The 57,671-nt window shown below is 70.8% G+C and carries 40 protein-coding genes and 1 pseudogene (2 of these 41 only partly in view); 23 read left to right on the top strand and 18 right to left on the bottom strand.

Annotated elements, in window-relative coordinates; translation table 11 throughout:
* From ACG83_RS33050 to ACG83_RS46245, 3 genes are all read right to left on the bottom strand, one after another.
* On the bottom strand, positions 1-327 hold the 5' end (the start) of the coding sequence (locus ACG83_RS33050) for a pentapeptide repeat-containing protein (protein WP_063793287.1). The gene continues 4,617 nt to the left of window position 1, outside the view; only the first 327 of its 4,944 coding nucleotides appear in the window; its start codon is at positions 325-327; its stop codon lies off the left edge, out of view.
* Complete coding sequence (locus ACG83_RS33055) at positions 324-803, bottom strand: toll/interleukin-1 receptor domain-containing protein (protein WP_054570173.1); 480 nt, start codon at positions 801-803, stop codon at positions 324-326. Before ACG83_RS33055 ends, ACG83_RS33050 begins: the two co-directional genes overlap by 4 nt.
* 159 nt (positions 804-962) lie before the next feature.
* Positions 963-2,789: a serine/threonine-protein kinase gene (locus ACG83_RS46245; protein ID WP_054570174.1), complete on the bottom strand. Its 1,827-nt coding sequence runs from the start codon at positions 2,787-2,789 to the stop codon at positions 963-965.
* 220 nt (positions 2,790-3,009) lie between these two features.
* Here ACG83_RS46245 and ACG83_RS33065 point away from each other — a divergent pair, with 220 nt between their 5' ends.
* A complete protein-coding gene (locus ACG83_RS33065) occupies positions 3,010-3,597 on the top strand; it encodes a pyridoxamine 5'-phosphate oxidase family protein (protein WP_054570175.1) in 588 nt (195 codons plus the stop codon).
* Positions 3,598-3,757: 160 nt separating this feature from the next.
* On the opposite strand, the gene ACG83_RS33070 is transcribed toward ACG83_RS33065, so the two are convergent.
* The 4 genes from ACG83_RS33070 to ACG83_RS33085 form a co-directional block, all read right to left on the bottom strand.
* Complete coding sequence (locus tag ACG83_RS33070) at positions 3,758-5,494, bottom strand: hypothetical protein (protein WP_054570357.1); 1,737 nt, start codon at positions 5,492-5,494, stop codon at positions 3,758-3,760.
* A 64-nt stretch (positions 5,495-5,558) separates the two neighbouring features.
* A complete protein-coding gene (locus ACG83_RS33075) occupies positions 5,559-6,419 on the bottom strand; it encodes a hypothetical protein (protein ID WP_054570176.1) in 861 nt (286 codons plus the stop codon).
* Complete coding sequence (locus tag ACG83_RS33080) at positions 6,416-7,288, bottom strand: vWA domain-containing protein (protein ID WP_054570177.1); 873 nt, start codon at positions 7,286-7,288, stop codon at positions 6,416-6,418. Before ACG83_RS33080 ends, ACG83_RS33075 begins: the two co-directional genes overlap by 4 nt.
* Positions 7,289-7,404: 116 nt before the next feature.
* Complete coding sequence (locus tag ACG83_RS33085; protein WP_054570178.1) at positions 7,405-7,836, bottom strand: hypothetical protein; 432 nt, start codon at positions 7,834-7,836, stop codon at positions 7,405-7,407.
* 729 nt (positions 7,837-8,565) lie between these two features.
* Here ACG83_RS33085 and ACG83_RS43160 point away from each other — a divergent pair.
* From ACG83_RS43160 to ACG83_RS33100, 3 genes are all read left to right on the top strand, one after another.
* A complete protein-coding gene (locus tag ACG83_RS43160; protein ID WP_054570179.1) occupies positions 8,566-15,492 on the top strand; it encodes a type I polyketide synthase in 6,927 nt (2,308 codons plus the stop codon).
* A gap of 233 nt (positions 15,493-15,725) precedes the next feature.
* On the top strand, positions 15,726-16,523 hold the full coding sequence (locus ACG83_RS33095) for a hypothetical protein (RefSeq protein ID WP_054570180.1): 798 nt from the start codon (positions 15,726-15,728) through the stop codon (positions 16,521-16,523).
* 218 nt (positions 16,524-16,741) lie between these two features.
* Positions 16,742-17,851 carry an alpha/beta hydrolase fold domain-containing protein gene (locus ACG83_RS33100; RefSeq protein ID WP_235498345.1) on the top strand — a complete coding sequence of 370 codons (1,110 nt, stop codon included), beginning with the start codon at positions 16,742-16,744 and terminating at the stop codon, positions 17,849-17,851.
* 597 nt (positions 17,852-18,448) lie between these two features.
* Here the strand turns inward: ACG83_RS33100 and ACG83_RS33105 are convergent.
* Complete coding sequence (locus tag ACG83_RS33105) at positions 18,449-18,637, bottom strand: hypothetical protein (protein ID WP_054570181.1); 189 nt, start codon at positions 18,635-18,637, stop codon at positions 18,449-18,451.
* A 707-nt stretch (positions 18,638-19,344) separates the two neighbouring features.
* Between ACG83_RS33105 and ACG83_RS33110 the strand changes: the two genes are divergently transcribed.
* Positions 19,345-20,490, top strand: a complete 1,146-nt coding sequence (locus tag ACG83_RS33110) for an SRPBCC family protein (RefSeq protein WP_347280131.1) — start codon at positions 19,345-19,347, stop codon at positions 20,488-20,490.
* 167 nt (positions 20,491-20,657) lie between these two features.
* Here the strand turns inward: ACG83_RS33110 and ACG83_RS33115 are convergent, their stop codons facing one another.
* Entirely contained in the window at positions 20,658-22,877 is a 2,220-nt protein-coding gene (locus ACG83_RS33115) for an NADP-dependent isocitrate dehydrogenase (protein ID WP_054570183.1), read from the bottom strand.
* A 346-nt stretch (positions 22,878-23,223) separates the two neighbouring features.
* On the bottom strand, positions 23,224-26,871 hold the full coding sequence (locus tag ACG83_RS33120; RefSeq protein WP_083473787.1) for a bifunctional proline dehydrogenase/L-glutamate gamma-semialdehyde dehydrogenase: 3,648 nt from the start codon (positions 26,869-26,871) through the stop codon (positions 23,224-23,226).
* A gap of 221 nt (positions 26,872-27,092) precedes the next feature.
* On the opposite strand from ACG83_RS33120, the gene ACG83_RS33125 reads away from it, so the two are divergent.
* Positions 27,093-28,667 carry an ATP-binding protein gene (locus tag ACG83_RS33125; protein ID WP_235498346.1) on the top strand — a complete coding sequence of 525 codons (1,575 nt, stop codon included), beginning with the start codon at positions 27,093-27,095 and terminating at the stop codon, positions 28,665-28,667.
* A gap of 72 nt (positions 28,668-28,739) precedes the next feature.
* On the opposite strand, the gene ACG83_RS33130 is transcribed toward ACG83_RS33125, so the two are convergent.
* Together ACG83_RS33130 and ACG83_RS33135 are read right to left on the bottom strand one after the other, a co-directional pair.
* Positions 28,740-29,576 carry an oxidoreductase gene (locus ACG83_RS33130; RefSeq protein ID WP_054570184.1) on the bottom strand — a complete coding sequence of 279 codons (837 nt, stop codon included), beginning with the start codon at positions 29,574-29,576 and terminating at the stop codon, positions 28,740-28,742.
* Between the two features lie 57 nt (positions 29,577-29,633).
* Positions 29,634-30,551 carry a hypothetical protein gene (locus tag ACG83_RS33135; protein WP_054570185.1) on the bottom strand — a complete coding sequence of 306 codons (918 nt, stop codon included), beginning with the start codon at positions 30,549-30,551 and terminating at the stop codon, positions 29,634-29,636.
* A 192-nt stretch (positions 30,552-30,743) separates the two neighbouring features.
* On the opposite strand from ACG83_RS33135, the gene ACG83_RS33140 reads away from it, so the two are divergent.
* Positions 30,744-31,637 (top strand): aminoglycoside phosphotransferase family protein, encoded by an 894-nt coding sequence (locus tag ACG83_RS33140; protein WP_054570186.1) that lies wholly within the window; start codon positions 30,744-30,746, stop codon positions 31,635-31,637.
* A gap of 74 nt (positions 31,638-31,711) precedes the next feature.
* Here the strand turns inward: ACG83_RS33140 and ACG83_RS33145 are convergent, their stop codons facing one another.
* Positions 31,712-32,161: an NUDIX domain-containing protein gene (locus ACG83_RS33145; protein WP_054570187.1), complete on the bottom strand. Its 450-nt coding sequence runs from the start codon at positions 32,159-32,161 to the stop codon at positions 31,712-31,714.
* A gap of 442 nt (positions 32,162-32,603) precedes the next feature.
* On the opposite strand from ACG83_RS33145, the gene ACG83_RS33150 reads away from it, so the two are divergent.
* Complete coding sequence (locus tag ACG83_RS33150) at positions 32,604-33,665, top strand: hypothetical protein (protein ID WP_054570188.1); 1,062 nt, start codon at positions 32,604-32,606, stop codon at positions 33,663-33,665.
* Positions 33,666-33,737: 72 nt separating this feature from the next.
* On the opposite strand, the pseudogene ACG83_RS47190 reads toward ACG83_RS33150, so the two are convergent.
* Positions 33,738-33,959 (bottom strand): annotated as a pseudogene (locus ACG83_RS47190) (IS5/IS1182 family transposase); the annotation flags it as partial.
* Between the two features lie 261 nt (positions 33,960-34,220).
* Between ACG83_RS47190 and ACG83_RS33155 the strand changes: the two are divergent.
* From ACG83_RS33155 to ACG83_RS33165, 3 genes are all read left to right on the top strand, one after another.
* On the top strand, positions 34,221-36,197 hold the full coding sequence (locus ACG83_RS33155) for a toll/interleukin-1 receptor domain-containing protein (RefSeq protein ID WP_083473788.1): 1,977 nt from the start codon (positions 34,221-34,223) through the stop codon (positions 36,195-36,197).
* Positions 36,191-38,407 (top strand): WD40 repeat domain-containing protein, encoded by a 2,217-nt coding sequence (locus tag ACG83_RS33160; RefSeq protein WP_054570190.1) that lies wholly within the window; start codon positions 36,191-36,193, stop codon positions 38,405-38,407. The genes ACG83_RS33155 and ACG83_RS33160 overlap by 7 nt, the downstream gene beginning before the upstream one ends.
* Before the next feature lie 287 nt (positions 38,408-38,694).
* A complete protein-coding gene (locus tag ACG83_RS33165; RefSeq protein ID WP_054570191.1) occupies positions 38,695-40,545 on the top strand; it encodes a DUF2075 domain-containing protein in 1,851 nt (616 codons plus the stop codon).
* 124 nt (positions 40,546-40,669) lie between these two features.
* Here the strand turns inward: ACG83_RS33165 and ACG83_RS33170 are convergent, their stop codons facing one another.
* Positions 40,670-41,137 (bottom strand): MarR family winged helix-turn-helix transcriptional regulator, encoded by a 468-nt coding sequence (locus tag ACG83_RS33170; protein WP_235498347.1) that lies wholly within the window; start codon positions 41,135-41,137, stop codon positions 40,670-40,672.
* Between the two features lie 66 nt (positions 41,138-41,203).
* On the opposite strand from ACG83_RS33170, the gene ACG83_RS33175 reads away from it, so the two are divergent.
* The gene (locus ACG83_RS33175) at positions 41,204-41,620 is read left to right on the top strand and encodes an organic hydroperoxide resistance protein (RefSeq protein ID WP_054570193.1); all 417 of its coding nucleotides are present in this window, start codon (positions 41,204-41,206) and stop codon (positions 41,618-41,620) included.
* Entirely contained in the window at positions 41,610-42,260 is a 651-nt protein-coding gene (locus ACG83_RS33180; RefSeq protein WP_054570194.1) for a TIGR03085 family metal-binding protein, read from the top strand. Before ACG83_RS33175 ends, ACG83_RS33180 begins: the two co-directional genes overlap by 11 nt.
* A 218-nt stretch (positions 42,261-42,478) precedes the next feature.
* On the opposite strand, the gene ACG83_RS33185 is transcribed toward ACG83_RS33180, so the two are convergent.
* Together ACG83_RS33185 and ACG83_RS33190 are read right to left on the bottom strand one after the other, a co-directional pair.
* Positions 42,479-43,126 (bottom strand): CoA transferase subunit B, encoded by a 648-nt coding sequence (locus ACG83_RS33185; protein ID WP_054570195.1) that lies wholly within the window; start codon positions 43,124-43,126, stop codon positions 42,479-42,481.
* A 1-nt stretch (position 43,127) separates the two neighbouring features.
* Positions 43,128-43,871: a CoA transferase subunit A gene (locus ACG83_RS33190; protein ID WP_054570361.1), complete on the bottom strand. Its 744-nt coding sequence runs from the start codon at positions 43,869-43,871 to the stop codon at positions 43,128-43,130.
* A gap of 937 nt (positions 43,872-44,808) precedes the next feature.
* On the opposite strand from ACG83_RS33190, the gene ACG83_RS33195 reads away from it, so the two are divergent.
* From ACG83_RS33195 to ACG83_RS41720, 10 genes are all read left to right on the top strand, one after another.
* Positions 44,809-45,948, top strand: a complete 1,140-nt coding sequence (locus ACG83_RS33195; protein WP_054570196.1) for an acyl-CoA dehydrogenase family protein — start codon at positions 44,809-44,811, stop codon at positions 45,946-45,948.
* Between the two features lie 42 nt (positions 45,949-45,990).
* Positions 45,991-47,412, top strand: a complete 1,422-nt coding sequence (locus ACG83_RS33200; protein ID WP_054570197.1) for an aldehyde dehydrogenase — start codon at positions 45,991-45,993, stop codon at positions 47,410-47,412.
* Between the two features lie 64 nt (positions 47,413-47,476).
* Positions 47,477-47,860, top strand: a complete 384-nt coding sequence (locus tag ACG83_RS33205) for a carboxymuconolactone decarboxylase family protein (protein WP_054570198.1) — start codon at positions 47,477-47,479, stop codon at positions 47,858-47,860.
* Complete coding sequence (locus ACG83_RS33210; RefSeq protein WP_076828045.1) at positions 47,857-48,717, top strand: NAD(P)-dependent oxidoreductase; 861 nt, start codon at positions 47,857-47,859, stop codon at positions 48,715-48,717. The genes ACG83_RS33205 and ACG83_RS33210 overlap by 4 nt, the downstream gene beginning before the upstream one ends.
* Positions 48,718-49,253: 536 nt before the next feature.
* Entirely contained in the window at positions 49,254-50,519 is a 1,266-nt protein-coding gene (locus tag ACG83_RS33215) for an aromatic ring-hydroxylating dioxygenase subunit alpha (protein WP_054570199.1), read from the top strand.
* Positions 50,503-50,826 carry a hypothetical protein gene (locus ACG83_RS33220; protein ID WP_054570200.1) on the top strand — a complete coding sequence of 108 codons (324 nt, stop codon included), beginning with the start codon at positions 50,503-50,505 and terminating at the stop codon, positions 50,824-50,826. The genes ACG83_RS33215 and ACG83_RS33220 overlap by 17 nt, the downstream gene beginning before the upstream one ends.
* A 173-nt stretch (positions 50,827-50,999) precedes the next feature.
* On the top strand, positions 51,000-51,410 hold the full coding sequence (locus tag ACG83_RS33225) for a nuclear transport factor 2 family protein (RefSeq protein ID WP_054570201.1): 411 nt from the start codon (positions 51,000-51,002) through the stop codon (positions 51,408-51,410).
* A complete protein-coding gene (locus tag ACG83_RS33230) occupies positions 51,407-52,564 on the top strand; it encodes an acyl-CoA dehydrogenase family protein (RefSeq protein ID WP_054570202.1) in 1,158 nt (385 codons plus the stop codon). Before ACG83_RS33225 ends, ACG83_RS33230 begins: the two co-directional genes overlap by 4 nt.
* Before the next feature lie 10 nt (positions 52,565-52,574).
* Positions 52,575-53,396: an acyl-CoA dehydrogenase family protein gene (locus ACG83_RS33235; protein WP_054570203.1), complete on the top strand. Its 822-nt coding sequence runs from the start codon at positions 52,575-52,577 to the stop codon at positions 53,394-53,396.
* 139 nt (positions 53,397-53,535) lie between these two features.
* Positions 53,536-56,439, top strand: coding sequence for a toll/interleukin-1 receptor domain-containing protein (locus ACG83_RS41720; RefSeq protein ID WP_063793288.1), 2,904 nt, complete (start codon positions 53,536-53,538; stop codon positions 56,437-56,439).
* 74 nt (positions 56,440-56,513) lie between these two features.
* Here ACG83_RS41720 and ACG83_RS33245 read toward each other — a convergent pair whose 3' ends face one another.
* Positions 56,514-57,671, bottom strand: partial view of an ABC transporter substrate-binding protein gene (locus ACG83_RS33245; protein ID WP_054570204.1) — the 3' portion only. Its footprint extends 57 nt past the window's final position; the window shows 1,158 of its 1,215 coding nt (coding positions 58-1,215); its start codon lies beyond the right edge, outside the window; its stop codon occupies positions 56,514-56,516.

Genomic DNA, 57,671 nt, shown 5'->3' on the forward strand with positions numbered 1-57,671 from the left:
CTCGTCGCCGGCGAGGTCCTCGCCTTCAAACCAGCACATCCTGCCCCGGGGCGGAGCCTTGCGCTGGTCACTGACCAGCCGCACCGCGACGCCCGCCTCGGCTGCCGCCTCGTCGAACGCCGCGCGGAACTTCCGGAACGCATCCTGGGCCTTCACGTCGCCGCCGCCGGGAGTAGCGACCTCCAGCGCGTCGGCCATCGGGATCCGGCCGTCACCGTCGATCAGATCGGCCAGATCTCTGAGCCGCTGCGACTGCCGTGGGGTGAGATCATCGGCCAGGCGTTCGAGGTAGCGCAGCACCGCCTGCCGTGGCAGCCGCGTGATCATGCGGCGTCGCGTAGCACGCGGCTGCGGATCTGACCCGTGAGGTCCACCGCGAACCGCTCCCGGCCGCTGCGCGCGGTCTGCGTGAAGGCACGGCCGCCGGCGCCGGTGAAGATCTGCCGCGCGGCAAGCCCACGGAGGTCGAACGACCCGTCCAGCGGCACCTTCTTCAACATCACCGGCAGCGCCCTACCCCTGCCTCTGCCCGGCCCCAGCAGCGACGGGAGCTCCACATCCCGGATGTAGCTGCTCGCCAGGAAGCTCGGGCTCACCAACAGCAGCCCGTAGTCGCAGGCCGCCAGGCGGTTCTGGATCTCCGCGTGCCAGTCGGCGCCGAGGAGCAGGTCCGAGTCCTCCCACCAGGAGAGCCGCACCCCACTCAGTGCGCCGAACGCCAGCCTGGCCATCAGGGCCTCCTTCTCGGCCCTGTCGTCATGCGCCCAGCTCACGAACAGCGAAGCCTCGACCGGATCACCCACCAGAGATCCTCTTCCCGTATTTCCCGATGCACTCCCGATGGCGCGATCGTAGGTGACGCCACCACTTTCCGGCGCAGAGGGGTCACCCAGGCGATAAGCGGCCCTGGCGGGAAGTGCGAGGCAGGCAGCCGCTGCCGGGCTTGCGGTACCGGCCGGGCGTCAGGCCAGGCCGGCCCACACCTGGGACACCTGCTCGGCCAGGGCCACGAGAGTCGGCGCCGATCCGCCTGATGTCGTGGATCGGCGCTGGAGCAGCACCGGCATCGTCGGGGTGTCGGGCAGGGTGACCGACGGAAGCACCGGCCGCCAGCCGGCGAGGATCTCGCCGACCTCCACCAGCGGTGGGTCGACGTCGATGTCCACCTGGGGCAGGTCGACGAGGACGTCGACGCGGGGCAGATCGATGTCGACGAGGTCACCGATCCCGGATTCGTGGTTGCCGGCCAGGTATCGCGCCGGGTGCCCGGTGGTGGCACCACGGACGTCCGCGACCGGTGCCGGGGGTGCCGCCTGGGCCGGCGGAGCCGGCAGCGGGGCCGGCGGTGCAGGCGCCGGTGCCGATGGCTGGGTGGGGGCGGCGGGAGCGGTGGGTTCCGGCGCCGCGGCGTCGGCGACGCCCCGCCACAGCTCGGCCTGACCACCGCTGTCGGCGGAGTGCGCCATGCCCAGGACCTCCCCCGGGCTCGGCACCACGCCCATGCTCGCCGCGGCGGCGGCGAGCGCCACCACACCGACCGCAGGCACCAGCCGGCGTGCGGTCACCGGATGCCGGCGCCGCCGTGCCGCCGGCCGTTCGGGCGCGGGGTCCTCGACCGCCGGGTCGGCCGACGCCGCGGAACTGCTGCCCACGAGGATGTCCAGGGCGGCCAACGACCTGGCCCGCTGGTGCGCGCTGTCCCCGCGTGAGCGTCCGCCGGCCCGATGAGCACCCCCCGGCCGCCGCCCGGCACCACCCCCACGCCCCGCCCCCCGGGTCGCTTCCGCCGCCCCGGCCCCCTCAGCCCGTTCGGCCTGTCCAGCCCGTTCGGACCCATCGGACGCCTCGGCCACGCGGGACGCCTCGGCCAGGCCGGATGTCTCGGCCAGGCCGGATGTCTCGGCCAGGCCGGATGTCTCAGCCGCGGGACCGGCCAGCTGGGCCGGTGCGCGTTCCGGTGCCGGGTCGACGCCCGCTGGAACATCCCCGGACGCCAGCCAGCTCACCAGATCCTCGGCGGTGGGGCGCAGCTCGGGCTGGGTGCGCAGCGCCGTGGTGACCGCAGGGCGGAGGTCGTCCGGAACACCGTCGATGTCGGCGTCGCCGTGCACGGTGCGCAGCACCAGCGTCTGCAGCGGGCCGTCCCCGAACGGGGCGCGGCCGGTGGCGGCGAACGCGACGGTGAGTGCCCAGCCGAAGACGTCGGCCGCCGGGCCCGGCCGGGAGTCCCCCGAGATCAGCTCGGGGGCCATGTAGCCCACGCTGCCCAGCACCACGCCCGACGCCGTCATCGCGCCGGCGAGGCCCACCGCGATCCCGAAGTCGATGACCTTCGGCCCGTCCACGCCCATGATGACGTTGCTGGGCTTGAGGTCACGGTGCACCACGTCGGTGCCGTGGATGGCGCGCAGCGCCTCGGCGAGGCCCGTCGCCAACGTGCGCAGCGTCTCCGGCCGGGTCGGCCCGTCCGCCGCGACGGCGCCCAGCAGGGTGGGCCCGTGGACGTACTCGGTGGCGATCCACGGCTGGTCGCCGTCGGGGCCGGCGTCCAGCAGCCGGGCGACCCGCGGGCTGTCGATCGCGGCGATCGCGGCCGCCTCCCGGGTGAACCGCCGCCGGAACCCCTCGTCCTCCAGGTACTCGTCGCGCAGCACCTTGACGGCGCCCTGCCGCCCGCGCCCGTCGACTCCGAGGTAGACGACGCCCATCCCACCGCTGCCGAGGCGGGCCGCCAGCCGGTACGGCCCCATCACGAGCGGGTCGCCCGCCCGCAGCGGCTTCAACGCCACCAGGTCCTCCGATCGTGATCTTCCTGTGCTGCTCCGTCGGAGGGAAACACCGCCACCACCGGATCGTCTCGTCATCGGACAGCTGCGCTGGACGGCACCGGCCTGCGCCGAACGGTGACCGTGGGGCCGAGACCCCCACAGCTAGATACGCCGTCACCACCTGGCTACCCACACACCTGTCGGGACGCCGATACCTGCCGCCGGTGCGGATACTTCAGCCATGGGACAGACCTACGAGCTCCTCGACGACCGGCTGCGGGCGTTCATCCAGGCTCAACGGATCTTCTTCGTCGCGTCCGCGCCACTGTCCGCGCAGGGCCGGATCAACCTCTCGCCGAAGGGCCGGGACGGTTCGCTGACCGTGCTCGACGAGCGGACCGTGGCCTACCTGGACTTCGGCGGAAGTCACGCGGAGACCATTGCGCACCTGCGGGAGAACGGCCGGATCACGCTCATGTGGTGTGCCTTCGACGGGCCGCCGAAGATCCTGCGGGTGCACGGGGAGGGGGAGCCGGTGTTCCGTGACGACCCGCGCTGGGGTGAGCTGCTCAGCCGCTTCCCGGCCGAGCAGGCGAACGCGGGCGGGCTGCGCGCGATCATCGTCGTGCGGGCCCGGACCATCAGTGACAGCTGCGGGTACGCCGTCCCCTTCATGGAGTACCAGCAGGAGCGGGACCTGCACGCCAGAAGCTTCAACCGCAGGACGGAGGAGGAGTTCGCCGCCTACTGCGAACACAGGTCCCACAACGGCACGAGCATCGACGGCCTGCCCGCGCTCCCCCTCCCCCTGCCGCCCCTGCCACGCTGACCGCATCGAGCGGCGCCAGACCGCAGCAGACGACATCTGGCGCCACCCGGTACCGCTGGCCAGGCCAGGTCATGCCGGTTCACGCGGTCCGCCCGCGGCTGGCCCGCCGCATCGTGGCCATCCCACGTACGGGCCAGGCCGGCCACCCGTTCGGGCCAGCTCAGCTCCAGCCGGGCCACGGCCCGGAGCCGGACCCTGACCTGGAACCGGGGCTGGAACCGGCGCGGTCTGCCGCCGGGCCGGGCACCGGCGGTGGCAGCACCGGCCGCGGTGGCGGCGGCAGCACCGGGCCGGACCCGTAGGCCGACCGGGTGGCGGGCGCGGCGGGCACGCTGCTCGGCCGGTGCAGCAGGCTGCCGGCCTCCCGCTCGGTCAGCCGGCGCAGCATGCTCCCGCGCCGCAGCTCGATCCGGGGCGCGGGTGGGGTGCGGCCCGGGCGGGTCACCCGGGTGGGCCGGGTCCTGTCCTCGTCGGGCTCCGGGGGCACCCAGCCACCGGAGTCGTACGCCGCGGCGCCCCGTTCGTCCACCGCGATCTGGCCGGTCACCCGTACCCAGGCCCCTTCCAGGGTGGCCAGGTCCCCGTGGGTGGCGGTGAGCTCCCGGCTGACCCGGTCCCACCCCACCACGTGGAAGCCGCCCGTCGCGGGGACGCCACCTCGGTGACCGTCGGCGAAGTCGAGGACGGTCACCGCCCCGGTCCGGCGGAACTGGCGCACTCGGGCGACCCGGCCGACGACCATCGCCTCCTGGCCCCGCCGGACCAGCAGGCCGGAGCGGTCCAGCGCGGACAGCACGGAGGGCGCCATGACAGGCGCGCGATACAGCGGGCGGGTTCGCAGGTACCGGGCCGCCGAGACGGTGCTGACGACCCCCACGGAACCCACCGGGCCCGAACCGACGGCACCGGCTGATCCCGCCGCACCGGCCGATCCCGGCAGGCCAGCGGATCCAGCCGGACCGGCCGGACGCGCCGGACCGGCCGGAGCAGCCGGACGCGCCGCGGCGGCGGCGTACCGGACGTGCGCCTGGCCGTCGAGGATCGCGCCGGCGTCCTCATAGTCCACCAGGCAGGCGTCGCGCAGCCGCCGGGCGGCCGGGCCGACGACCGGCATCCGTTCGAGGCGGGCGAACAGGGCCGACGCACCCGGGTCGGCGAAGTCGGCCGCCGAGAGGATGAGGTTCTCGCCGGTGTTGAACTCACGCCACAGCTGCGGGTCCCGGGCGAGCGCGGCCAGCGACACCACGATCACTTCCTGGGCGAACCGGTCCAGCGTGACGTCGTACTGGTTCGAACGGTCCGGATGCTGGTAGTTGCGGTGGCCGCGCTCGGAGGCACCCAGGGCGCCCAGCGCGGGCAGGTACATCCCGTCGTAGTCGACCAGCCGGATGGACGAGTCCGGCAGCACCAGGATGTTCCCGTGCTGCAGGTCGCCGTGCGCGGCGCCGCGCCGGCGCAGCTCGGCGACGGCGGAGTTGAGGCTCACCCGGGCCCGGTCCAGCCGGGCCGGGCGGTCCAGGTTCTCCTGGACCCAGTCGTCGAGGCGGACCCCGTCGATCCACTCCATCCGCACGATCGGCCAGGCGCGCTCGCCCACCCGGATGCCGGCCGGCAGGTAGTCGACGTCCACCAGGAACGCCAGCGCCGCGGAACGCACGAAGTCGGCGATGCAGGCGTAGCGGAGCTCCAGGTTGTCGCTGTGCCGGTGGAAGCAGCGCACCGCGTACCGGCGCCGGCCGTGGCTGACGTCGAAGGTGAGCGCGAAGCCGCCGGTGGCGACCGCCGGCATGCCCAGCGGGGTGAGCCGCGGCACGCTCTGGCGCAGCTGATCGTCCAGGAAGGCCAGCCGTGGCACCTGGACGGCCTGCTGGTAGTCGATCAGGGTGGGCAGTTTCATCCCGACGCCCACGCACACCCGTGACCGCCCCCGCGGAGCGGGCAACACCCGAAGGAACACACGGTCACGTCTGGACCACACAGATCGTCGTGTCGTCGTTGGCGAGACATCCATGGTGGCGGTAGGCCGCGACCATCCGGGCGAACCGGCCGGCGCTGTGCGCGAGCCAGCCCGGCGAGGGCATCCGGCCGCGGTCGGCGTCGGCGCACAGAAGCAGCCGCGCGAGCGCGTCGGTGGCCAGCACGAACACATCCCCGGGCTGGTAGGTGCCGCCCAGCACGGTCGGGGCGGGAACAGCCGCGCCGCGGCTGCCGACAAGCTGCGCGAAGCGGGAGAAGTCCTCGGCGCGCAGCACCGGGCCGGCGGCGCGGGTCCGTCCGCCGCTCAGGTGGAACACGCAGGAGTCACCGACGCAGGTCGCCACCCACCGCCGGCGTTCGACGTCGACGCACAGGCCCAGAAAGGACGCGTCCGCCCCCGACTGCAGCTTCGCCCGCGCGTACCAGGGCAGGCCCGGCCGGCTCACCTGCTCCCACCACCGCTCCCGCAGCCCGGCCAGCACCTCGGGGGCCAGCGGGTCGAGGGACTCGCCCACGAACGCGTGCACGAGCAGCCGGCTCCAGACCTCGGGACGCGCCGAGGTCGAGGCACCGTCCGCGATCGCGAACCTCCCCCGTTCGGGGCAGGCCGCGCAGCAGTCCTCGTTCTCGTCGTCGGCGCGGCCGAGCTTCGCCACCGTGCGGGACGTCACCGTGAGCCGCGCCGCCCCGGCGGAGCCGGCAGACACCGCTGAGCCAGCGGAACCAGCAGAGCCGGCGGAGGCAGCGGGGTCGGCGGGGTCGGCGGCAGCGGAGCCGGCGCACACGGCGGAGCCCTCCGGAACGGCCTCAGCCGCGGTGGGGACGGTGACGGACGCCGGTGTCATCCGCTGGACCGCGGCCCGACGGTGAGGTCACGCAGGCCCGTCGGCGTCACCGCCCGGGTACCGATGTCGAGGAACTCGATCAGCGCGGTGACGTCGGCGTTGTACAGGAAGCCCTTCGACCCGGCGGTCGCGGGATAGCCGAGGCTGTCCGCCGCCGCGACCATCGCGGGCGGCAGATGGCTGGACATGTCGAACAGCACCTGCGCGAACTCGCCCGGCAGGTCCGCGCGGTCCCGGGGGAAGGTCACGGCCCGGCGCGTGGTCGCGGAAAGGTGCGCGTTGAACAGCAGCGCGTTGCCGTCGGCCGTGCCCGCGGCCCGCACCTGGGCGGCCGCCTCCCGCGGATCACCGTCGGTGCTCTGCCCGTCGGTGACGTTGACCACGATCGGCGGGAAGCTGGCGGTGTGGGTGCGGCACCAGCCGTCGACGACCCAGGCGGCGACCCGCAGTGCCTCGACCATCGGCGTCCACCCGTCCGCCACCGGATCGACCCAGGCCGGTATCGGGGTCTGCACCTCGACCAGGCCGCCCGCGCCGTCAGGCACCTTACGCAGGACATGGTCGACCCGGTTCGGATTCAGCGCGACCTCGCTGATAGGCAGCAGCGGGCGACTCACGCTCGAACCATACAGGACCGGCGCGACCCCCCGCCCATAGCCCAGAATTCCTACCTCGAAATAGTCGTAGACCCGATCGTCACCCCTACTGCAGAGCAACACCGCGTTACCGAGCAGCCGATTGACGGCGAGCGCGAGCTGGTCAGCCTTGCTCATTGTTCCACCGGCCCAGGTCTCAGCCATCGACGTCGAGTGATCGATGACGAGCAGCAGACATGCCGGCTGCTTGCGATTGATCTCGGCGGAGTACATGCCCTTATCGTTTCACAGCGCGCGAACATTTCGATGCTCAGACCACGCTCGACCTCAGGCCCGGGGTTAGCTGAGGGCACTTTCCGATGAATAATCGCGGGCCGGCGGGCAGGCGTTCACCCGCAGGAGTCACCCGGTGTGGCAGGGGACGACGGGGACAACGGGGCGGACGAAGTGGCCGAAACCGCGGCGGCCGGAGAAGCCGGGGCGGTTGCGGTTGTGGTTGCGGTCACGGCCGCGGGACGCAGGATCGTCACCGTGTCCTCGCCGGCGTCCGGGGCGAGCAGTGCGCGCCGCAGGTCCAGCGGGGCCAGGTCCTCGCGGTTCGTCCGGCCGCAGCGGGGGCAGGTCGGCTGGCTCAGCGGCAGCAGCACCCCGCAGCCGCCGTCCCCGGCACCGCACCGGCGCCAGTCGGTACCCACCTCGATGCTCGACCGCCGCTGGACGAACCGCCCGGCTGACCGGCGCCCCAACACCATGCTCAGCCCCCGTGCCGCCGCGGACCGCCCGTCGTCACGGACCGCGTCCCGCGGAATGATCTTTCGCATGCGCGTCCTCGCTCCTCGGTCGGGAGACAGCGGTACACCGCCGCACCGCCGCACCGCCGGGCCGGTGACGTGACAGCTCGGGCATTCGTCAGCCCGGGAACCGCATCAGCCCGGGCGGCCGGGCTGTTCGGGCAGCCCACGGCCCCGGCCGGGCAGGGGCCCGGCCCGCCGTCGGTGCGCGATGAACCCGGTAACAGCGGAAAGCGACACTACGGATCGGCGGTGATGTCGACAATCCGTCGGTGCCGGCCAATGGCCCGAACGTATTAGCGCGCCACCCGCAGCTGTGCCGTCTCCCACCCGACGGCCCGACGAAAGGCCTGACCGGCCGGGACCGACGGACCAGCGACAAACCCGTTCGGCGTAGCCCGTCAGCGCCATCGCCGTTTTGAGCCGACGGCGGGCTCCGGCAGAATTCGCGAGTGGCTGCCCACCGACGTAAACCGGCGGCGTGGCCGCGGGCCACCCGGAGACGGGATCCAACCTGACCGCTGAAATCCCGGACCGTGTCCCGCCAGAACCCCGGCACGCCGGAACCCACCGCCGGACGTCCGACGCCGGACGGCTCTCCCGGCGGCATCCGGTCACGGGAACAGCGGAACCTCTCGGTTTCCGGCAGGCCCCGGGAGAAACGCGAAGGACCACGAAACAAACCCGGAGCCGAAAGGAACCACAAAGAACCGAAAAGCGCCGGACACCTGAAGGCGTCAGCCCCCTCGGGAGGTCCTGATGGACAACAGCAACCCGCAGCCGCACCCGTCCGGCCCGCCCGCCGAGCAGGTCCGGGCCGCCTGGCGGGCCAGGATCGTCCGCCTGGACCCGGCTGACCAGGTGGACGCCCTGCTGGCGCTGGTCGTCGACCACCTGGTCGCGGTGAGCGGCCGCGAGCCGACCACGGTCGACCGCGGTGCGCCCTGGCGAGCGCTGGGCATCTACCGCGGGGCCGCGGACGCCCTGCGCGAGCGGCTGGCCGCGGCGACCGGCGTGGCGCTGCCGGCGACGCTGCTGTTCGAACGGCCGACCCCACGGGCGGTCGCGTCGCATCTGCGCGGCGCGGTCCTCGGCTGGCGCGAGGACGCCGCCCGCGGCCCGTCCTCGCAGACCAACCCGACGGCCGTCCCGGTGACCACCCGGGTGACCGACCAGACGACCGACCAGGCAGACAGCCAGCCGGACGGCCGGGCAGATGACCGGGCAGATGGCCGGGTGACCGGTCCGATGGTCCGTTCACCAGGCGGCTCGGCGGCCGGGCCGGTGACGGACCCCGTGGTCGTCGTCGGGACCGGGTGCCGCCTGCCGGGCGCGGACTCCGCGGCGGCACTGTGGGAGCTGCTCGCCGCCGGCCGGGACGTCACCGGGCCGCTGCCCGCGGATCGCGGCTGGGACCTCGCCCACCTGCACCACCCGGACCCGGACCATCCCGGCACCACGTACACCCGCGGCGGCGGCTTCCTGCCCGGCATCGATCTGTTCGACGCCGCCTTCTTCGGCATCGGCCCGCGGGAGGCCGTCGCGATGGACCCGCAGCAGCGCCTCATGCTGGAGGTGTCCTGGGAGGCCTTCGAGCACGCCGGGATCGACCCGATGTCGCTGCGCGGCAGCCGTACCGGGGTGTTCACCGGGGTGTCCCTGCAGGACTACGGGTCGGCCTGGCACCGGGCACCCGCCGACCTGCAGGGCCATCTGCTGACCGGCAACGCGCTCGGGGTGATCGCCGGGCGGGTCTCCTACACGTTCGGGTTCGAAGGCCCGGCGCTGACCGTGGACACCCAGTGCTCCGCCTCGCTGGTGGCCGTCCATCTGGCCGCGGCCTCCCTGCGCAGCGGCGAATGTGATCTCGCTGTCGCCGGCGGGGTCACCCTCATGAGCACGCCGGCGATGCTGGTCGAGTTCAGCCGCAAGCGGGGCCTGGCCCCCGACGGACGGTGCCGGGCGTTCTCCGCCGACGCAGACGGCACCGGCTGGGCCGAGGGCGCCGCCGTGGTCGTCCTGACCCGGCTGTCGCAGGCCCGCGCTCGGCGGCTGCCCGTCCTCGCCGTCATCGCCGGCAGCGCCGTGAACTCCGACGGGGCCAGCAACGGGCTGACCGCACCCAACGGCCTGTCCCAGCAGCGCCTCATCGCCCAGGCCCTCGCGGACGCCGGCGTGGCGCCCGGCGACGTCGACGCCGTCGAGGCACACGGCACCGGCACCCCGCTCGGTGATCCCATCGAGGCCCGAGCCCTGCTCGCCGCGTACGGCGCTTCCCGTCCGCCCGGACGGCCCCTGTACCTGGGCTCGCTGAAGTCCAACATCGGCCACACCCAGGCCGCCGCCGGCGCCGCCGGCCTCATCAAGCTCGTCGAGGCGATGCGCCACGAGCTGCTGCCGGCGAGCCTGCACATCACCGCCCCCACCCCGCACGTCGACTGGAGCGGCGGTGCCCTCGAGCTGCTGACCGCGCCGGTCGCCTGGCCGGCGGGTGCCCGCCCGCGGCGGGCCGCGGTCTCCGCGTTCGGCATCTCGGGGACGAACGCTCACGTCATCCTCGCCGAGCCCCCCACAGCACCGCGTATCCCGAACCAGAGCACCCCGAACCAGAGCACCGCGGCCCAGAGCACCCCGTCCCAGAGCGCCGCGGCCCAGAGCACCCCGACGCGGAGCATCCCCGCCCAGAGCACCGGCGGCCGGGACGTCGCCCGCCTCGGCGGCCGGAGCGTGCCGGCGCCGGAGGGATCCGTGCCCGCGCCGGTCACGGTGGTCGTCTCGGCCCGCGGCGAGACCGCGCTGCGGGCACACGCGGCACGACTCGCCGAGCACCTGCGCCGGCACCCCGAACTGCGCTGCGACGATGTCGCGCTCACCCTCAACGGCGGCCGCGCGGCCCTGCCCACCCGCGCGGCGGTCGTGCTCGACGGTCCGTCCTCGGCGCGTACCGCGGAGCTGGCCGGGGCACTCACCACCCTCGCGGCCGGCGGCACCACGCCGGCGCTGGTCCGGGGCAGCGCCCCGGCCGACCCCACCGGTGCCCGGCCCGCCGTCGCGTTCACCGGGCAGGGCAGCCAGCTGCCCGGTATGGGGGGACGTCTGCACGCCACCTACCCGGTGTTCGCACGCGCCCTCGACACGATCTGCGAGCACTTCGCGCCGCACCTCGACGAGCCGCTGCGCGACGTCATGTTCGCCGCGCCGGGCACCCGCCGCGCCGGGCTGCTCGACGAGACGCTGTACACCCAGTGCGCCCTGTTCGCGTACCAGGTCGCGATGTTCCGCCTGCTCGAGACGTTCGGGCTCGTCCCCCGGCTCGTGCTCGGCCACTCCATCGGCGAGCTGACCGCCGCGCACGTCGCCGGCGTCTGGACACTCACCGACGCGACCGCGGTCGTCGCCGCCCGCGGCCGGCTGATGGGCGGCGCCCGCCGTGGCGCGATGGCCGCGGTGAGTGCCAGCGAGGACGAGGTGGGCGCGTCCCTGGCCGGTTTCGACGGCGCCGAGATCGCCGCGGTCAACAGCGCCGCCTCGGTGGTCGTCGCCGGTGACGACGACGCCGTCGCCGCCGTGACCGCGTACTGGGCCGCGCGAGGCCGCCCGACACGCCGGCTCGCCGTCCGGCACGCCTTCCACTCCGCCCATCTGGACCCGGTTCTGGAACGCTTCGCCGACGTCGTCCGCGGCGTCACCTACCGCACTCCGACGGTCCCGCTTGTCTCGGCGCTGACCGGGCATCGGGCCGGTGACCCGGAGGCACCCGTCCAGGTCACCGAGCCCGGCTACTGGGTGCGCCACCTCCGCGAGCGCGTCCGGTTCCGCGACGCCGTCGCCCGCGCCCGCCGGGTTGGCCCCGCGGCCTGGATCGAGATCGGCCCACGGGCCACGCTCGCCCTCCACATCCAGGACACCGCGCTCGACGACACCGTGCTCGACGACACCGTGCTCGACGATGGCAAGCTCGGCGACGGCGTCCTCGATGGCGCAGTCGCCGGTGACGGCGTGATTGGAGCCGTCGGAGCCGGTGCGGGCTTCGACGGCACCGCCGCCCGCGACGGTGGACGGGGGCCGACACCGCGGCTGGTCAGTGTCGCGGCGAGTGGGCGCTCCGAGCCGGCCGCGCTGCACCATGCCCTCGCCGAGCTGCACACCCACGGCGTCGCGATCGCCTGGGAGCCTGCCAACCAGCCCGATCTCCGGCCGCAGCCCCAGCTCGATCCGAACCTCGATCCGTGGCTCGTCCCCCAGGAGCGGGCCCAGTCGCGGTCCGTACGTTCACCGGGAGCGGCCACCAGGCCGGTACGGCTGCATCTGCCGAGTTATCCGTTCCAGCGCCGGCGGTACTGGATGGAGTCTCCCGCCCCCGCCGGTGCAGCCCCGGCCGGTGCGGCCCCGACCGGCGTCCACGACACGGACGGGTCGGCGCAGACCCCGGGCCCCGCCCGCTACCGCACTGTCTGGCGCGCGCTGCCCGACGCCGCCAACGCCGCGCTCACCGGAGCCGCGGCACTCGCCGACGCTGCGGCGCTCACCGGCACCGGCGGCTCCGGCTCACCGCTGTCAGGCCCCTGGGTCGTGCTGCGGCCCCCCGCCGGCGTCGGCGACGAGGAGGTCTCCCGCATCCGCTGGATCCTGGAACGCCTCGGTGCCACCACCACCGAACTGAAGCTGGAGCACACCGACGCCGACCGCGCGCGGCTGCGCGCCCGTCTCGACGCCTGCCTCGGTGCCCAGCTCGACGCCCTGAGGCCGCCGGCAGCCACGAGTTCGCCGCCAGCACCGGGTTCACCGGCGGGACCGGGTTCGCCGGCGGCACCGGGTTCACCGGCGGCACCCGGCTCGCCGACGACCGCCGGCGGCCGCGGAGGCGTGCTCGCCCTGCTCCCGATGGACACCACGGCGCATCCCGACCACCCGGCGCTGACCGTCGGCTTCGCACTCACCTGCGCGCTCGCGCAGGCGCACCACGACCTCGGGCTGCGGGCACCGCTGTGGGCCCTGACCCGGGGGGCGGTCACCACCGGCATCGACGACCCCGTCCGAGACCCTGCCGGGGCGCCCCTGTGGGGGTTGGGACGGACTGTGGCGCTCGAACGCCCCGACGTGTGGGGTGGGCTGATCGACCTGCCCTCCGCGCTGGACGACTCCGCGCTCGGCTGGCTCGGCGCCGCGCTGGCCCTGGGCCAGGGCGAGGACCAGTTCGCCGTACGGACGTCCGCGCTGTTCGTGCCCCGCCTCGTCCACGACGCCGCCCCGACGACCACCGCGATCACAGCGACCACAGCGACCGCTGCCGACACCGCCGACACCGCCGACACCGCGATCACAGCGGGAACGGCGGGTCCGTCCTCCTGGGACCTGCGGGGCGGAACCGTGCTGGTCACCGGAGGGACGGGGGCGCTCGGCGCGCGGATCGCCCATGATCTCGCCCGCGCCGGAGCCCGGCGACTGGTGCTCGCGAGCCGCCGGGGCCCGGACGCGCCGGGCGCGGCCGCCCTGCGCGCCGAGCTGGCCGGGCACGGAACCGACGTCGTGGTGCGTCGTTGCGACACCGCCGACCGCGACCAGCTGGCCACGCTCCTGACCGGCCTCGTCGCCGACCAGGAGATGCCGCTTCGGGCGGTCGTCCACGCCGCGGGCGTCTTCGGGCCCACCGCGGCGCTGCACGAGCTCGATCTCGACCAGATCGCGGGCGTCCTCGCGCCGAAGGTCACCGCCGCCGAGCTGACGCACCGGATCGCCGGCGACGTCCCTCTCCTGCTGCTGTCCTCGATCGCGGCGACGTGGGGCAGCTCCGGGCAGAGCGCCTACAGCGCCGCGAACGCCTATCTCGACGCGCTGGCCGCGTTCCGAGCGGCCGCCGGCCTGCCCACCGCCTGCGTCGCCTACGGCCCGTGGGCCGGGTCGGGCATGGCCGCCGAGCCGTCCCGGCAGGCGTACCTGCAGCGTCGCGGTCTGCGTCCGCTGCCCGCCGACGACGCGGTCGCCGCGCTGGTGGGCCAGGCAGCGGACCCGACCGGAGACGTCGTCACGTTCGCCGACGTCGACTGGGAGCTGTTCCTGCCGGTCTTCACCGCCGCGCGGCCGTCCCGGCTGTTCGACGAGATCACCGCGAGCACAGGTCCCTCCCGGCCCGGCACCACCCAGCCCGGCACCGCCGGGCCCGCTACCGCCGCCGGCTCGACGGCCACCGCGGGCGGAGCGGCCGGAGGCACCGCACAGACCGCGGATCGCCCCGACCCGGGCCGGCCCACCTCCGTCAGCCTCCATGCGCTGCCGGCCGCGCAGCGCCGGCGCGTCCTGCACGATCTCGTCCGGGCCGCGGTGGCCGAGGTTCTCGGGCATGCCGACCCGGCGGACGTGGACACCGCCCGACGCTTCCTGGAGATCGGCTTCGACTCCGTCGCCTCCGTGCGGCTGGGCCGCCGACTCGCCGAGCTGACCGGCCTTCGGCTGAGCACGACCGTCGTCTTCGAACACCCCACCGTCGCCGATCTGGCGGCCCACCTCGCGGCACTGCTCGCCGCCCGGGCTGCCAGCGCGGACCCGCCCACGAACGGAGGCGCTGCCGGCGCCCCGGATCGCCCGGCAGGCATCGGCCCGGGGCCGGAAACGGGCCGCAGGCCTGGGCCGGAAAGCGGGTGGGGCGCGCCGGGCGACCGCGGCGGCATCACCACCGCGGGCGGCTCCGCGCCCGGCGGTGTGCGGGAGCTCTACCGCCAGGCGTGTGCCGACGGCAAGTTCGCGGCGGGCATCGGTGTGCTGCGTGCCGCCGCGCGGCTGCGGCCCACCTTCACCAGCCCGGACGCACTCCCCCACCGGCCATCCCCGGTCACGCTCGCCTCCGGTCCGGCCGGCCCCGCGCTGGTCTGCCTCCCATCGATGGTGGCCCCGTCAGGACCACACACCTTCGCCCGCCTCGCTCTGCACCTGCACGGCCGCCGGGACGTCCATGCCCTCGCCCACCCCGGTTTCGGTGACGGCGAGCTGCTGCCGGCGACCGCCGAGCTCGTCGTCGACCTGCACGCCGACACGATGGCCCGGCATTTCGCGGATGCCCCGGTCGCGCTCGCCGGCTATTCGTCCGGCGGGTGGCTCGCCCACGCGGTCGCGGCCCGGCTGGAGGCACGGGGGATGGCGCTGGCGGCCGTTGTCCTGCTCGACACCTGGCTGCCCGGCGACGCCATCCCCGACGCGGACGTCGCCGAGGAGCTACGCGGCATCGCCGTCAACGATCAGGCGTTCGCGCTCATGACCGAAGCGCAGGTGACCGCGCAGGGCGCCTACCTGGACCTGTTCGAGGGCTGGCGGCCGACCCCGGTGCGCACACCGATCGTCCTGGTCCGCGCCACCGAGGGCCTCCCCCGCCGCAACGCGGCCCCGGCCACTTCCACGCCGGCCGGCGCCGCCCCCGCTGGAACCGGACCGAGGCCGGCACCGCCGGGTGCGGCGTCCACGGGTGCGGCGTCTCCGGGTGCGGCGCCTCCGGGTGCGGTGTCGGCGGCCGGAGCCGACGCCTGGGATCTCGACTTCGACCTCGTGCACGCCGCGGGCAGCCACCAGTCGATGCTCAACGAGCACGCCAGATCCACCGCCGACACCGTCCACGCCTGGCTGGACCTCCTCGGCGGACCGCCAGCGGCCGCGGCCGCTCGCCCCGGATCCATCCCGGTCGTTCACTCCGCGTAACACACCGAACCGGCGAACTGTCTGCTCTCCTCCTGTCAAGGGCGGCACCACGAGATGGGCCCGGAAGCCAACCCGCGGAATTATCCCTGCGGGTGTTCCGGGCCCATCTCATGTCCCACGAAAGACATCCGACACATGCACTCCCACCCGCTTTTCTCCGGCATGGTGTTCCTTGTCAACAAGGTATTCAGCCAGTTCGCGTAACAGCTGCGCGAACCTCATGGAGGTCGGAGATGGGCAGCATTCGGCAGGGTTGGGGCGGGCGCCGACCCGTGCTCGGCGCAATCGCCGCGTCGGCGTTGGCAGCTGTGCTCACGGGATGCCAGGAGGGCTCCCTCACGCTCAGCACGCCGACGGCGTCTCCGACCGCGGGGCCCGCGACGAAGCCTGCCCCGACCGGGCCGGAAACCCCGTCAACGCAGGTCAACGCCACACCGGCAAGCCAGCTGAGCGCGGCGGACTACGTGCTCGCAGCGGGTCCGGAAACCGCGGGCTTCGAGAGCTCGGGTGGCGCGGACGATCCGGACAGCGACGGCGACAGCGCGATAGAAACCGCTGTCGCCACCTGCGCCGGTTTCCCGGAATACAACCCGCCGGAACCGTCGGACGAGACCACGGGGGATCTGTTCACCAGCACCGAGGAATCCGATTTCCAGGCGGTCAGCCGGGCGAAGATCCTGCCCGCGAGCCAGATCCGCCAGAACGCCGAGATTGTCACCAGCCCCCTGTTCGGTGACTGCTACCGCGCGGCGCTGGAGGAGCAGTTCGCCGGCCCGGACGCGAACGGATACACCTACGAGCTCGTCGCGGTCGAGACCCCGCCCCCGCCGCCCGGGGCCACCGCACTGATCCGGACCTCACTGGGTGTCACGGACCAGTACGGCACCTACGGCTATGTCCGCGACACGCTCTACTTCTACGTCGGCGAGGTGGCCGTCCAGCTCGAGGTCATCAACGTCCAGAACGTGCCGCCGCCGGACATCGAGCAGGGCTTCGTCGACCAGATCGCCGACAGGCTGACCAACCAGTGAGCCGTCCCCGTCGCCGGCCCGGACTCCCGGCAGCCCTGGCCGCGCGCCGTTACGCGCGGCACAGGCGGTGACACCGCGCAGAATCCTCTCCCGAGGACACCCGGAATGCCGATCCGGCAGATAGGCGGGTTTCGGGGCCTCGTCGGCCGCTTCCGGGGTCACGATGGGCATGGTCTGGGCGCAAGGGGGCGGATTCAGGCTGCGGATGCCCGACACTGGTGCTGGAGGACGCGATGCCCTACCGGTTCGATTCCGAGCGCGCGGCGCTGGTCGAGATCACGCCGTTCGCCGTCCTCGACGACATCACCGCGAGTCGAGCCCGGGCCATGGAGCTGATCCTCTCCGCGACCCGCGAGATCGACCTGACCGGCGTGAACATCACCGACACGAGCGTTCCCGGCCCGCCGGACGCACCGGACGTGGCGGTGCGCATCTACACCCCGCTGGTCGGCACCCGGCCGACCCCGGCGGTCCTGCATCTTCGTGGCGGCGGATTCGTCGCGGGTGCGCTGGGCACGGACCACCGGGCCAACATCGAGCTGAGCCGGGCGCTCGGCGCCGTCGTGATCTCGGTCGACTACCGCCTCGCCCCCGAGAACCCGTACCCGGCCGCGATCGAGGACTGTTACGCGGCCCTGCTGTGGACCGTCGACCGCGCCGAACGCCTCGGTGTCGATCCCGGGCGGATCGCCGTGCACGGGGTGAACTCCGGCGCCGGCCTCGCCGCGGCGCTGACGCTGCTCACCCGGGACCGCAACGGCCCGGCCCTGTGCTTCCAGTGCCTCTGCCGCCCCGAGCTGGACGACCGACGTGCCGGCGCCGCACCGGCCCCCGTCGATGTCACAGGCCAGGCCCCGAGTGCCCGTTGGGACGCCTATCTGGGTGCGGACCTCGCCGGGACCGCCGATGTGCCGGCCTACGCGGCTCCAGCCCGGGCCACCGACCTGCGGGGGCTGCCCCCGGCCTACGTGTCCGTCCTGGAGGGGGATCGGCGCCGGGACGACGGCGTCGCGTATGCCGCGGCGCTCCGCGCGGCCGGGGTGCCCGTCCGCCTGCGCCACCAGCCGGCCGCCGCCACCGCGACAGCCACGGCGGCCACGGCGGCCACGGCGGCCACGGCCGGAGGCTCTCTCGCGGCGGCCGCCGGACGTTGCACCTCCGGCCAGGCTGCTCGGCGCCGGCACCGGGGATCGGTCCCGGGTCACAGCGCCGTCGTCAACACCGGCACCACAGCCACCACCGGTACCGCCCACGGCACCCCGCGGGCGGGCCGGGAGCGCGACGACAAGATCACCGCGCTGCGCGCGGCCTTCGGAATGCGGTTCTAGCGTTCACCCACGTCCCTGCCCGCCCTCTCCGGCATCCGAAGAGGCGAAGAGGCGAAGGGCGATCAGACGAGGATTCTGGTCGCCGCGGAGCCGGGTGGCGACGGCTGAGGTCGCCGCCGACGGGCGACCACGGACCGCCAGGCCGATGTCGGTGGCCCAGGTCCGCCGATTCTCAGGGTTTCGCCAATGGGGCTGCGTCGGTCCCCGGGGTTGGCGGGAGGGATGTCCGGGGCCCCGCGGGGCGGGTGAGAGACGCAACACCCTCCGAGGCGTACGGCACGGTCGCCCTCATCCACCTCACCGGCTGCCAGAAGCAGTGACCAACGGAAACGGCCGGCGGCAAGGACCTGCCGGGGCGCCGCGCCTGTTCACGAGCCGGTTCTCGGGGAGCTCGTGGTCAACCACGGCTCACCGTCGCGGCGCGGTCGCGGCGATACCGATTCCGCCACGACCGCGCCGTCAGGACTCCGTCAATGCGGCTGCACCACCGCGGCTGCACCACTGCGGCCGAGACCGAGACGGCCGGCTGCTGCTGCGAAGCCGAGGCCCGTCCAGGTCCGAGTCCGTTTACTGCTCCAGCTGCCACTGCCGAGGCGCTTACCGCGGCGACTTCGCCGCGATGCCCCAGTCCTGACGGGCGTAGAGGGCCTGGATGTCCTGCCGCAGGCCCGGCGAGGTGTCCGCCGACTCGAGGATCTCCTCGAACTGGTGACGAACGCGGCGAACGGCACGCCGGGCGGCGAGCTTCCGGTACAGGCCGGAGTGGTCGGAGAAGAAGAGGTTCATGGCTGCCTCCTTGCGACTTGTCCAGCGGCGGCGCCATTTCCACCGCCATATCCATAATGACTCACAATCCCGAAAGAATCCTGATCGCGAACGTGACGTCCGACGCACTCATGGGGGTCGACCGAGGTCGGTGTTAGCCACGTCTATGTCGTGGGCCACATTGCGCAAAAATGAGTCCCGGACGCGACAGGAATGCGTGACGACGATCACCTGCCGGGCATTTCCGTGACCGGCGTCACGGTCGACGGAAACCTCGTCCGTGTGAACCGTGGACGGGCACCGCGGCCAGCGCGGGCGCGGCTGGGCCGAGCAGACCCATCTGACCGGGCGCCTTTTCGCCGGCGGCAATCGCACCAGGAACCCACACCGTGATCGGGGCCACAGGGTTCCGCCGCCACCGCACCGGGGAGCACATCGCGGGACCGCCGACGCGGATCCCCACCAGTCGCCACTGGTCACAGCACGGCAGAGCCATCCACGGCCCGGCAGGCCGCCCGCGCGCCCGACGGTGACGGCGGAGCCACCCCGTTTGCCCCAGTCGCCCCACAGTTCCGTGACGCACGGGAGTGCCATCCTTCCTGTCCGGCTGGGAACTTAGGCCGGTCAAGAACCGTTCGTGGTAGGCACATACAATTCAGGCTACTGATCGCGTCGGGACCGCCCGGGCCTGCGGGCTGGCGACGTCATCGATTCTGGGGAGGCCTCACATCGACCGCGACGAACTCGTCGATCTCACCCGACGGGCGCTGAAGACAGCAATCGACAAAACCACCGACATGACACCTGAAGAAGGTGGCGTGGCCGCCCAGGCATATACCTGCTCGGAGCAGTTCGAAAAAGAACGCGAGCTCGTCCGGCGGTCACCGCAGCTTGTCGGCTACAGTTCCGAGCTGCCCGCGGCCGGCAGTTACTGCACAAAGACGGTGATGGACGTCCCGGTGCTGCTGACCCGCGGCACGGACGGCGCGATTCGCGCCTTCGAGAACATCTGCCTGCATCGTCAGGCCCCGCTCGCCACCGGCTGCGGCACAGCCGAACGTTTCGTCTGCCCCTGGCACGCCTGGACGTATGACGCACACGGCGCGTTCGTCGGTGGTCCGGGGCGGGAGGGCTTCCCGGCCACGCTCGGCGGAAAGGCCCAGCTCACCGAGCTGCCCGCGGCCGAGCACTCCGGCTTCCTGTGGGTCGGGCTGGATCCCCAGGCCGGCCCGCTGGACGTCGACGCGCATCTGGGCCCGCTGGGCCCGGAACTCGCCTCCTGGGGAATCGGGAACTGGGCACCGGTCGGCGAAAAGGTTCTCGACGCACCGGTCAACTGGAAACTGGCGCTCGACACCTTCGCCGAGAGCTACCATTTCGCCACGGTGCATCGGGACACCTTCGCCCAGATCACGAAGAGCAACTGCGCCCTGTTCGATTCCTTCGGTCGCCACCACCGGCTGATCTTCCCGATGAGGCACATCACCGACCTGGCGAACCAGCCGGAGCAGGAGTGGGTGCCGCTGAACAACCTCGTGTTGATCTATGCCCTGTTCCCCAACATCGTTCTGTCGGTCACCGTCGCCAACGGGGAGATCTTCCGGGTGTATCCGGGGGAGCGCCCGGGTCATTCGGTGACCGTCCACCAGAACGCCTCGACGATGGACGTGAGCGAGCCGGGAATGGCCGAGGCCGCCCGGAGCATCTTCGAGTACGCCCACGATGTCGTACGCGACGAGGACTACGCGCTGGCCGCCCGGGTGCAGGCGAACCTGGCCGCCGGAGCGCGGGCGAACCTGGTGTTCGGCCGTAACGAGCCCGGACTGCACCACCGCCACGACGTCCTCGCGGACGCCCTCGCCGGCGGCCGCTGACCGGCGGTTACTCAACCGCGGCCGCTGAAACCACCCGGTTCGGTGAACCACCGCTCGCGGTGTCCCTGCAGCAGCGGAACGGGCCCTCAACCGGTGGTTGAGGGCCCGTTCCGGGCAGTATGCGGATCCGGCGGATCCAGCCGGTGTTGAGCTCGGTCTGCCGGCTGTCAGGCCAGCGTGGCGACGGCCTCGTTGAAGGTCGCCGACGGACGCATCACCGTCGCGGCCTTCGCCGGGTCGGGCTGGTAGTAGCCGCCGATGTCCGCGGGCGAGCCCTGCACGGCGAGCAGCTCGTCCACGATCGCCTTCTCCTGCGTCGAGAGCGTCTCGGCGAGGCCGCTGAACGCCTGCGCGAGCTCCGCGTCGGCGCTCTGGCCGGCCAGCTCCTGGGCCCAGTAGAGGGCCAGGTAGAAGTGGCTGCCGCGGTTGTCGATACCGCCGACGCGGCGAGTCGGCGACTTGTCCTCGTTGAGGAAGGTCGCGGTGGCGCGGTCGAGGGTGTCGGCGAGCACCTGGGCGCGGGCGTTGCCGGTGGACTGGGCGAGCTGCTCGAAGCTCACCGCCAGGGCGAGGAACTCACCGAGGCTGTCCCAGCGCAGGTAGTTCTCCTTGACCAGCTGCTGGACGTGCTTGGGTGCCGAGCCACCGGCACCGGTCTCGAACAGGCCGCCACCGTTCATCAGCGGCACGACCGAGAGCATCTTGGCACTGGTGCCGAGCTCCAGGATCGGGAACAGGTCGGTGAGGTAGTCACGCAGCACGTTGCCGGTGACCGAGATGGTGTTCTCACCGCGGCGGATGCGCTCCAGCGAGAACGTGATGGCGTCGACCGGCGCCTTGATCTCGATGGTCAGGCCGTCGGTGTCGTGCTCGGCCAGGTAGGTCCGCACCTTCGCGATGAGCTGGGCGTCGTGCGCCCGGGTCTCGTCGAGCCAGAACACCGCCGGGTCGCCGGTGGCGCGGGCACGACTGACGGCGAGCTTCACCCAGTCGCGGATCGGGGCGTCCTTGGTCTGGCAGGCACGGAAGATGTCGCCGGCGCTCACCGTCTGCTCCAGCACGACGGTGCCACTGGTGTCGACCAGGCGCACGGTGCCGGTGGTCTGGATCTCGAAGGTCTTGTCGTGGCTGCCGTACTCCTCGGCCTTCTGGGCCATCAGGCCGACGTTGGGCACCGAGCCCATCGTCGCCGGGTCGTAGGCGCCGTGCGCGCGGCAGTCGTCGAGAACCGCCTGGTAGATGCCCGCGTAGCTGCTGTCGGGCAGGACGGCGAGGGTGTCGGCCTCGGAACCGTCCGGGCCCCACATGTGGCCGGAGGTCCGGATCATCGCCGGCATCGACGCGTCGACGATGACGTCGCTGGGGACGTGCAGGTTCGTGATGCCGCGGTCGGAGTCGACCATGGCCAGTGCCGGGCCGCTCGCCAGCTCCGCCTCGAAGGACGCCTTGATCTCCGCGCCCTCCGGCAGCGCCTCCAGGCCCTTGAAGATGCCACCGAGACCGTCGTTCGGGGTGAGGCCGGCCGCGGCGAGGACGGCGCCGTGGCGGGCGAACGTCTCGGGGAAGAACGCCCGTACCACGTGGCCGAAGATGATCGGGTCGGAGACCTTCATCATCGTGGCCTTGAGGTGCACGGAGAACAGCACGCCCTCGGCCTTGGCCCGGGCCACCTGCGCGGTGAGGAACTCACGCAGCGCGCCGATGCGCATCACGGAGGCGTCGACGACCTCGCCGGCCAGCACGGGTACCGACTCGCGCAGGACCGTGGTGGTGCCGTCGTCGCCGACCAGCTCGATACGCAGCGCGCCGTCCGCCGCGATCACCGCGGCCTTCTCGGTGCTGCGGAAGTCGTCGGCAGCCATGGTGGCGACGTTCGTCTTCGAGCCCGCGCTCCACGCGCCCATGCGGTGCGGGTGGGTCTGCGCGTAGCCCTTGACCGAGGCGGGGGCGCGCCGGTCGGAGTTGCCCTCGCGCAGCACCGGGTTGACCGCGCTGCCCTTGATCTTGTCGTACCGGGCGCGGACCTCCCGCTCCTCGTCGGTCTTCGGGTCGTCGGGGTAGTCCGGCAGTGCGTACCCCTGCTGCTGCAGCTCGGCGACCGCGGCCTTCAGCTGCGGGATGGACGCCGAGATGTTGGGCAGCTTGATGATGTTCGCCTCGGGCGTCTTCGCCAGCTCACCGAGCTCGGCAAGCGCGTCATCGATGCGCTGGGACGGTTCGAGGTGCTCCGGGAAGCTGGCGATGATCCGCCCGGCCAGGGATATGTCACGACTCACGACCTCGACCCCGGCCGTCGACGCGTACGCCTGCACCACCGGCAGGAACGAGTACGTCGCCAGGGCCGGCGCCTCGTCGGTCAGCGTATAGATGATCACCGAATCAGTCACCGAAACTCCGCTTCGCGTCTACTACTGCGTGTCGTATCAAGGTATGCCCTGCCCGTCCCGCACCCACCGGCCAGACGTGGGCGCGTGTGGTACAGCTCGCGCCGCTCGTCGCGGCCGTCGCACGACCGCACCCGGGCCCGCCCGGTCTCCGACCTGGCACACGAAGAGCCAGAATAGTTAGGCGAGCTTAAGATTTTTACCGTGATGTCGCCTTGTACGCATCTTCTACGGCCGTCGGGGGCATGGCTCAGACAGGTCCGATGGCTGCGACCGGTCTGGTGACTCAGAGACCACTCGTGACGACCAGTCTGGTGACGACCAGTCTGGTGACGACCAGTCTGGTGGCTCAGACCAGTCCGGCGACGAGGTCGTCCGGGGCTCCGAACCGGTGCGCGGTCACGCTGATCGACTGCTCCCGCAGGAACGGCAGTAGTTCCAGCCGGCCGGACTCCGTCACCGGACCCGCGTGCACGACGATGCCGGGCCGGCCCCGGGTCACGTCCGCCAGCGCGCGAGCTGCCCGCGCCAGCGCGTCGGCGTCCCGGCCGGTCACCCGGACGCGCAGCTCACGCCCCCTGGCCGCGGCCCGTGCGACCTCGGCCAGCCATTCGCTCTCGGCCGCGAGCCGCCAGGGAACACCTAGTTCGCGCAGCGCCGGCCCCAGGCCCGCGGGCGGCTCCACCGCAGCGGTGACCCGGATCGCCGAGCCGGCCAGCAGGCCCGCCGCCACCACCCGCACCAGGGCGACGAACCCGTCGTCCACAAGCCGGACCTCGACCGGCACGGGTCGATAACGCAGCACATTACGCTCGGCGACGAGCCCACCCACCTCACGCGCGACGCCGTACTCGTGCGTCCAGGCCGCGGCGTCGCTGCGCAGCGCTCGTTCCAGGCCGGCGATCTCCTCCGCGGCCTCCCCCGCCAGGGGAGCCCGCCGGACCGCGGCCAGCAGCTGACCGGCGACCGGAGCCGGAGCCGGCGTAGGCCTAGGCGTAGGCGTCGCGTCGGCGGCGGTACTCGGCGTGCTCGCCCAGGTCCCGAGGGCCAGCAGGTAGGACGGACCTCCGGCCTTGGTACCGGGCCCGACCGCCGAGCGCTTCCACCCCCCGAAGGGCTGACGCCCCACGATGGCGCCCGTGATGCCCCGGTTGACGTAGAGGTTGCCGGCCTCGACGTGCCGCAGCCAGTACTCGATCTCCGCCCGGTCACGCGAGTGCAGCCCCGCGGTCAGCCCGAAGTCGACGCCGTTCTGGAGCTCGACGGCCGTCGCGAGATCAGGTGCGGCCATGATCCCCAGCACCGGGCCGAAGTACTCGGTGCGGTGGAACTCCGAGCCCCGGGCAACGCCGGTGCGCACCCCCGGCGACCAGAGCCGGCCCTCGCCGTCGAGCCGGCGTGGCTCCACGATCCACCGCTCGCCGGGCCCGAGCGTCGTCAGCGCCCGCAGCAGCTTCCCCGCGGCCGGCTCGACGAGTGGCCCCATCTGGGACGTCGGGACGTGGGCCGGCCCCACGGCCAGTGAGCGCACCGCGTCCACCAACTGGTCGTGCAGCCGGCGTGACCGGGCGGCCGAGCCGACGAGGACGAGGAGGGACGCGGCGGAGCACTTCTGGCCGGCGTGACCGAAGGCGGAGGCGACGACGTCGCGCACCGCCAGGTCGACATCCGCGCTCGGCGTCACCACGATCGCGTTCTTGCCGCTGGTCTCGGCGAGCAACGGCAGATCATGCCGCCAGGAGCGGAACAGCTGCGCGGTCTCGAACGCCCCGGTCAGCAGCACCCGCTCGACCCGCGGGTCGCTCACCAGCGCCCGCCCCAGCTCCCCTTCGTCCACATACACCAGCTGGAGGACGTCGCGCGGCACACCGGCGTCCCACAGCGCCTGGGTCAGCACCGCACCGCACCGGCGGGTCTGGCCGGCCGGCTTCAGCACCACCGGCGAGCCGGCGGCGAGCGCCGCGAGCGTGGAGCCGGCGGGGATCGCGACCGGGAAGTTCCACGGCGGTGTCACCACGGCGAGGCGGGCGGGGGTGAACACCGCCCCGTCGACGTGATCGAGCTCCACCGCCCGGTCGGCGTAGTAACGGGCGAAGTCCGCCGCCTCGGAGACCTCCGGATCGGCCTGGTCGAAGGTCTTGCCCGCCTCGGCGACCATGACCTCGATCAGCTCGGCGCGACGGCTTTCCAGCTGGTCGGCGGCGCGCCGCAGCACCTTCGCGCGGCCTGCGCCGCCGAGCGCGGCCCAGCCGGGACCGGCCGCCACCGCACCGGCGAGGACGTCGTCGAGCTCGGCGGGCGTCCGCACGGCGGCCCGCTCGACCAGATCCGCGCCGAGGGCGGACGTCCCGGCCCGTGCCAGGATGCGCCGCGCCCACGCCCGGTTCGCCGCCAACGACGGATCGGTGTCCGGCGCGTTGCGGAAGCCCACCCCGGCATCGGTCTCGACCTTGGCCTCAACATCAGCGTCGACGTCGACGTCAGGTGCCGACACGGACCGCAGCTGCCGGTTCTGGGTGCGACGGGCAGCCGGCGGGACCGCCGCCTCCGCCTCCAGCCGGGCCACCGACGCCCGGAACCGCCGCTCCTCCCGCGCGAACAGCAGGCCACCACCACCACCGTCGCCGTCGCCACCACCGCTGCCGCCGGCGTTGTCACCGGCCAGGTCGAACATCGCCGACAGGAAGTTCTCCTGACTGGCGCCCTCCTCCAGCCGCCGGACCAGGTAGGCGATGGCGACGTCGAACTCCGCGGGCCGCACGGCCGGGGTGTAGAGGAGCAGGCCGCCCACCTCGCGGGCCACCACCCGGGCCTGCGCCTGCGCCATCCCCCGCAGCATCTCGAACCGCAGACCGCCCCGGACCCCGCGACGCCCGGCGAGCACCCAGGCGAAGGCGAGATCGAACAGGTTGTGCCCGGCGACCCCGATACGGACCGCGTCCACACGCTCCGGCCGCAGCGCGTGGTCCAGCAGCCGCTTGTAGTTGGCGTCGGTCTCCTCCTTGGAGCCGTACGGCGCCGCCGGCCAGCCGCGCAGCGATGCCTCGACGTGTTCCATCGGCAGGTTCGCGCCCTTCACGATCCGCACCGTGATCGGGGCACCTCCGGCCGACACCCGCTTCGTGCTCCACTCCCCCAGCCGGACCAGCGCTCCCAGCGCGTCGGGCAGGTATGCCTGCAGGACGATCCCGGCCTCCAGCCGGCGCAGGTCCGGGCGGTCGAGCAGCCTGGTGAAGACCGAGATCGTCAGATCCAGATCGCGGTACTCCTCCATGTCCAGGTTGACGAACGTGGCCGGGCGGGTCGCCGCCGCCCGCGCGTACAGCGGGTGAAGCGCGTCCACCACCTGGGCCACCGTCTCCTCGAACGCCCAGGGCGCATGCGGTGCGGTGCCCGCCGACACCTTGATCGACACATGGTCGACGTCCGGCCGCTCGACAAGGGCCATCGTGCCCGCCAGCCGCCGCGCCGCCTCCCGCTCGCCGAGGACCGCCTCACCCAGCAGGTTCAGGTTCAGCCGCACACCCGGCTCACGCGCCGCCGAGATCGCGGGCCCCAACCGCCGCTCGGTCGCGTCGACGAGCAGATGCCCCACCATGCCCCGCAGCGCCCGGCGCGCCACCGGGATCACCAGCCCCGGCGCCACCGGCCCCGCCACCCCGCCGGCCCGGACCGCGGCCCGCAGATACCAGGGCAGGAACCCGGGCGCGGACGGCGCGAGCCGGGCCAGGTTCCGCGCCGCGACCCGCCTGTCCTCGGGCCGGATCACCCCGTCGACGAACCCCACCGTGAACGCCAGGCCCCCCGGCTCCCGCAGCACTCCCGCCAGCCGCGCGGCGGCGGCGTCCACCGGCTCGTCCGCCGCCTCGGCGGCCCAGCGGCGGGCGCGCGCCCCGGCCTCCTCGGCCACCGCGGACAACTCGGACACGGTGGTGCTGTGAGCCGCGGTCATCGGCACTCCCAGGTTCTCGTCGCCGGCGCCGGTCGCCGGCGCCATGAGCCCTACCCGGCAGGAACCCTTCCAGTGTCATGGGCCCGCCCCCGCCCAGCGACTCACGCCGCGCGCCACGTCCACCCCGGTGCCCGCACCTACCGACCTTCAAGATCAACAAGGCGAGCCCGGGGACGTCAACAGCGTTGACTATCTACGTCACCCACCACACGGTTGCATAGAGTGGCGGGAGTGTGATCGGAGGAGCTGGGCGGAAGGGGCGGCCGGTGCGGCGTTTCAACACGGCCGGCCCGTGCCGTCCTGATCTTCACTACATGGTGCCGGCGCTGTCGCGGCTGCCCGAGGCGTCCAGGCTGGTCACGCAGAACGCCTACTTCGTCGTGCACGCCCCACGGCAGACGGGGAAGACGACGGCCCTGCGCGCGCTGGCCACCGAGCTGACCGCGTCCGGGCAGTACACCGCGCTGCATTTCTCCGGCGAGGTCGGAGAGGCAGCGGGCGACGACTACCGGGCTGCGGATCGGAGCGTCCTGCAGGAGATCCGCGACCGGGCTGAGGTGGCGCTTCCCGAGGAGCTTCGTCCACCGGCGTGGCCGGAGCCAGCTGCGGAGAACGCGCTCCGGCGGGCCCTTTCGGCATGGGCACGGGCGTCCCCGCGACCCCTCGTGCTGTTCTTCGACGAGATCGACGCGCTGCGTGGGCCGAGCCTGATCAGTGTTCTGCGACAGCTGCGGGCCGGGTTCAGTGACCGTCCGGAGGTGTTCCCGGCGTCGGTCGTCCTGTGCGGCCTGCGCGACGTCCGCGACTACCGGGTCGCTCCGGGCAGCGACCCGGAGCGGCTCGGGTCGGCGAGCCCGTTCAACGTGAAGGTGAAGTCGCTGCGGCTCGGCGACTTCACGGCGGACGAGGTCGACCACCTCTACCGGCAGCACACGGACGAGACCGGGCAGGCCTTCACCGAGGACGCTCTCGCGCGGGCGTTCGAGCTGACCGCCGGCCAGCCGTGGCTCGTCAACGCGCTCGCCCGCGAGATCGTCGAGGAGATCGCCGTTCCCCCCACCGCGACGATCACCCTGGATCATGTGGAGCAGGCGAAGGAACGGCTCGTCCTGGCCCGGGCCACCCACCTGGACTCCCTCGCCGCCACCCTCACCCAGCCACGCGTCCGACGGGTGCTGGAACCGGTGCTCGCCGGCACCGTGGTCAACCTCGACGCCTACGACGACGACCTCTCCTACGTCCGCGATCTGGGCCTCATCGCCCCCACCAACCCGGTCCGGATCGCCAACCCGATCTACCGGGAGGTCATCGCCCGGGTCCTGACCGACGGCGTCGAGGCGGTCGTCCTCGCCGACCCCCGCACCTTCGTCCTGCCCGACGGACGGTTCGACCTGGCGACGATGCTCGACGAGTTCGCCCGGTTCTGGGTCGAGAACGGGGAGATCCTCGCCTCCGGTCGCCGCTATCCCGAAGCGGCCTGCCAGCTGGTACTCATGGGCTTCCTGCAGCGGGTCGTCAATGGCGGCGGCTATGTCGAACGCGAGTACGGCATCGGCCGCGGCCGTATCGACCTGCTCGTCCGCTGGGCCCACACCGCGGCCGACGGCCGGCGGGAGGTGCAACGGGAGGCCTTGGAGCTCAAGGTCCGCCGGGAACGGGAGACCGATCCACTCCCCCGAGGCCTGCTCCAACTCGACGGCTACCTGGAACGGCTCGGCCTCGACCGCGGCACACTCGTCATCTTCGACACCCGCCCCGACGCCGCGCCCATCGCCGAACGCACGGCCATCACCACCGTCACCAGCCCCGCCGGCCGCCCCGTCACGCTGCTGCGCGCCTGACCGATCTCTGTGTGACGCGATCGCTGCGTGACGCGAGCGCCGACAGGCCAGCAGGGCCGAGACAGGCGACCGTCAGGCCGGCATGCCAACGGTGCGCTTGATGAGGATGTCGAAGGCTCGGTTCGGCAGAATTCTGCTGAGCAGGATGAGCGGTCGGGCCCCGAAGCCGACGACATACCGGGTGCGGGGGCTTCGGGCGGTGGCGGCCTTGGTCACGGCGTCGGCGATGACGGTGGGCGGTGAGGTCCTCCGCGCGTCGGGCCGCGAGCTGCGCTCCAGCGATGCGGCGATGGCGGCGGCCTGCTCCGCGTAGGGTCCTCCTGCGGAGGTCGCACGGAGCCTGTCGGCGGCGATGGCGCCCCACTCGGTGCGGATCAGGCCGGGCTCGATGAGAACGACGTCGATGCCGAACCGCTTCAGTTCCAGGCGCATCGTGTCGCTGAGGCCTTCGACGGCGTACTTGCTGGCGTGGTACCAGGCCCCCAGCGGGGTGGCGAACCGCCCACCCATCGAGCTGATGTTGATGATGGTGCCGCTGCCCTGGGCGCGCATGGCCGGCAGCACCATCCGGGTGAGGTGCGCGAGCCCGAAGAGGTTGACGTCGAACTGGGCACGGGCCTCGGAGATCGGGACGTCCTCGACCGCGCCGTACGAGCCGTAACCGGCGTTGTTGACGAGGACGTCGATGCGGCCCTCGGCCGCGAGGATCTCGGTGACGGCCTTCTGGGCGGAGGCCTCGTCGGTGACGTCGAGGGCGATGGTGTGTACGCCCGTGGCGGCGAGCTCCGCCATCCGGTCGACGCGCCGAGCGGCGCCGTACACGACGAAGCCGGCCTGGTGGAGGCGGCGGGCGGTGTGCTCACCGATACCCGAGGAGGCGCCGGTGACCAGGGCGACCTTGCGAGCCATTACAGTTCCTTTCGAGGAGAACACAACGGACACCCTGTCGCCCCTGTCGCCGCGCGGTCATTCCCGCTCGGCGAGCCAGGCTCTGCGGGCCCGGCCGGCACCGTCAGGTTCGCGGATGCCGACATCGACCACCGGACGTTCACCGAGCGGCTGGTCGAGATACACGACGGTGCTCCACCGGCGGCTGGCTGCCTGGCGGTACATCCTGCCCAGCCGGCGCCCGTCCGGCAGGGTCCGCACCGGCCCCGTGCCGAAGGACGTCGGCCCGTCCGGGCCGAAGGCGAGCCAGGCCCGGACGGTGACCCGTTCCGGGGTCTGCTCGACGTCGAAACCGGCCAGCATCTCGTCCCGGTAGCCGCTGCCCGTGCACCACAGTTCACGGCCGTCGGCGGTGACCGAACAGGCCTCCACCGCGCTCTGCCACCGGTGCCGGGCCTCGATCACCGGCCCGGCCGCCCGCCAGCGGTGGTACGCCCGCACGGCCTCCGGCAGCCAGCCCGGGGTCGCCGCCGGCGCGTCCAGGACACCGGCCGGTGTGGGCCGCGCACCGGGCCGCGGATGGCGTGCGCGAACGTGAATCAGCCGGCCTGCGTGAAACGACGCTGCGACGGTGTCGGACGCTGCCAGCAGGAGGCGCCCGACGGCAGCACCGTCATAGGGGCGGTCGGGATGGATCGGCCAGGCCCACCAGGTGCTCGCCGTCATGCTGTCGCCGGCGACGCACCCGACGGGCCGGATCCCGCCAAGGGGGCCTGAGGCGGAACTGTCCGTCACAGCCTGGCGAAGTCCGTCCCCCTGCGGCGTCAACCACCAGGTCACATAGGTGACGTCCGGCTGGACGCGTACCTCGAGCCGCCGACCGCCGATTCCGGCCTCAGGTGCCCCAGCCCCGCCGCGGCCGGCACCTCCCGGCCGGTGGCCTCGGTGTCCTCGGCCTCCGTCGCGGGCACGGGTCTCGTCCGTGTCGTCCGCCATGCCGCCGCCTTTCGGGTACCGCTGCGCAGAGACCCTTCCGGTCCACCCGACTATGCCGCGAGCAGGCGCCCGGACATCTCGCGGCCCTGTTTCACCATGGCTCGGGAGACAGCCAGCCGCCGATCACGAGCGGAGCTCTGCCGATCACGGGCGGCGCCAGAGTCGGTGCCTGCCCCACTACTGTGGCGTCATATGAGCGAGATCAACGCAGACCTGGTCCGTGACCTGCTACAGGAGCAGCATCCAGACCTTTCCGGGCTGGCCATCCGTGAGGTGGCGGGCGGGTGGGACAACCAGCAGTGGCGCCTTGGGGACGAGCTGGCCGTACGCATGCCGCGGACAGAACGTGCTCCGGACCTCCAGCGAAAGGAGCGCCGGTGGCTGCCCGTCCTCGCTCCGCGTCTGCCGCTCCCGGTGCCGGTCCCGGTACGGATCGGTGAACCGTCGACGCGCTTCCCGAAGCTCTGGACGATCATGACGTGGGTTTCCGGCGACCCACTGGACCACAGCTCGATCAGCCGCGGCGAGCACGCGGCCGACACCCTGGCGGCCTTCCTCAGAGCGCTCCACGTGGAGGCACCCGCTGACGCGCCGATCAGCTCGGACCGCGGAGCTCACCCCAAAAAGTGCACGGACGGCTTCGACCACGTCTTTCAGGCCGTTGTCCCCGGCGGCATTGCCGACGATGTCCGGGCCGTCTGGGACGATGCCGTTGGGGCGCCCGAATGGAAGGGGCCGCCGGTCTGGGCGCACGGCGACCTTCATCCCGCGAACGTCATCGTCTCGGACGGGACGCTCTCGGGAGTGATCGATTTCGGCGACATGTTCGCCGGCGACCCGGCGTGGGACCTCGCGGCCGCATGGGTAATCCTTCCCACAGGCGCATCCTCGCGCTTCTTCGACGTATATGAGCATGCGGACGACGCGACGATCCGGCGCGCTCGCGGGCTTGCCGCTCTGAAAAGCCTGTTTCTCATGCTTATGGGCCAGAACGGAGACCGAGGCCTTCCCGGCGGTAAGTCGACATGGGGACCCGCAGGCCGGGCAGCGCTCGACCGTGTCCTGAGAGGCGGTTCAATCACGTAACCGGACGACTACGAGATCAGGCAAGCAGCGAAGAGCCAGGTGGGTCGGCGCCAACGGCTTCCGGGCTGCCCAGCTCAGCGTGTTTTCTGTATCAGGGTTCGGTGTGACTCCAGCAGGCCTTCCGGAAGGTGGTCCGTTGCGAACCACTGCGCCTCCAGGACTTCGAACGAGTCGATCCTGACATCTCCGCCGACCAGGTCTGCCGCGTAGGCGACCTCCACCCGCAGCCGGTACCCGCTTTTCAGATCTACCAGGTCGCGGACGCGGACCGTGAGCCCTGTCTCCTCCAGGACTTCCCGGGCAACCGTTTCCTCGAAGGTCTCCGACCGCTTCGCATACCCGGTCGGGAGTCCCCACTGTCGATGCTCTGGCCACAGGCGATGCCGGAGGAGCAACACGCGTCCCTCGTCATCCTTCACGATTCCACTCACACCGACCATAAAGGTTGCATGCCACAGCCAGAGCACACGCCACTGCACCGAACCACGTAGCGCCCGCCAGGCCATCGCTGCAATCCGCTTCATAGTCGTGTTCCTTTCATCGGTGTGTCCGCCGGCCACATCAGTGGCCCGGCGATGATGCACCACTGCCCGAGAAGGACCACGGAGGGACCGCGATGCCAGCCCTGCCCGTCACGATGAGGCGAGTCAGCCCACCGCTGTACACGGGCGGGTTGGCGCCCACGGGTTGTGATGTTCGAACGCACGGCCATCACCGGCCCGCCGACCGGGCCGTCCCGCTTCTGCGCGCCTGACCACATCGAAAAGCACCCCAGCGGCAGGTTCCAGGCCCTCGGACGCGCCGCGATCAGCCCGCCCTGCCTACCAGCACAATCCCGCTCCCAGGTCCCATCGCGCTGGTGGCGCAGCCGGTCCGCTTCGGAAATCGCCGGACCTGCGACACCTCCGTCGGTCACGCTGGAGGGGCGCTCTGCGCTGTTGCGTGACAGATTCGGAGGCCATATCGGTGGTCGACCTCGACGAGATCCCGCCTGGCAGGTTCCGCGTCATCCAACTCGCCACCGGTGAGCAGCTCGACCTCGCCGACCCCACCCTCGGCCGGCCCGACGGCCTGGAACTGTGGGACCGCGCCGCCGCCCAGGTCTCCCACCGCCACACCCCGACCGCCCGCTGCCTGTTCCCCCAGTGCGACGGCGCGCCGGTCATCCTCAAGACCTATCGGGCCACCGGAACCCGCTACGCCTCCCACTTCCACGGCGAAGGCGGCCGCGGCGACCACACCGTCACCCCACCGGACCGTGCCCGTCACAGTGCGATGCTCGATGTCTGGAGCAGGGTCTACGACCATGTCGGCTGGCAGGTCACCACCCGCGAGCGCCGCCAAGGCCGCCGCGGGCGGTTCCCAGACCAGCTCATCGCCGACGCCCCGCAGCCGACGTCCACCGAAGTCCAGCTCACTCAGAAGAAGGACCACGTCAGACGGACCCGGGACGCGACCGCGCGCGGTGTCACCGCCGTGTGGAACGCCGGCCCCGGCGTCACCTTCGACGACCGGGTGCCCGAACTGAGGTTCACCACCGACATCCCCCAGGTCCTCGCCGCCCGCCAGCCCCAGGACCTCACCATGCTCGGCGTCCGCCACCTCACCTGGGTCCGCGACACCGGCCCCGGACTGCGTCCACGGCCGCGCCCAAGTCCCATGGCCATGGGCGACATCGCCGAACAGATACCCGCCGGCGAACTGGTCCCCGTCGCCTACGGCAAGTACCGGATCCTCCTCCCCAGCATCGACCGGGCTGCCTACGAAGCCGAGAAGCAGACCGTCGACGACGGGGAACGACCAGCCGCCCCACCGAGGGGCACCGCCCGCCGGCACCTGGAACTGGCGCGGCGTGCCAGACCGGAACGGCCGGCCCTCGTCCGGTTCGACCCCGGTGAGGAGGCGACGTTCGCGCACGGCACCGGCAACCTGGAAGCTCTTCAACCCTGCGTGGTCTGCGGAAACGGCACCTTCCGCCGCCGGTGGGGCCTAGCGGTCGAACGCCGCTGCGAACATCGGCTGAGTTGAGATCCTCCCCTGTCTGAAGGCCGAGTTTCCGCCACGCCGAGGAACCATCCGCGCCGGACACCCCGCGGATCGCTTTCGGACCGCGGCGAGCAGCTGGGTGGCGGTGTCCTGGGTCGCGACCGCGTCGTCGAGCACTGTGGAGTCCTGGGCCCGCCGGTGCCTGCCCCTGAGCACGCCGGCGGCCGCTATCACCGCCTTGACCTGCACGAACAACCGGTTCGGATCACCTGAACGCTGCAGGCGACGCCGGAAATAGGTCGACAGTGACGGGTCGAAGCAGCGCCCCGTTTCTGGCGACCGCACCGAACTGGCAAGCGTTCTGGACCAGCACGCCGGGTCCTGGGTGGAGAACGACCGGCGAAAGACGGCCCTAACCGGAACAGCTCGGGCAGACCCCGTCACCGTCTACCGACGGACACCCCAGCCATCCGGTCCTACGGCAAACCGGTCCCATCGGCAGGATCGACGGATTCGTGATGACCCCCTGACAGGGAACTGGACCACGCCGTAGGAGCACCAATCTGACGCGCCGCGTCCCAGTGGCACACTACCTATGTGACCAATGCGGACAACACAGACATCACCCCCCGCAGCGGCACCAGCTGGGACTTCTTCGTGTCCTACGCCCAGACCGACCGGCCGTGGGCGGAGTGGATCGCCTCGACGCTCGAAGAGGCGGGATTGCGCGTACTGATCGAGGCCTGGGAACTCATCCCCGGCGCGAACTGGGTATCAGCCATGGACAAAGGCATCACGCAGGTCACCCCCACGATCGCCGTCGTCTCCCATGCCTACACCCGCTCGGCCCTGAGGACAGCGAAGTGGCGCGCCGCCTGTGCACCCGGCCCCAGCGGGGCAACCCGCACGCTCCTCGTCGCCCGCGTCGAAGACTGTCCACGACCGAGGATGCCAGGCCAGACATTTTCCCTCGACCTCTTCGGGCTCCCCCGGGACGAAGCCCGGTCGGCCTTGCTTCGAGCGGCCGGGCTCGCGGTATCCGGCGCACGGGAGAAGCCAGCTACCGCTCCGCTGTTCCCTGTATCCACGAGGGCATCAACCCAACCACCCTTCCCTGCGCCAGGCACCCATTCTTCCGCCCAGGACACGGTCAAAATCCGGAAGGTGACTGCACCAAAAGGGCAGGCCATCGGCATCAACTACGGCCATGTCTGGCAGCAGCGATTCTCCGGCCCGTTCCGTCTTCTCCGCGATGCGGTCATCCCCCTCGACCCGCTCCCCGGGGACCTACGTCTGGTCGACCCCACCGATCCAGGCAACCCGGTAGGCCGGTTCCGCGGTCGCACCGAACTCATCGAGAAAATCGACATCGCCATCGGTCGATGCATGCAGCAGCGCCGCGGTGGCTACCTGCTCATCGAGGCGGAGGCCGGCATGGGGAAGTCAGCGCTGGCTGCCTACCTTGCGTTCACCCGCGGCTGGCCGGCGCATTTCGCCCGCCTCGCCGACGGCCGTGACCCCGAAACCGCACGACGTAACCTCTCCGCACAGCTCATTGCTTGTTGGAGGCTCGAGGACGCAGCGCCCGGGGGCGTCTTGCCAGCGGATGCGGGGAGCACGAGCTGGCTGCACAGCCGGCTGTGCGATGCCGCCCGTGCCCGGGATCGTAGGGCAGACGCAGCAGGCGAGCCCGCACAGCCGGTGGTGCTGCTCGTAGACGGCCTCGACGAGGCTCCCACTCCAGCCGCCGGAGAACTCCCCCTTGGCCTGCCCCCCGGCCTCCCGCACGGCACCGTCGTCGTCGCCACCACACGCCCGAAAAGAATCAACGCTCCTGCCGGCGGATGGGTCGTCGAGCGCCTCGACGCCGAAAGCGCCACCAATCTGCGGGATCTAAGCGAATATCTGAACACGGTCACGATCACCGACAAACTGATCATCGATGCTCTACACGACGCACGTGTGACGGCCACGCGGTTCTGCCAGATCTTGCTGGAACGGTCCGGAGGGGTATGGATATACGCATTAACCGTTCTTGATCAGATCCGCGATCGCGACCGGTCACCGATCGACATCGACAGGCTCCCGGACGGACTCGCCAGCTACTACGCCGACAACTTGCAACGCTGGTGCGCCGATCTCGGAGAAGACCGATGGAACTCCCAGGGCCTCCCAGTGCTGGCCACCCTCGCCGCCTCCCTCGAACCTCAGCCTGCTGCCGTCATTGCGGCTTGGCCGGCGTCCCGGAGCGAGCCGCCCGCACCCTTCTCCGCGGGCCTTTCCGCCCCTTTCTCGCCACCCACCAGGGCGGCGATCCCGACCTTTATCTTCCCCGCCACCAAAGTCTGCGCGAATTCATCGCTGGCGTTTCCATCGTCCACAGCGATGACGAAGATCTGCGCCATCTCGGCCACAGCCTTCGCGAGGCCACTCACACCGCTCACCGTCGCATCACAACCGCTCTCACCCCGCTCGACCCTCCCGATCGGCGGAACTGGACGGCCGTCTCCGACTACACCCGCGCCCATCTCGCCGAACACGCCACCCACGCCGGCCTTCTGGATGCCATGGTGACTGACCCGGGATTTCTCATCACCTGCATGAACGGCGGTATCCTGAAATTTCGTCACCAGCTCCGCACCGCCGAGGGCGTCGCCGCAGTGAACGCCTACGAACAGGCCCAGGACGACTGGGTCGCCCACCCCGACGACCCCCCCGTCTGGTGGCTGCATGTCTGGGCGCACAAGACCCGCGCCACCTTCCTCGCCAGGAACGCCGCGCGCCACGTTCAGAACATTGCGACTGCCAAATGGGGTATTCAGGCCGCCATGTGGGCCGGAACGACCCATCGCGTCCTTACTGGCCACACCGACTGGGTGAACGCCGTGTTGGCGATCACACTGCCGGATGGCACCACCCTCCTCGCAAGTGCCAGCAACGACGAAACAGTGCGGCTCTGGGATCCCATCACCGGACAAGCCGCCGGCATACCTCTCACCGGTCACACGAGCCGAGCGAACGCCCTGGCAGCGGTGCCCCTGCCAGACGGGACCACCCTCCTCGCCAGCGCCGGCGACGACGGAACAATACGCCTGTGGGAACCCACCACCGGACAACCAGTCGGAACACCTCTGATCGGCCACACCGGGCCGGTGAATGCTTTGGCGTCGGTGACGCTCCCATCGGGCGACCTCGCCCTCGCCAGCGCCGGCGACGACGGAACAATACGCTTCTGGGAACCCACCACCGGACAACCGGTCGGAACACCTCTGATCGGCCACACCGACTGGGTGCTCGCCCTGGCAGCAGTACCACTTCCAGACGGGAACACTCTCCTCGCCAGCGCCGGCAACGACGGAACAGTCCGCCTGTGGAACCTGACTGACAGACAACCCGTCACTTCTGCAAGCAACCGTCATACCCGCCCAGTGAATGCCCTGGTTGCGGTGCCCCTGGCAAGCGGGAACACTCTCCTCGCCAGCGCCGGCGACGACGGAACGATACGCCTGTGGGAACCCACCACCGGACAACCACTCGGAACACCCCTGATCCGCCACACCGACAGGGTGCTCGCCCTGGCAGCAGTACCACTTCCAGACGGGAACACTCTCCTCGCCAGCGCCGGCAACGACGGAACAATACGCCTCTGGGAACCCACCACCGGACAACCAGTCGGAACACCGATCGCTGGCCATGCCAGTCGAATAGCCTGCTTGGCCGCGATACCCGCCACCAATGGCACCATTCTCCTCGCCGGCGGCGACGACCATGAAGCGGTTCGGCTGTGGGATCCAACGATCGGACGAACCTCCGGCCCGGCCCTCGCGGGCCATGCCGGCCCCGTAAACGCTCTGGCTGCTGTGGCACAGCCGGACGGTGCGGTTCTTCTTTCCAGTGCCAGCAACGACAAGACGGTCCGGTTGTGGGATCCCGCCACCGGACAACCAGTCGGCGCACCCCTCACCGGACACACCGACTGGGTACTCGCCCTGGCCTCGGTGCCGCTTGCCGACGGCACGGTTCTCCTCGCCAGCGGCAGCGCCGACCACACAGTTCGGCTCTGGAACCCCACCACCGGACAACCAGTCGGCGCACCCCTCACCGGACACACCGACTGGGTACTCGCCCTGGCCTCGGTGCCGCTTGCCGACGGCACGGTTCTCCTCGCCAGCGGCAGCGCCGACCACACAGTTCGGCTCTGGAACCCCACCACCGGACAACCAGTCGGCGCACCCCTCACCGGACACACCGACTGGGTACTCGCCCTGGCCTCGGTGCCGCTTGCCGACGGCACGGTTCTCCTCGCCAGCGGCAGCGCCGACCACACAGTTCGGCTCTGGAACCCCACCACCGGACAACCAGTCGGCGCACCCCTCACCGGCCACACCGGCCCGGTGAACTCCATCGCCGTCATACCGCAGCCCACTGGCCCCACACTTCTCGCCACGGGCGACGACCGGGCCGTGTGTCTCTGGGATCCCAGCGCCAGGAAGCCGGTTGGGAGCCCGCTGAATGATCAGCGCGATTGGGTACTCACCCTCGCCGCACTACCATCACCCCACGGGCCCGCGCTCCTCGCCAGCGGCAGCGCCAATCACACAGTTCGGCTCTGGAACCCCACCACCGGACAATCGGTCGGCGTACCCCTGATCGGCCACACCGGCCGGGTGAACTCCGTCGCTGCCGTACCACTGCCCACAGGCCCCACACTTCTCGCCACCGGCGGAACCGACCGAGCTATTCTTGTTTGGACGTCGCCGCCGCACGACGATCGCGTTACCTAAGAATTTGCGACGACGGTTTCCCTACATGCCCAACCGCAGATAGGACGACCGCCAGTTCGATACCAGACGGAATCGATAGTACTCCACAGGGATCGACTGGACGGCCGGCCTGGTCCTTGGAGAGGAATTCTGATCACACAAGTCCCGCCAAGCATCACACCCACGTTTCATCGAGGCCATCCGACAACTGCCACACATTGCCCCGCCAAGCTCTGCTAGAATTTTTGGCTACGTCCAACGGTTCTCTGTCACCGATAAACACGGCCCTAACCCGTCGGGAGCTGATCGTGCCTCTTCTTCGCCTGTCCGGACGCCTCCTACTCCAGGACAGCCAGTCCGGCCACCTCCCGGAGCGCCTTTCCGAGTTGCATCAAGAAAAATTCTCGCACAACGCATCGGCTAGCGAGGTTCACTCGTGGAGGAATAGCCTTCTGGAACTCGGCGAAGTGCTGCGTGACACCGGACTCGAGCAGGTCGAAGTACTGGTAGAGCACCGACTTCCATTTTCCAGCCTACGTGCGGACGCAATTCTCGCCGGCCAGCACCCGGAAACAGGGGAAGCCTCATATGTCATCATTGAGCTCAGCCAATGGAGCAGGGCCCGCCTCGAGCCGGAGTCAAACGATCTGTGCCTCGTCGGCACGACCGGAGGTTCACCAAGACTTCATCCGCTAGTACAGGTCGACCGCTACCGCGAATACCTGCAGGATTTTACCATTTTTCTCGCCGGAGCGGCCGACGGCCTCGCAGGGGTCGCATACCTACACAACGCCAACGAAGCTGACGTCGAAGAGCTGCTCGAATACCCTCAGGACAAGCATCTCCGCCTGTTCACCGCCACCACTCGGGATGCCCTTCTTGATTACCTGGGCGAACGACTCTCGCCCGCCCCGGGTGCGCCTGCCGCCGACGCGCTGCTAAAAAGCTCCGTCGCGCCGAGTCGCCAGCTGATGCGGTTGGTGGCACAGGAAGTGTCGACGAACGAACAGTTCACCCTCCTGAACGAGCAGCAGGTGGCGGCCTCACTGGTAAAGAGGGCCGTCTCACGTTCTCACCGCACCGAGCAGAAGGAGGTCATCATAGTTTCGGGAGGTCCCGGAACAGGGAAGAGTGTGATCGCGGTACAACTCTTGGGCCACCTTGCCCGCAATGGGCGCACTGTGCTACATGCGACCGGGTCCAGATCCTTCACGACGACGCTCCGGCACACCGCAGGAAAAGGAAATAGAAGAGTTCAGAAGCTGTTCCGGTACTTTAACAACTTCACGAGCACCGAACATGACGGAGTCGACGTCCTGATCTGCGACGAGGCCCACCGAATCCGGCAGACCTCGAATAACAGGTTCACTCCAGCCAGCAAGCGGAGCACCCGCCGCCAGCTGGAGGAGCTTCTCGACGCTGCGAGAGTGCCAGTCTTTCTCCTCGACGAACACCAGGTTGTGCGACCGGGAGAGATAGGTACTATCGATGCTATCAGGGAGGCCGCGCGCGATCGAGGTTTTGTCGTCCACCACGTCGACCTGAACGGTCAGTTCCGGTGTGGCGGCAGTCGTAACTACGAGCAGTGGGTCAGCCAGCTGATGTCACTGGTCCCCGGCGGTCCCCGGCCATGGAAGAGCGAGGACGAGTTCCAGGTGAGGGTCGCTTGCTCTCCCCAGGAAATGGAGGACTTTCTGCGCTCCAGGCAGGATGCGGGTTTTACGGCCCGCATTACCGCCGGCTTCTGCTGGCCGTGGAGCTCTCCTTCCTCCGACGGCACCCTGGTCGAGGATATCGTCATCGGGGAGTGGCGCCGGCCCTGGAACCTCCAGGGGGATCGGCCAATGGGCGGCGTGCCCGCTTCTGCACTGTGGGCCACCGACCCGGCGGGATTCGGTCAGGTCGGTTGCATCTATACAGCTCAGGGTTTTGAGTACGACTGGAACGGGGTGATCTTCGGCCCGGACCTGGTTTGGAGGACTGACGGCTGGCGAGCCAACAGCGCCGCCAGTAGGGACACCGTGGTCCGCGCAGCGGCCGCAGACTTCGACCCGCTGATCCGTAATACTTACAAGGTTCTCCTCACCCGCGGGATGGTCGGCACTGTCGTCTATTCTACCGACCCGGAGACCCAGGCCAAGTTTCAAGAACTGCTCTGACTGGCCTCGGCTGCGGTCCCCGAAATGCGCTAGCCGAGAACACATCCTCCCATGGTGCAGCATGAAGCCGATTCGCGTGTGGCACGGCCGAAGTCCAGAGCCACCTGGTTCCCTTCACGGCGACTCAGGTAGAGGCCTGGAGTGACTCGGTGAGCGCCGTCAGGTCTCGGATGAGCTTCTGGGCGGTGTCGATGTCGATGCCGTAGCGCTGGAAGAGGCGCAGCGGGACCTCCGCCGCCCGGGCGCGTAGCTCGCGCCCGGGCCCGGTCAGGGCGATGAGGACGCGGCGCTCGTCCGCCCGGTCGCGGCTGCGGGTGGCCAGGCCGAGGTCCTCGAGGCGCTTGAGCAGCGGGGTGAGGGTGCCGCTGTCAAGATGCAGCCGGGCGCCGATGTCACCGACCGCGAGCGGTTCGGACGCCTCCCACAGCACGAGCATGGTCAGGTACTGCGGGTAGGTGAGGCCGAGCTCGGCCAGCTCCGGCCCGTAGGCGCGGGTTGTGGCCCGGCTCGCGGCGTACAGCGCGAAGCAGAGCTGGTTACCCAGCTCCAGCTGGGGTACGCGGTCCGCCACGCGATCGACAGTAGCAGACATCTCTTGCGTCATTAGATTGTGCGCAATACTGTTGGCCACAATCTAACCGAGAGGAACCGAAAGATCATGGATGCTCTCTACACGGCGATCGCAACCGCCTCCGGGGACGGCCGCAACGGCCACACCGAGAGCGAGGACGGCCTGCTCAACGTCGACGTCCGGATCCCCAAGGAGATGGGCGGCCCCGGCGGCGCCACCAATCCCGAGCAGCTGTTCGCCGCCGGCTACGCCGCCTGCTTCCACTCCGCGCTCAAGCTCGTCGGCCAGTCCGCTTCCGCCGACCTGGAGGGGTCGCAGGTCTCCGCCAGCGTGTCCCTCGGAACCCTGCCCACCGGCGGGTTCGGTCTCGCGGTCGAGCTCGACGTCCACATCCCCAACCTCGACCGCGCGACGGCCGAGACGCTCGTCCAGCAGGCGCACGGCGTCTGCCCGTACTCGAACGCCATCAGCGGCAACGTGGAGGTCGACCTCAATGTCGTCTGAGGAGGCGGCGGAGCCCGCCGGCGGAACCGGCCGGGCGCGGGTCGAGCGGGCCCTGCTGGCTGATCTGCTCACCGAGGTCGGGCCGGAGCGGCCGACGCTGTGCACCGGCTGGACCACCCACGACCTCGTCGCCCACCTCGTGACCCGCGAGCGCGTCCCCCGCGCCGGGCCGGGCCTGGTGATCCCCGCCCTGCACGGCGTCACCGAGCGTGCCGAGCGCTCGACGGGGCAGGCGCACAGCTTCGCGGAGCTGGTGGAGCTGTTCCGAAGCGGGCCCGCGCGGTGGAACCCGTCCCGGCTGCGCCGGTTCGACGACGCGACCAATGTCAACGAGTTCTACGTCCACTACGCCGATGTGGACCGTGCCGTCCCGGGCTTCACCCCGCGGGCGCTCGACCCGGTGTCGCGGGAGCGCGTCTGGTCGGCGCTGCGGCTGCTCGGGCGCACCGGGTACCGCGGCACCGGCGCGGAGGTGATCGCCGAACGCACCGACACCGGCGCCCGGCGGGTCCTGCGCCGCGGCACCCCGACGGTGATCATCTCCGGTGTGCCGGAGGAGATTCTGCTGCACGCCTTCGGGCGGCGCTCGGCTGCCCAGGTGGAGATCCAGGGCGATCCCGAGGCCGTCGCCTCGCTGTGACGCCTGGCCACTGTCACACCGGGCCCCGGCACGTCTGGCCCTGGCACGTCTCTACCGCTGTCACACCGGGCCGCGGTGACGGCCGGGCCGGGCAGACGGTGTGGGCCTGCGACGGTCGGGGCGGTTCCGCGGAACCGCCCCGCACCCACTTGTTGCGGCTTCCCGCTCCCGGCCGGGCCTGCTGTGGCGCGGCAAGCCGGCCGCCGGTCAGACGGAGATCAGACGGAGATCAGGTCGACCGTGAGCTCCGTGCCGGTGGCAGCGCGCACGTCGTCGACTGTCACGCCGGGAGCGGTCTCCCGAAGTACGAGACCGCCGCCGGCCACGACGTCGATGACGGCCAGGTCGGTGATGATCTGATGCGCGCAGGCACGGCCGGTCAGCGGCAGGGTGCACTCGTCGACGATCTTGTGGCTGCCGTCGCGGGCGACGTGCTCCATCATGACGATCACGTGCCGGGCGCCGTGGACGAGGTCCATCGCGCCGCCCATGCCCTTGACCATCTTGCCGGGGATCATCCAGTTCGCCAGGTCTCCGGCGCGGGAGACCTGCATCGCCCCGAGGACGGCGACGTCGACGTGACCGCCGCGGATCATCCCGAACGATGTGGCCGAGTCGAAGAAGGACGCGCCGGGCAGTACGGTGACCGTCTCCTTGCCGGCGTTGATCAGATCCGGGTCGACGGCTCTCTCGGCCGGGTAGGGGCCGACACCGAGGATTCCGTTCTCGCTGTGCAGCACCACGGTCACGCCGGCGGGCAGGTAGTTCGGAACCAGGGTCGGCAGGCCGATGCCCAGGTTCACGTACTGCCCGCTTTCCAGCTCCCTGGCGACGCGGGCGGCGAGCTCGGTACGAGTCAGGGCCATGTCAGCTCACCGTCCGCTTCTCGATCCGCTTCTGGGTGTCGGGCACGTGCACGACACGCTGCACGAAGATGCCCGGGGTGTGTACCTGGGCGGGGTCGAGCTCGCCGGGCTCCACCAGTTCCTCGACCTCGGCGATGGTCACCCGGCCGGCGGTCGCGCACAGCGGGTTGAAGTTCGCGGCGCTGGCCCGGTAGACGAGGTTGCCGTGCCGGTCGCCCTTCCAGGCGTGGACGAACGCGAAGTCGCAGACGATCCCGCGCTCGAGCACGTAGCTCCTGCCGTCGAACTCGCGGGTCTCCTTGGGCGGCGAGGCGACCGTGACGCCACCGGAGCCGTCGTAGAGCCATGGCAGACCGCCGTCCGCGACCTGGGTGCCGACGCCGGCCGGGGTGTAGAAGGCGGGGATCCCCGCACCGCCGGCCCGGAGCCGCTCGGCGAGCGTGCCCTGCGGGACGAGCTCGACCTCGAGCTCACCGGCGAGGAACTGACGCTCGAACTCCTTGTTCTCCCCCACGTACGAGCCGGTGGTGCGACGGATCCGGCCCGCCCGCAGCAGCAGGCCGAGGCCCCAGTCGTCCACGCCGCAGTTGTTGCTCACCGTCTCAAGGTCCTTGGGGCCCGCGTCGAGAAGCGCGCGGATGAGGCCGCTCGGGATGCCGCAGAGCCCGAACCCGCCCACGGCCAGCGACGCCCCGTCAGGGACGTCCGCCACGGCGAGCGCCGCGCTCGGAACCACCTTGTCCAACCTGTCCACCCCTCACTCGCGTATCGGTGCCGGTTCTCATCCGTCCACTGCAAGCAGGCAACAACGGTCGCTGGGCGCCGCCGGATCTCCGCGCCGCCGCTCGGCGACCTCACGGGCCCTCGTGCCGGACAGGACACGACGCCCGGGGAGCGGCTGGTGGCGAACAGTGCTCCGGGGGATGCGGCACGCATGCCACCTTTCAGGCGACGGCTTACGTTAGCAGAGACTCACATCCGTGTCGGTGAACCTCACCCGAACAGGTTCCGCCCCTCGTGGGAGCCACCCAGCGCCACCCAGCACGCCCCCGCCACCCGGCGGCACGAGCCGGCGGCGCAGCGGCGCGGCGCCCGTCGCGGCGCCCGTCACGACTGCCGTAACCGCCGGCAGCGGATGCCGGCACCTTCCGTCATCGCGGCAATTAGTGCGGCGACCGCCCACGGATCAACGAACTCTGCGCTGGACTGCGTCCGGGGCACGACGGTACGTTAAGCAGCGATCCACCGGCGCGCGACCGCGCAATTCCTGCCGCGAACCTTCCGCGGCGAACCCGCCCGAGGCGACCTGGAGGCATCCGACCGATGCTGTCGACGGCGAGATCAGCGCCGAAGGCCACCCGGATCGTCACCGACGGATTCTTACCGGGCCGCCAGACCACCGAGCCCGGATTAGTGTCCACCCGCGGCGGCGGCGAAAGGGAACACCTGCGCGGGATTTCATGGTCGGCGCGAACACCCTAGGCGAGCCGCCACCCTGACCTGCCTCCGGGGAGGCAGCGGTGGCCCAACAGCTGGTAGCAGCCCCGCCAGGGCAGCATGATCCGCCGAGTCCACCTCGGCGCCCCGCCTGCCAGGCCTCCTTTTCCCGGCTTTCAGCTCCTTTCAGTTCCCTTCAACTCCACGGCGGATGGTATCCGCCCCGACCGCGAGAGGGTGACCGGATGCGACGCACGGTCTACGGCCCCGAACACGATGCTTTCCGGGCCGCAGTCAGGTCCTTTTTCGAAAAGGAGATCGGGGCCCATTACAACGAATGGGAGGAGGCCGGCCTTCCACCACGCGACTTCTACAACAAGGCCGGCGACCTCGGAATTCTGGGGCTTTGCATCCCGGAGGAGTACGGCGGCGGCGGCGCCGATTTCCTGTTCAACGCCGTCGTCACCGAGGAGGCCGCCCGGGCCGGCTATGCGCTGGGCCCGCTGCGCATCCACGCCGACATCTCCGTGCCGTATTTCGTCGACCACGGCAACGCCGAGCAGAAGCAGCGCTGGCTGCCAGGTCTGGCGAGCGGTGAACTGGTCGCGGCGCTGGCGCTGACGGAGCCGGGTGCGGGGTCGGATCTCGCCGGTATGTCCACCTCCGCGCGCCGCGACGGCGACCACTACGTGGTGAACGGGTCCAAGACGTTCATCACCGGTGGCCTGAACGCCGATCTGTTCCTCACCGCGGTGAAGACGGACCCGACGCAGCGCCACGCCGGCCTGTCGCTGCTGGTCATCCCCGGCGACCTCGCGGGAGTCAGCCGGGGGGCGCCGCTGCACAAGATCGGGCTGCACATCCAGGAGGCCGTGGAGATCTTCTTCGACGACGTGCGGGTGCCGGCGGAGAACCTGCTCGGCGAGGAGGGCCAGGGGTTCACCTACCTGACCTCGCACCTCGTCCAGGAGCGGCTCTCGATCGCGATCAACGCCCAGGGCGCGGCAGCGTCGATCGTCGAGCAGACCGTCGAGTACGTCAACGGCCGCAAGCTGTTCGGCAAGACCCTCAACACCTTCCAGAACACCAAGTTCGTGCTCGCCGGGTGCGCGACGGAGGTCGACGCGGGCCAGGCGCTGCTGGACCAGGTCCTGCTCGCGCATGTGGCCGGCGAGGCGACGCCGGCGGACGCGGCGAAGGTCAAGCTCTACTGCACGGAGATGCAGGGCCGCGTGATCGACGCCTGCCTGCAGTTGTTCGGCGGCTACGGCTACATCAACGAGTACCCGGTGGCGCGGGCGTGGGCCGATGCGCGCGTCGGTCGGATTTACGGCGGTTCCAGCGAGGTGATGAAGACGATCATCGCGAAGTCGCTTGGGCTGTGACGTCTCCCGATGCGACCGCGACCCTCCCGGAGGTGACCTGACGTGCCCGTTCGCCATGATCACTGGATCGACGGCAAGGCGGTGGTGCCGGCCGGCGGGGGCTACCTGCCCACGCTGGAGCCGGCGACCCGCGAGCCCGGCGACGAGATCGCCGCGGGTTCCGGCGCGGACGTCGAGCATGCCGTCACGGCGGCCGCGGCGGCGCAGCCGGAGTGGGCGCGGCGCTCCGGAGCGGACCGCGGCGAGATCCTGCTGCGGGTCGCCGACGCCATGGACGCGCACGCGCCCCAGCTGACGGAGCTGGAGCGGGCCGCCACCGGCAAGGTTCCGCGCCAGCTCAAGGCCGAGATCGAGATGTCGGCCGCCTATTTCCGCTACTACGCGGGGGTGTTGCGGGCCCACCACGGCCGCGTGATCGACCAGGGCGGCGCGAGCCACACCTACACCCGGCTCGAACCGTACGGAATCATCGCGGTGATCACCCCGTGGAACCTGCCGTTGAACCAGGCCTGCCGGGCGCTGGCCCCGGCGCTGGCGGCGGGCAACGCCGTGGTCGCCAAGCCCTCGGAGCTGACCTCGGCCTCCACGGTGTACCTGGCCAGGCTGGCCAGCGAGGCCGGTCTGCCGGACGGAGTCCTGAACGTGGTGACGGGGACGGGTCCGGAGGTCGGCACGCCGCTGGCGACCGATCCGCGGGTCGGGCGGATCACCTTCACCGGATCGGTGCCCACCGGCCGGTACCTGGCCCGGATCGCCGCCGACCGGCTGGTTCCGGTCACCCTTGAGCTCGGCGGCAAGTCCCCGCTGGTGGTGTTCGCCGACGCCGATCTGGAGCGGGCCGCCGCCGCGGCGGTCGCGTCGGCCGCGACCAACGCGGGGCAGGTCTGTTCGGCGACCACCCGCCTGCTCGTCGAGGCGTCCGTGCACGACGCGTTCGTGGAGCGGGTGGTCGCCGGCGTGGAGCGCCTCATCCCGGGCGTCGACTTCGGCCCGATCATCACCGAGGCGCAGTACACGAAGGTCCTGGACTTCTTCGCGGCGACGAGCGCGTCCGGGCTGGAGCCGGTGACCGGCGGCGGGCCGTACCTGGACGGGCCGGGAGCCCGGGGCTTCTACCTGCGTCCCACGGTCTACGCCGGGGTGGCGCCGGACCTGCCGGTCGCCCGGGAGGAGATCTTCGGCCCGGTGCTGGTCACGATGCCGTTCGACGACGAGGACGAGGCGCTCACGCTGGCGAACGACTCCGAGTACGGCCTGGTCGGCAGTGTGTGGAGCGGTGACGTCGCGCGCGGGCTGCGCCTCGCCGAGCGCATCGACGCCGGGCAGGTCGCGGTGAACGGCGGGCCGATGACGATCGAGACACCGTTCGGGGGCTACAAGGCCAGCGGGTACGGGCGGGAGAAGGGGCTGGAGGCCCTGGCCGAGTACGTCCGGGTGAAGACCGTCAGCCTGTCCCTCTACTGAGAGCACCTGTTGTAGAGCACGTCCTGATAGCACCACCGGCACCAGGGAAGGATCTGAATCGACCATGGAACGCAGCGAGCAGCTTCGGGCCGCCTACGCCATGCGCCGGGCCATGCTGGGCGACGCCTACGTGGACAGCGCCACCGGTGACACCGACGAGATCAGCCAGCAGTTCCAGGACCACATCACCGCACAGGCGTGGGGGGTGTGGACTCGGGAGGGGGTGCTGTCCACCCGGGACCGCAGCCTGCTGGTGATGGCGATGACCGCGGCGCTGGGCCGGATGGAGGAGTTCCGCCTGCACGCGAGCTCGTCGAGCCGCACCGGTGTGAGCGACGCGGAGATCGACGAGCTGCTGTTCCAGGTCGCGGCCTACTGCGGCGCACCGGCGGCGATCTCGGCCCGCCGCGCGGTCAGGGCCCTGCGGGCAGAACGCGCCGGGCAGTGACCGGGCCGAGCGTCGGGTTCGTCGGGCTCGGGAACATGGGCGGCGCGCTCGCCGCGAACGTGGCGGCGACCGGTCTCGACCTGGTGGTGCACGACGCCGCCGGTCCGGCCCGCGCACCGCAGGGCACCACGTTCGTCGAGGACGTCGCCGCCGTGGCCCGCGCCGCCGAGGTCGTCGTGCTGAGCCTGCCCGACGGCACCGTCTCCGAGAAGGTCACCGCCCAGCTCGCCGACACGGCCGACCGGCGGGTCACGCTGGTCATCGACACGTCGACGATCGGGGTGAGCGCCGCCGGGCGCATCACCGAGCTGCTCGCCGCCCGCGGGATCGGCCATGTCGACGCGCCGGTGTCCGGCGGAGTGGCCGGCGCCCGGGCACGGACGCTGACGGTGATGTACGCAGGCACGGACGAGGCGTGCGCCCGGGCGGAACCGGTCCTGGCCGCGCTCACCGACCGCCGGCGCCGGGTCGGCGAGCGCCCCGGGCTCGCCCAGGCCCTCAAACTGGCGAACAACTTCCTCGCCGCGGTGGCGCTCGCCGCCACCAGCGAGGCGGTGGCGTTCGGGACGGCCGCCGGCCTGGATATGGCCACGATGCTGGACGTGCTCAATTCCGCCAGCGGGCAGAACAACGCGACCGCGGAGAAGTTCCCGCGCCAGGTCCTCACCGAGAACTACGCCGCCGGATTCACGAACTCGCTGATGGCGAAGGACCTGCGCCTGTATCTCGGCGAGGTGCGCGAGTTGGACGGGCCGCTGTCGATGGGCACGGTCACGTCTTCGTTGTGGGAGGCATTCGCCGACGCGGAGCCGGGTGTCGACTTCACCCGTATCTATCCGTACGTCCGGGGCGACTGAGCCGGCGCTGAAAGAGGTTGTTCCGGGGCCGTCCGAGAAAGCGGGTCGGGCCGCCCCGGCAGCCTCGCCGGGCGCGGAGACCACGGCGCGGTACACGGGCCGAGCCCGATATGGCATCCTCCTCTCCACAAGAGGGAGGAATCTTCTCGACTGGAGAGAACTTCCGGCCGACCGGGGCCGGGGCGCAGCCGCGGGCCGGCGTCCGCCTGGGAGCCACGACCCACCCGTGGTGACACCACGCGACCGTCGAACTCCAAACGGTGAGACACCACGTCGCCACGGGGCTTGACGTTGACTCTGACACCCCTCACGTGGAAACCTAATTATCGACCGCGAGAACGGAGTTCTCACCGAGACGAGGGGAGGCCGGACGACGATGGGTGTGTCGTTCTGCTCAGCTTCGTCGTCGGCTGACCCGTGGACCACGTCGACGGCCGCCAGGAGACGGGATCCGTCCTGCGCCATCGGGGCCGCTCACCTGCTCGCCACGGCCCGCAGCACTGTCGGCATAGAGCTCGAACACGAGAGGTAGACCTGTGCCCCACTACAAGAAGCCCGACGCGGGCAGCTGGACCCAGCACTATCCCGAGCTCGGCACCGCGCCCGTCGACTACACCGACTCGATCGACCCCGCGTACTACGAGAAGGAGCGCGAGGCGGTCTTCAAGCGCAGCTGGCTGCACGTCGGCCGGGTCGAGCGCCTCCCCCGCACCGGCAGCTACTTCACCAAGGAGCTGCCCGTCCTGAACACGTCGCTGATCATCGTCAACAGCGGCGACGGCAAGATCCGCGCGTTCCACAACGTGTGCCGCCACCGCGGCAACAAGCTGGTCTGGAACGACTTCCCGGGCGAGGAGACCGAGGGCAGCTGCCGGCAGTTCATCTGCAAGTACCACGCCTGGCGCTACGACCTCACCGGCAAGCTCACCTTCGTCCAGCAGGAGGGTGAGTTCTTCGACCTCGACAAGGCCGACTACGGCCTCAAGGAGGTCCCCTGCGACGTGTGGGAGGGGTTCGTCTTCATCAACCTCAACCCGCAGCAGACGCTCGCCGAGTACCTCGGGGACTTCGCCAGGGGCCTGGAGGGCTACCCGTTCGGCGAGATGACCGAGGTCTACTCGTACAAGGCCGAGATCGGCGCCAACTGGAAGCTGTTCATCGACGCCTTCGCCGAGTTCTACCACGCGCCGATCCTGCACCAGAAGCAGGCGGTCAAGGCCGAGGCCGAGAAGCTCATCGGCTTCGGCTTCGAGGCGCTGCACTACGAGCTCAAGAGCCCGCACTCGATGGTGTCCTCGTGGGGCGGCATGTCCCCGCCCAAGGACCTGAACATGGTCAAGCCGATCGAGCGGGTGCTGCGCAGCGGCCTGTTCGGCCCGTGGGACCGCCCTGCCATCGACGGGCTCGACCCGCTGCCGGCCGCCCTCAACCCGGCCGGGCACCGCGCCTGGGGCCAGGACTCGTTCGAGTTCTTCCCCAACATGACGCTGCTGATCTGGGCGCCGGGCTGGTACCTGACCTACCTGTACTGGCCGACCGCGGTCGACAAGCACATCTTCGAGGCGAACCTCTACTTCGTCCCGCCGAAGAACGCCCGGGAGCGCCTCGCGCAGGAGCTCGCCGCGGTGACCTTCAAGGAGTACGCGCTCCAGGACGCCAACACCCTCGAGGCCACGCAGACCATGCTGGCCACCCGTACCGTCAGCGAGTTCCCGCTGTGCGACCAGGAGATTCTCCTCCGGGCCCTGCACAAGGAAGTCGGCGACCGCGTGAAGGAGTACAGCGATGCCTCTGCCGTCTGAGTTCTCGGCCCTGGAGCCGTACCTGGCCTGGGATCTGGCGACCGAGCCGGAGCGCTACGCCAAGCGGCTCGCCTCCACGATGGACGAGATGCAGGAGTTCTACGACGCGGCCTTCCCGCTTCTCGAGGACGCGATCACCTTCTGCGACAAGTTCCCCCTCGACGACCTGTCCGAGGAGGCCCGCACCGTCATGCACCTGATGCAGTCCCTGGTCATGGTGTCGTTCCCGGTCGAGGTGTGGAAGCAGCCGCGGGTGCCCGACAGCGGTGCCGCCTACCTGGATGTGACCGTCGAACCCGTCGTCTGACGGGAACGACGTTCGCGGGTGCTGCTCCACGGGTACCCGGGACCAGGCACCGGGTCTGTCGACCCCCCGGCGAGGTCGACAGACCCGGTATCCATGGAACGTGTGCGATAGAACATATGCGGTAGAACGCGTGCGGTAGAACGCGATGTTCGCGATGAAGGGTGGCACGGGCTTTGTCCACTGACGATGTCGTCGAGATCCAGCAGCTGCTCGCCAAGTACGCGGTGACCATCACCAAGGGCGACATCGACGGGCTGCTTTCGGTCTTCACTCCGGACGGCACCTACAGCGCCTTCGGTGACGTTTTCACCCTCGACCTGTTTCCCAAGATGGTCGCGGCCGCGCCCAAGGGGCTGTTCCTGACCGGGACCGCGCTGGTCGACCTCGACGGTGACACCGGTACCGGCACCCAGCCGCTCTGCTTCATCGAACACTCCAAGCACGACATGCGGATCGGCTACTACTCGGACACCTACCGGCGCACGGCGGACGGCTGGCGCCTGCGCACCCGGAAGATGACCTTCATCCGCCGCAGCGGTGACCACGACTCGGGACGTCCGCACGCGTACGAGCCGACCCCGTGACCAGCCTTGTGACGGAGCCCGCGACGGTCGAGGAGTTCCGGGCGGCCGTCCGGGAGTGGTTCGCGCACAACGATCTCTCCGCCGGCCCCGACCACTCCCTCGACGGTCAGGTCGCGCAGCTGGCCCGGGTGCGTCGCGCCCTGTACGACGCCGGCTGGATGCGGTACGGCTGGCCGGCCGAGGTGGGGGGCCTGGGCGGGCCCGCGGCGCTGCGCGCGGTGCTCGGTGAGGAGGTCGCCAGCCGCGACCTGGCGGAGCCGGGGATCTACTCGATGATCGAGGTCCTCGCCCCCACCATGATCTCCTACGCGCCGCCGGCGCTGGCCGCCGAGATGGTGCCGCTGCTGCTGTCCGGCGCCGAGCAGTGGTGCCAGGGCTTCTCCGAGCCCGGATCGGGCAGTGACCTGGCCTCGCTGTCGACCCGCGCCGAGCCCCGCGGCGACGACTGGGTGGTCAACGGGCAGAAAGTGTGGACGAGCCTGGCGCAGTACTCCCAGCGCTGCGTGCTGCTCACCCGCACCGCGCCGGGCCACGGCGGGATCACCGCCTTCTTCGTCGACATGGACACGCCGGGGATCACGGTCCGCCCGCTGCGCACCATGCACGGCATCGACGAGTTCGCCGAGGTGTTCTTCGACGACGTCGTCGTACCGGGCGATCGGATGCTCGGCCGGCCCGGTGACGGCTGGCAGCTCGCGATGGACCTGCTCCCCCACGAGCGGTCCACCTGCTTCTGGCATCGGGTCGCGTTCCTCTACGAGCGGCTGGAACGGCTCATCGGCGAGACCGCGACCACGACGGCGGCCGCAGCCGCGACCGCGGCCTCGGGCGCGGCCGGGGCCGACGACGCTGATCTGGGCGCGGCGTACCTGGCGTTGCACACGATCAGGTGCCGTTCCCACGCGACCCAGCGCCGCCTCGCCGACGGCGCCCGCCTGGGCCCGGAGACGTCCATCGACAAGGTGCTGCTCGCCACCGCCGAACAGCGCCTGTTCGACACCGCACGCGACCTGCTTCCCGGCGCCGTCGAGCTCACCGACCCCCGCTGGCGCTCCGAGTACCTCTACTCCCGGGCCGCGACCATCTACGGCGGCACCGCCGAGATCCAGCGGAACATCATCGCGCGCCGACTGCTCGACCTCGGCAAGGAGTAAAGGGGTAACCGTGGACGCCGCCGAACGCGACCTGGTCGTCGAGACCTTCCGCAAGGCCATGACCGGCAGCAGCGGGGCCGCCCTGGATGCCGCTCTGGACGAGCTCGGCTGGGCCGACCTGCTCACCGAGGAGCCGGACACCGCCATCCCGGTGGTGTTCGCCCTGCTGGGCGAGACCGGCAGCCACGCCTCCGTCCTCAACGACGTCGTGGCCCAGGCCGGCGGTGAGCCGCTCGGCACCACCGTGACGCTGCCGTTCACCGGTGGCCGCTGGGTCCGCTGGGAGCGCGCCGACGCCCCCGCGGCGCAGCCGTCCTCCGAAGGCGCCGGCGATCTCCTCGACCCGACGCTGCCGCTGCGCCTGGCGGCGCCTGGCGACCCGGGGCTCCCCCTCGCCGCGGCCCATCGTGCGCTGGGCTGGTGGCTGCTGGGCACCGGCCGGACGATGCTCGCCCTCGCCCGTGAGCACGCGTTGGCCCGCGCCCAGTTCGGTCGGCCCATCGCGTCGTTCCAGGCGGTCCGCCACCGGCTCGCCGAGACCCTCGTCGCGCTCGAGGGCGCCGAGGCCACCCTGAACGCGGCCACCGCGTCGCCGGAGCCGTTCACCTGCCTGCTCGCCAAGGCCGCGGCCGGCCGGGCCGCCCTGGACGCCGCCCGCCACTGCCAGCAGGTCCTCGCCGGCATCGGCTTCACCGCCGAGCACGACTTCCACCATCACCTGCGGCGTGCCCTCACGCTCGACGGGCTGCTCGGCAGTGCGCGCGACCTCACCCGCCAGGCCGGCGCGCACATCCGCGAGCAGGGCCAGGCCCCTCGCCTGATCAACCTCTGACCGGCGCAGCCGCCAGGCGAGCCGGGATCTCTCCCGTGCTCGCGGACCCATCGGTATGATCACTCGGCAGGAACGGCGCCAGAACCAACGGGCCCTTGGCAACTGACGTCGAGGATCGGCCGGGATGCCTACAGAGATCATGCACTGGGATTTCTTCATCTCCTACACCCAGCCCGATCGTCCCTGGGCCGAGTGGGTCGCCTGGCAGCTGGAGGAGGCCGGGTATTCGGTTCTCCTGCAGGCCTGGGACTTCGTGCCGGGGTCCCACTGGACCAGTCGGATGCATGACGGCATCCTCGGCGCCGAAAGAATGATCGTCCTGCTGTCGCACGCCTACCTGAGATCCGTGTACGGCCAGGCGGAATGGCAGGCGGCTTTTCGCAGTGATCCGGCGGGCAGGGCACATCGCCTGGTCCCGGTCCGCATCGAGGACTGCCCGCGACCTGGGCTGTTGGGCGGAATAGTCTCCTTCGACCTGTTCCAGCTCTCGGACGAGGACGCGAAGGCCATCCTCCTCAACCAGATCGCCGTTGTGGTCGCGGGCCGGGCGAAGCCTCCGGCCGAGCCCCCCTTCCCCGACGTCGACGCCGAGGAGAGCAGCACCGGGCCGAGTGTTCAACCGTGGTTCCCCGGCCGGGCGACCGCCGGTTCTCCAGCGGCCACAGGTGGATCGCCGGCACCGGCCTTCACCACGGTTCGCGTCGATTCCAGCCCATATCCCCTCCTCACCGCACCATGCGGACTCGTGGGACGACAGGTCGAGACCGACCAGATCTCCAGGTTCGTCGAGAACACCGCCGCCAACGCGGACCGGGTCATGGTCATCAGAGCCCTCGGAGGAATGGGAAAGTCCGCTCTCGCGTGGGACTTCCTCCGCAGCCAGGCGAGTGGGGACCACCGGCCGAAAAGACTCGAAGCCGTCGTGTGGTGGTCATTCGAGGATGGCGGAGCGGTCGAGCTCTTCGAGGCGCTCGCGCGGGTTCTGGATGCGATCTCCCCGGGCGAGCGAGCCGACCTCGGGACTGTTGAACGCGCATTCACACTGATACGTGAGAGACGAGTCGTCCTGGTACTCGATGGTGTCGAACGCCAGCTCGCCGCGTACAGTTCGATGCCCCATCGCCCGATGCTGGACGGCGAGCGACGGGTCACTCCCGTATCCGTCACGGAGCGTCGTCTGGTGGACGGGCGCATACGCCGACTGATTCTGGAGGTACTGGAGGGAGCGGATTCCCGCATCATCATGACAACCCGCCTGATGCCCGAGGAGCTCGAGGCCACGGCAGGGATCTCCCGGCGCGGAGTCATGCTGATGGATCTTCCGCCCATTCCACCGCCCGCCGTAGATCATCTTCTCGACAGTCTGGGAGCGCCGGCGGATGCCCTGCTCCGCAGCGAGATCGAGCGCATCTCAGCGGGTAATCCCCTGGTGCTCCAGACTGCTGCCAGCGCCTTGGCAACCGGACGCGTGGACCCCTCCTCGCTGGTCTCAGACGTAGCAGCCCGAGGTATACCAGAGGCCACGATCGAAGGATCCATCACGGCCCGCGAGGAATTCCTGAGCCTGTTGGTAAGTCGCCTCGACGAGAGTGAGCGGACGGTCGCAACAGTGGTCGCGGCCTTCGTCGAATCACCGACGACGGCGGAGGTCAGGCGGGTCGTGGGCAGGCTCGACAGAGAACCTCCCATCGACGATGGAGAGATCGAGGAAGCACTGGGCCGTCTCAACGCCCTGACCTTGGTGACACGCGGCGAGTCCGGACTGGGAGAACGACGCTGGAGCATGCATCCGGTCGTCCGCGGATCGGTCCGGTCCATCGCCGGCACCACCCGTTCCAAAGTCCTCGGCGCGATACGGAACGAGTTTTCCGACGCCCCCGATCCGGCCGTGGACGACGTCTATGACCTGATCGACCTCCGACCACAGATCGAGCTCTTCAACGCGTTATGCGACCTTGACATGTGCGACGAGGCGGCGCGCCTGTACCTGCGAACCCTGTCCGGGCCTCTCATGCGTCACCTGAAGGAGAACCCGCGACGGCTGCAACTGGTGGGACGTCTGTTTCCGGGTGGCTGGGGAGAGGGCACGGCCGTCAAGGATCCCACCCTTGACGTCGGCATTCTCAACGAAGCGGCGCTGACTCACCAATGGCTCGGACAGAACAAGATCGCAGCCGGTCTCCTCCGTGCCGCGATGAAGAGATCCAACGTCGACGACGCACACCTGCAGAGCAATCTGGCCTCCATCCTCATGTACACCGACGATCTTGAGGATGCCTGCCACTCCGCGGTCGTCGCACTGCGGCTCTCAGCGCAGGCCGGTGACACGCGCAGGGCGGTGATCACTCTTTACTATCTGGCCATCATTCTCCGACAGACCGGTCGGAGCTCACAGTCCGTCCTCAGGGCAATCGATCAGTTGGACCACCGTGGCCTTCCACCAGCCTGGGTTGCCCTCCGCCGGGGTGACCTGGCGCTTTGGGACGGCAGAGCAGATCTGGCCCTCGACTACGGCAGGCGTTCGCTTCAGGCGGCGACACGTCTGAAACGGCCCTACGAGCCTTCGGTGATCGAGGCATCGCGGCTGGTGGGTCAGGCGCTCGTGGCCTGTGGCCGGCCTGATCAGGCGATCCCGCTGTTGGAGGACGCCCTGCGAAGAGCCGGGCGCCTGGTCCTGATACAGGAGGAGCTCGCCGCCAGGGTCGCCCTCGCAAAGGCGGTCCAGATCAAGGATCCAAGCGGGGCCGAAAGGCTTCTCAGGGACGGCTTCGACCACCGCGACCCCCGCGAGTACAGGTGGTTCGCCGTAGACGGACTGGTTGTCCTCGGTGAGATCCGCCAGTCGGAGGGCAGGCACCGAGAGGCGGCCCTGTGCCGGCAGCAGGCACGTGCGCTGGCCCGTGGACCGTCCGGGTGGGCTTACGTTCTCTGGCAGACCGACATGGCCGACGGCCGGACACAGCATGGTCCGAGCGGGTCCGATGACGGATCCGCCGTGCCGCCGGAGGTCAGCGAGGTCCTGAGGCTACTCGTTCCGCGCTGACCAGCCAGCGGGACGAACGCCGCCTTGGTGACCGGACCGCCGAGGGGTGCCGCCGGCGGCACCCCTCACGCAGGTCAGCCGGTGGTGCCGTCGGCGCAGAGACGTTCTTTGGCCACGTCGAAGGCGGTGCCAGCGGGGTTGACCTTCACGAAGGCGTAGCAGCTGAGCGGGTTCTTCGCGTTGGTGCCCAGGTTGATCGGTGCGAGCAGGCCGTCGGCGTCGTAGCTGCGTTGCTGGCGCAGGCCGGTCATGAACGAGTCCCGGGTCGGGCAGTCGCCGGCGACGTCGAGGCCGCGCAGGAACATGTCGGCGAACAGGTAGCCGTACATGGCGAACTCCTGCTCGGGCTGCGTGGTCTCCGGCGAGTATCTGACCATGGCGTCGCGGTAACGATCGAGGCCGGCGCCACCGGCCTCGAAGGGCCGGAAGTACACGGGAATGGAGACCCCGGCCAGCGCGCGCCCCAGCGACGACAGGGTGGAACGGGCGTAGCCGCTGAGCGAGACGCTCGCGGCGAGGTTGAGGTTCGCCTGGCGGGCGGCGCCGATCACGGCGGCCATGTCCTCGGCGGAGGTGAAGCCCAGCAGGGAGTCGGCGCCGGCCGCGGCCAGCTGTTGGGCTGCCCGCAGCGGGCTCGAGCTGGCGCTGGCGAAGGAGATGGCGTCCGTGCTGTCGAGGCCGATCTGGCGGAACGCGTCCCGGTAGAGGTTGGTGGTCGACAGGACGGAGTCCTGCGAGCCGGTGACCAGGATGCCGACCTTCTTGCCACCCGCGGCCTGGATGTAGCGGCCGACGGTCTGGGGGGAGGTCTGGTAGGCGTAGGCGAACAGGTTCTGGTAGCGGGCCCAGCTTTCCACCGCGAGGCCGACCACCGGGACGCCCTGTTTCTCCGTGTTGTCCAGCGAGCCGCCGAGCGCGATGCTGACGGACAGGATGCCGAACACCGAGTCTCCGTCGACGAGGTCGCTGACGACCTGGGCGTTGTCGCTCTGGGAGGCCTTGTCGTCCTGCCAGTCGTAGACGACCTTGCGCCCGTGCACGCCGCCCTCGGCGTTGGCGAGGCCGAGACGGGCGTCCACCCCGGCACGCGCGGAGGAGAACGCGAGGGAACCGGTGCCGGAGTCGGAGACCACGAGGCCGATCCGGACCTGGTCGGCCGTGACGCCGGGGCTGTCACAGGCGGCGGCGGTGGCCTCCGGTGCTCCCGACTGCGCGGCACAGCCCGTCACGCC

This window comes from Frankia sp. R43 (genome assembly GCF_001306465.1).
Classification (GTDB): Bacteria; Actinomycetota; Actinomycetes; order Frankiales; family Frankiaceae; genus Parafrankia; species Parafrankia irregularis.

Bases quoted from the DNA above. Each gene is read 5' to 3' on its own strand.
- ACG83_RS33065 (WP_054570175.1), top strand. From the start codon at position 3,010: ATGGGACAGACCTACGAGCTCCTCGACGACCGGCTGCGGGCGTTCATC.
- ACG83_RS33070 (WP_054570357.1), bottom strand. From the start codon at position 5,494: ATGAAACTGCCCACCCTGATCGACTACCAGCAGGCCGTCCAGGTGCCA.
- ACG83_RS33075 (WP_054570176.1), bottom strand. From the start codon at position 6,419: ATGACACCGGCGTCCGTCACCGTCCCCACCGCGGCTGAGGCCGTTCCG.
- ACG83_RS33080 (WP_054570177.1), bottom strand. From the start codon at position 7,288: ATGTACTCCGCCGAGATCAATCGCAAGCAGCCGGCATGTCTGCTGCTC.
- ACG83_RS33085 (WP_054570178.1), bottom strand. From the start codon at position 7,836: ATGCGAAAGATCATTCCGCGGGACGCGGTCCGTGACGACGGGCGGTCC.
- ACG83_RS43160 (WP_054570179.1), top strand. From the start codon at position 8,566: ATGGACAACAGCAACCCGCAGCCGCACCCGTCCGGCCCGCCCGCCGAG.
- ACG83_RS33095 (WP_054570180.1), top strand. From the start codon at position 15,726: ATGGGCAGCATTCGGCAGGGTTGGGGCGGGCGCCGACCCGTGCTCGGC.
- ACG83_RS33105 (WP_054570181.1), bottom strand. From the start codon at position 18,637: ATGAACCTCTTCTTCTCCGACCACTCCGGCCTGTACCGGAAGCTCGCC.
- ACG83_RS33120 (WP_083473787.1), bottom strand. From the start codon at position 26,871: ATGGCGCCGGCGACCGGCGCCGGCGACGAGAACCTGGGAGTGCCGATG.
- ACG83_RS33130 (WP_054570184.1), bottom strand. From the start codon at position 29,576: ATGGCTCGCAAGGTCGCCCTGGTCACCGGCGCCTCCTCGGGTATCGGT.
- ACG83_RS33135 (WP_054570185.1), bottom strand. From the start codon at position 30,551: ATGGCGGACGACACGGACGAGACCCGTGCCCGCGACGGAGGCCGAGGA.
- ACG83_RS33140 (WP_054570186.1), top strand. From the start codon at position 30,744: ATGAGCGAGATCAACGCAGACCTGGTCCGTGACCTGCTACAGGAGCAG.
- ACG83_RS33145 (WP_054570187.1), bottom strand. From the start codon at position 32,161: ATGAAGCGGATTGCAGCGATGGCCTGGCGGGCGCTACGTGGTTCGGTG.
- ACG83_RS33160 (WP_054570190.1), top strand. From the start codon at position 36,191: ATGGTGACTGACCCGGGATTTCTCATCACCTGCATGAACGGCGGTATC.
- ACG83_RS33170 (WP_235498347.1), bottom strand. From the start codon at position 41,137: ATGTCTGCTACTGTCGATCGCGTGGCGGACCGCGTACCCCAGCTGGAG.
- ACG83_RS33175 (WP_054570193.1), top strand. From the start codon at position 41,204: ATGGATGCTCTCTACACGGCGATCGCAACCGCCTCCGGGGACGGCCGC.
- ACG83_RS33180 (WP_054570194.1), top strand. From the start codon at position 41,610: ATGTCGTCTGAGGAGGCGGCGGAGCCCGCCGGCGGAACCGGCCGGGCG.
- ACG83_RS33185 (WP_054570195.1), bottom strand. From the start codon at position 43,126: ATGGCCCTGACTCGTACCGAGCTCGCCGCCCGCGTCGCCAGGGAGCTG.
- ACG83_RS33195 (WP_054570196.1), top strand. From the start codon at position 44,809: ATGCGACGCACGGTCTACGGCCCCGAACACGATGCTTTCCGGGCCGCA.
- ACG83_RS33205 (WP_054570198.1), top strand. From the start codon at position 47,477: ATGGAACGCAGCGAGCAGCTTCGGGCCGCCTACGCCATGCGCCGGGCC.
- ACG83_RS33220 (WP_054570200.1), top strand. From the start codon at position 50,503: ATGCCTCTGCCGTCTGAGTTCTCGGCCCTGGAGCCGTACCTGGCCTGG.
- ACG83_RS41720 (WP_063793288.1), top strand. From the start codon at position 53,536: ATGCACTGGGATTTCTTCATCTCCTACACCCAGCCCGATCGTCCCTGG.